This window comes from bacterium, from assembly GCA_037127815.1.
Taxonomy (GTDB): Bacteria; Patescibacteriota; Minisyncoccia; order Phycocordibacterales; family CAIZLB01; genus CAIJKW01.
In genome coordinates, this window is the sequence record JBAXXP010000003.1 from 1 (window position 1) to 57,671 (window position 57,671).

57 protein-coding genes, 1 tRNA gene and 1 pseudogene (1 of these 59 running past the window's edge) are annotated in these 57,671 nt (G+C 34.8%); 15 read left to right on the forward strand and 44 right to left on the reverse strand.

Translation table 11 applies throughout. The annotated features are described in order from the left end of the window. The first annotated feature begins 131 nt into the window (after positions 1–131). On the forward strand, positions 132–650 hold the full coding sequence (locus tag WCQ00_02905) for a DUF84 family protein (GenBank protein ID MEI6042490.1): 519 nt from the start codon (positions 132–134) through the stop codon (positions 648–650). 60 nt (positions 651–710) lie between these two features. On the opposite strand, the gene WCQ00_02910 is transcribed toward WCQ00_02905, so the two are convergent. Beyond that, positions 711–1,145, reverse strand: coding sequence for a hypothetical protein (locus tag WCQ00_02910; protein MEI6042491.1), 435 nt, complete (start codon positions 1,143–1,145; stop codon positions 711–713). A 59-nt stretch (positions 1,146–1,204) separates the two neighbouring features. On the opposite strand from WCQ00_02910, the gene mgtA reads away from it, so the two are divergent. Together mgtA and mltG are read left to right on the forward strand one after the other, a co-directional pair. Further along, complete coding sequence (mgtA, locus tag WCQ00_02915) at positions 1,205–3,634, forward strand: magnesium-translocating P-type ATPase (protein MEI6042492.1); 2,430 nt, start codon at positions 1,205–1,207, stop codon at positions 3,632–3,634. A 4-nt stretch (positions 3,635–3,638) separates the two neighbouring features. Then, the gene (mltG, locus tag WCQ00_02920; GenBank protein MEI6042493.1) at positions 3,639–4,778 is read left to right on the forward strand and encodes an endolytic transglycosylase MltG; all 1,140 of its coding nucleotides are present in this window, start codon (positions 3,639–3,641) and stop codon (positions 4,776–4,778) included. Positions 4,779–4,822: 44 nt separating this feature from the next. Here mltG and WCQ00_02925 read toward each other — a convergent pair whose 3' ends face one another. Then, on the reverse strand, positions 4,823–5,512 hold the full coding sequence (locus WCQ00_02925; protein MEI6042494.1) for a tRNA-dependent cyclodipeptide synthase: 690 nt from the start codon (positions 5,510–5,512) through the stop codon (positions 4,823–4,825). Between the two features lie 86 nt (positions 5,513–5,598). Here WCQ00_02925 and WCQ00_02930 point away from each other — a divergent pair, with 86 nt between their 5' ends. Further along, positions 5,599–6,102: a hypothetical protein gene (locus WCQ00_02930; protein ID MEI6042495.1), complete on the forward strand. Its 504-nt coding sequence runs from the start codon at positions 5,599–5,601 to the stop codon at positions 6,100–6,102. Positions 6,103–6,129: 27 nt separating this feature from the next. On the opposite strand, the gene WCQ00_02935 is transcribed toward WCQ00_02930, so the two are convergent. From WCQ00_02935 to WCQ00_02950, 4 genes are all read right to left on the reverse strand, one after another. Then, entirely contained in the window at positions 6,130–6,540 is a 411-nt protein-coding gene (locus tag WCQ00_02935; protein ID MEI6042496.1) for a hypothetical protein, read from the reverse strand. A 102-nt stretch (positions 6,541–6,642) separates the two neighbouring features. Then, on the reverse strand, positions 6,643–7,389 hold the full coding sequence (locus WCQ00_02940) for a class I SAM-dependent methyltransferase (protein ID MEI6042497.1): 747 nt from the start codon (positions 7,387–7,389) through the stop codon (positions 6,643–6,645). A 79-nt stretch (positions 7,390–7,468) separates the two neighbouring features. Beyond that, on the reverse strand, positions 7,469–7,903 hold the full coding sequence (locus WCQ00_02945) for an NUDIX domain-containing protein (protein ID MEI6042498.1): 435 nt from the start codon (positions 7,901–7,903) through the stop codon (positions 7,469–7,471). Positions 7,904–8,036: 133 nt separating this feature from the next. Further along, positions 8,037–8,966, reverse strand: coding sequence for a nucleotidyltransferase (locus WCQ00_02950; protein MEI6042499.1), 930 nt, complete (start codon positions 8,964–8,966; stop codon positions 8,037–8,039). Between the two features lie 102 nt (positions 8,967–9,068). Here WCQ00_02950 and WCQ00_02955 point away from each other — a divergent pair, with 102 nt between their 5' ends. Then, positions 9,069–9,728, forward strand: a complete 660-nt coding sequence (locus WCQ00_02955; protein ID MEI6042500.1) for a DUF6629 family protein — start codon at positions 9,069–9,071, stop codon at positions 9,726–9,728. 36 nt (positions 9,729–9,764) lie between these two features. Here WCQ00_02955 and WCQ00_02960 read toward each other — a convergent pair whose 3' ends face one another. Continuing rightward, positions 9,765–10,532: a metallophosphoesterase gene (locus WCQ00_02960; GenBank protein ID MEI6042501.1), complete on the reverse strand. Its 768-nt coding sequence runs from the start codon at positions 10,530–10,532 to the stop codon at positions 9,765–9,767. A gap of 1 nt (position 10,533) precedes the next feature. On the opposite strand from WCQ00_02960, the gene WCQ00_02965 reads away from it, so the two are divergent. Beyond that, entirely contained in the window at positions 10,534–10,701 is a 168-nt protein-coding gene (locus tag WCQ00_02965; GenBank protein MEI6042502.1) for a hypothetical protein, read from the forward strand. A gap of 166 nt (positions 10,702–10,867) precedes the next feature. On the opposite strand, the gene WCQ00_02970 is transcribed toward WCQ00_02965, so the two are convergent. From WCQ00_02970 to WCQ00_02985, 4 genes and pseudogenes are all read right to left on the reverse strand, one after another. Further along, positions 10,868–11,491, reverse strand: a complete 624-nt coding sequence (locus WCQ00_02970; GenBank protein ID MEI6042503.1) for a heme-binding protein — start codon at positions 11,489–11,491, stop codon at positions 10,868–10,870. A 24-nt stretch (positions 11,492–11,515) separates the two neighbouring features. Then, positions 11,516–11,770: a hypothetical protein gene (locus tag WCQ00_02975; protein MEI6042504.1), complete on the reverse strand. Its 255-nt coding sequence runs from the start codon at positions 11,768–11,770 to the stop codon at positions 11,516–11,518. A 33-nt stretch (positions 11,771–11,803) separates the two neighbouring features. After that, positions 11,804–12,829, reverse strand: a pseudogene (locus tag WCQ00_02980) (virulence RhuM family protein). Between the two features lie 164 nt (positions 12,830–12,993). Then, positions 12,994–13,551: an alpha/beta hydrolase gene (locus WCQ00_02985; GenBank protein MEI6042505.1), complete on the reverse strand. Its 558-nt coding sequence runs from the start codon at positions 13,549–13,551 to the stop codon at positions 12,994–12,996. A gap of 203 nt (positions 13,552–13,754) precedes the next feature. Here WCQ00_02985 and WCQ00_02990 point away from each other — a divergent pair, with 203 nt between their 5' ends. Further along, on the forward strand, positions 13,755–14,426 hold the full coding sequence (locus tag WCQ00_02990) for a hypothetical protein (protein ID MEI6042506.1): 672 nt from the start codon (positions 13,755–13,757) through the stop codon (positions 14,424–14,426). A 1-nt stretch (position 14,427) separates the two neighbouring features. Here WCQ00_02990 and WCQ00_02995 read toward each other — a convergent pair whose 3' ends face one another. The 6 genes from WCQ00_02995 to WCQ00_03020 all read right to left on the reverse strand — a co-directional run bounded on the left by WCQ00_02995 (position 14,428) and on the right by WCQ00_03020 (position 17,286). Next, complete coding sequence (locus tag WCQ00_02995) at positions 14,428–15,075, reverse strand: hypothetical protein (protein MEI6042507.1); 648 nt, start codon at positions 15,073–15,075, stop codon at positions 14,428–14,430. A 10-nt stretch (positions 15,076–15,085) separates the two neighbouring features. Next, entirely contained in the window at positions 15,086–15,616 is a 531-nt protein-coding gene (locus WCQ00_03000) for a hypothetical protein (protein ID MEI6042508.1), read from the reverse strand. Positions 15,617–15,631: 15 nt separating this feature from the next. Beyond that, on the reverse strand, positions 15,632–15,907 hold the full coding sequence (locus tag WCQ00_03005) for a DUF3892 domain-containing protein (protein MEI6042509.1): 276 nt from the start codon (positions 15,905–15,907) through the stop codon (positions 15,632–15,634). Between the two features lie 21 nt (positions 15,908–15,928). Then, a complete protein-coding gene (locus WCQ00_03010; GenBank protein MEI6042510.1) occupies positions 15,929–16,162 on the reverse strand; it encodes a DUF2188 domain-containing protein in 234 nt (77 codons plus the stop codon). A gap of 67 nt (positions 16,163–16,229) precedes the next feature. Next, positions 16,230–16,931: a hypothetical protein gene (locus WCQ00_03015; GenBank protein ID MEI6042511.1), complete on the reverse strand. Its 702-nt coding sequence runs from the start codon at positions 16,929–16,931 to the stop codon at positions 16,230–16,232. Position 16,932: 1 nt separating this feature from the next. Next, positions 16,933–17,286: a helix-turn-helix transcriptional regulator gene (locus WCQ00_03020; GenBank protein ID MEI6042512.1), complete on the reverse strand. Its 354-nt coding sequence runs from the start codon at positions 17,284–17,286 to the stop codon at positions 16,933–16,935. A gap of 276 nt (positions 17,287–17,562) precedes the next feature. Here WCQ00_03020 and WCQ00_03025 point away from each other — a divergent pair, with 276 nt between their 5' ends. Both WCQ00_03025 and WCQ00_03030 read left to right on the forward strand, forming a co-directional pair. Continuing rightward, entirely contained in the window at positions 17,563–18,909 is a 1,347-nt protein-coding gene (locus tag WCQ00_03025) for a DNA modification methylase (GenBank protein MEI6042513.1), read from the forward strand. Further along, the gene (locus WCQ00_03030; protein MEI6042514.1) at positions 18,899–19,276 is read left to right on the forward strand and encodes a hypothetical protein; all 378 of its coding nucleotides are present in this window, start codon (positions 18,899–18,901) and stop codon (positions 19,274–19,276) included. The genes WCQ00_03025 and WCQ00_03030 overlap by 11 nt, the downstream gene beginning before the upstream one ends. Positions 19,277–19,322: 46 nt before the next feature. On the opposite strand, the gene WCQ00_03035 is transcribed toward WCQ00_03030, so the two are convergent. The 5 genes from WCQ00_03035 to WCQ00_03055 all read right to left on the reverse strand — a co-directional run bounded on the left by WCQ00_03035 (position 19,323) and on the right by WCQ00_03055 (position 26,578). Continuing rightward, complete coding sequence (locus WCQ00_03035; GenBank protein MEI6042515.1) at positions 19,323–20,270, reverse strand: DUF2779 domain-containing protein; 948 nt, start codon at positions 20,268–20,270, stop codon at positions 19,323–19,325. A gap of 170 nt (positions 20,271–20,440) precedes the next feature. Further along, positions 20,441–20,959 (reverse strand): hypothetical protein, encoded by a 519-nt coding sequence (locus WCQ00_03040; GenBank protein MEI6042516.1) that lies wholly within the window; start codon positions 20,957–20,959, stop codon positions 20,441–20,443. A gap of 1 nt (position 20,960) precedes the next feature. Next, entirely contained in the window at positions 20,961–22,157 is a 1,197-nt protein-coding gene (locus WCQ00_03045; protein MEI6042517.1) for a DUF2130 domain-containing protein, read from the reverse strand. 597 nt (positions 22,158–22,754) lie between these two features. Beyond that, entirely contained in the window at positions 22,755–24,554 is a 1,800-nt protein-coding gene (locus WCQ00_03050) for an AlwI family type II restriction endonuclease (GenBank protein MEI6042518.1), read from the reverse strand. A gap of 26 nt (positions 24,555–24,580) precedes the next feature. Continuing rightward, the gene (locus WCQ00_03055) at positions 24,581–26,578 is read right to left on the reverse strand and encodes a Dam family site-specific DNA-(adenine-N6)-methyltransferase (protein MEI6042519.1); all 1,998 of its coding nucleotides are present in this window, start codon (positions 26,576–26,578) and stop codon (positions 24,581–24,583) included. Between the two features lie 160 nt (positions 26,579–26,738). On the opposite strand from WCQ00_03055, the gene WCQ00_03060 reads away from it, so the two are divergent. Next, on the forward strand, positions 26,739–27,407 hold the full coding sequence (locus tag WCQ00_03060; GenBank protein MEI6042520.1) for a recombinase family protein: 669 nt from the start codon (positions 26,739–26,741) through the stop codon (positions 27,405–27,407). A gap of 12 nt (positions 27,408–27,419) precedes the next feature. Further along, positions 27,420–28,067, forward strand: coding sequence for a recombinase zinc beta ribbon domain-containing protein (locus WCQ00_03065; GenBank protein ID MEI6042521.1), 648 nt, complete (start codon positions 27,420–27,422; stop codon positions 28,065–28,067). On the opposite strand, the gene WCQ00_03070 is transcribed toward WCQ00_03065, so the two are convergent. Both WCQ00_03070 and WCQ00_03075 read right to left on the reverse strand, forming a co-directional pair. Beyond that, entirely contained in the window at positions 28,057–28,704 is a 648-nt protein-coding gene (locus tag WCQ00_03070; protein ID MEI6042522.1) for a hypothetical protein, read from the reverse strand. The genes WCQ00_03065 and WCQ00_03070 overlap by 11 nt on opposite strands. Before the next feature lie 101 nt (positions 28,705–28,805). Continuing rightward, entirely contained in the window at positions 28,806–29,567 is a 762-nt protein-coding gene (locus WCQ00_03075; protein MEI6042523.1) for a hypothetical protein, read from the reverse strand. A gap of 332 nt (positions 29,568–29,899) precedes the next feature. On the opposite strand from WCQ00_03075, the gene WCQ00_03080 reads away from it, so the two are divergent. After that, a complete protein-coding gene (locus tag WCQ00_03080) occupies positions 29,900–30,544 on the forward strand; it encodes a hypothetical protein (protein ID MEI6042524.1) in 645 nt (214 codons plus the stop codon). Here WCQ00_03080 and WCQ00_03085 read toward each other — a convergent pair. The 9 genes from WCQ00_03085 to WCQ00_03125 form a co-directional block, all read right to left on the reverse strand. Further along, a complete protein-coding gene (locus WCQ00_03085; protein ID MEI6042525.1) occupies positions 30,541–31,596 on the reverse strand; it encodes a hypothetical protein in 1,056 nt (351 codons plus the stop codon). The two genes, WCQ00_03080 and WCQ00_03085, sit on opposite strands and share 4 nt — an antisense overlap. Positions 31,597–31,617: 21 nt before the next feature. Beyond that, positions 31,618–32,004 carry a phBC6A51 family helix-turn-helix protein gene (locus WCQ00_03090; GenBank protein MEI6042526.1) on the reverse strand — a complete coding sequence of 129 codons (387 nt, stop codon included), beginning with the start codon at positions 32,002–32,004 and terminating at the stop codon, positions 31,618–31,620. A gap of 2 nt (positions 32,005–32,006) precedes the next feature. Next, a complete protein-coding gene (locus WCQ00_03095; protein ID MEI6042527.1) occupies positions 32,007–33,329 on the reverse strand; it encodes a DNA methyltransferase in 1,323 nt (440 codons plus the stop codon). Positions 33,330–33,739: 410 nt separating this feature from the next. Further along, positions 33,740–34,156: a hypothetical protein gene (locus WCQ00_03100; protein MEI6042528.1), complete on the reverse strand. Its 417-nt coding sequence runs from the start codon at positions 34,154–34,156 to the stop codon at positions 33,740–33,742. Positions 34,157–34,466: 310 nt separating this feature from the next. Next, a complete protein-coding gene (locus tag WCQ00_03105; GenBank protein MEI6042529.1) occupies positions 34,467–37,487 on the reverse strand; it encodes a type I restriction endonuclease subunit R in 3,021 nt (1,006 codons plus the stop codon). A gap of 4 nt (positions 37,488–37,491) precedes the next feature. Next, a complete protein-coding gene (locus WCQ00_03110) occupies positions 37,492–39,264 on the reverse strand; it encodes an AAA family ATPase (GenBank protein MEI6042530.1) in 1,773 nt (590 codons plus the stop codon). Positions 39,265–39,269: 5 nt separating this feature from the next. Beyond that, positions 39,270–40,409, reverse strand: coding sequence for a restriction endonuclease subunit S (locus tag WCQ00_03115; GenBank protein ID MEI6042531.1), 1,140 nt, complete (start codon positions 40,407–40,409; stop codon positions 39,270–39,272). Position 40,410: 1 nt separating this feature from the next. Further along, positions 40,411–41,211: a hypothetical protein gene (locus WCQ00_03120; GenBank protein ID MEI6042532.1), complete on the reverse strand. Its 801-nt coding sequence runs from the start codon at positions 41,209–41,211 to the stop codon at positions 40,411–40,413. A 4-nt stretch (positions 41,212–41,215) separates the two neighbouring features. Next, on the reverse strand, positions 41,216–43,009 hold the full coding sequence (locus WCQ00_03125; protein ID MEI6042533.1) for an N-6 DNA methylase: 1,794 nt from the start codon (positions 43,007–43,009) through the stop codon (positions 41,216–41,218). A gap of 119 nt (positions 43,010–43,128) precedes the next feature. Here WCQ00_03125 and WCQ00_03130 point away from each other — a divergent pair, with 119 nt between their 5' ends. After that, positions 43,129–44,442, forward strand: a complete 1,314-nt coding sequence (locus WCQ00_03130; GenBank protein MEI6042534.1) for a recombinase family protein — start codon at positions 43,129–43,131, stop codon at positions 44,440–44,442. Here the strand turns inward: WCQ00_03130 and WCQ00_03135 are convergent. The 10 genes from WCQ00_03135 to WCQ00_03180 all read right to left on the reverse strand — a co-directional run bounded on the left by WCQ00_03135 (position 44,435) and on the right by WCQ00_03180 (position 54,215). Next, positions 44,435–47,572: a P-loop NTPase fold protein gene (locus WCQ00_03135; protein MEI6042535.1), complete on the reverse strand. Its 3,138-nt coding sequence runs from the start codon at positions 47,570–47,572 to the stop codon at positions 44,435–44,437. The genes WCQ00_03130 and WCQ00_03135 overlap by 8 nt on opposite strands. Positions 47,573–47,680: 108 nt before the next feature. Further along, a tRNA-Gln gene (locus WCQ00_03140) sits at positions 47,681–47,751 on the reverse strand. A 121-nt stretch (positions 47,752–47,872) separates the two neighbouring features. Further along, positions 47,873–48,223, reverse strand: a complete 351-nt coding sequence (locus tag WCQ00_03145) for a hypothetical protein (protein MEI6042536.1) — start codon at positions 48,221–48,223, stop codon at positions 47,873–47,875. A 352-nt stretch (positions 48,224–48,575) separates the two neighbouring features. Beyond that, positions 48,576–48,980, reverse strand: coding sequence for a type II toxin-antitoxin system PemK/MazF family toxin (locus WCQ00_03150; GenBank protein MEI6042537.1), 405 nt, complete (start codon positions 48,978–48,980; stop codon positions 48,576–48,578). Between the two features lie 96 nt (positions 48,981–49,076). Continuing rightward, positions 49,077–50,159, reverse strand: coding sequence for a DNA polymerase III subunit gamma/tau (gene dnaX, locus WCQ00_03155; protein ID MEI6042538.1), 1,083 nt, complete (start codon positions 50,157–50,159; stop codon positions 49,077–49,079). Positions 50,160–50,219: 60 nt separating this feature from the next. Next, complete coding sequence (locus WCQ00_03160; GenBank protein MEI6042539.1) at positions 50,220–50,897, reverse strand: prepilin-type N-terminal cleavage/methylation domain-containing protein; 678 nt, start codon at positions 50,895–50,897, stop codon at positions 50,220–50,222. Then, the gene (locus WCQ00_03165; GenBank protein MEI6042540.1) at positions 50,884–51,198 is read right to left on the reverse strand and encodes a hypothetical protein; all 315 of its coding nucleotides are present in this window, start codon (positions 51,196–51,198) and stop codon (positions 50,884–50,886) included. Before WCQ00_03165 ends, WCQ00_03160 begins: the two co-directional genes overlap by 14 nt. A 15-nt stretch (positions 51,199–51,213) precedes the next feature. Next, a complete protein-coding gene (gene msrB / locus WCQ00_03170) occupies positions 51,214–52,092 on the reverse strand; it encodes a peptide-methionine (R)-S-oxide reductase MsrB (GenBank protein ID MEI6042541.1) in 879 nt (292 codons plus the stop codon). Positions 52,093–52,119: 27 nt separating this feature from the next. After that, the gene (locus WCQ00_03175) at positions 52,120–53,301 is read right to left on the reverse strand and encodes a tRNA-dihydrouridine synthase (protein ID MEI6042542.1); all 1,182 of its coding nucleotides are present in this window, start codon (positions 53,299–53,301) and stop codon (positions 52,120–52,122) included. Between the two features lie 83 nt (positions 53,302–53,384). Beyond that, entirely contained in the window at positions 53,385–54,215 is an 831-nt protein-coding gene (locus WCQ00_03180) for an HAD hydrolase-like protein (GenBank protein MEI6042543.1), read from the reverse strand. A 163-nt stretch (positions 54,216–54,378) separates the two neighbouring features. Between WCQ00_03180 and eno the strand changes: the two genes are divergently transcribed. Then, a complete protein-coding gene (eno, locus tag WCQ00_03185; GenBank protein MEI6042544.1) occupies positions 54,379–55,731 on the forward strand; it encodes a phosphopyruvate hydratase in 1,353 nt (450 codons plus the stop codon). A gap of 8 nt (positions 55,732–55,739) precedes the next feature. Further along, a complete protein-coding gene (gene gpmI, locus WCQ00_03190; protein ID MEI6042545.1) occupies positions 55,740–57,377 on the forward strand; it encodes a 2,3-bisphosphoglycerate-independent phosphoglycerate mutase in 1,638 nt (545 codons plus the stop codon). Positions 57,378–57,458: 81 nt separating this feature from the next. On the opposite strand, the gene WCQ00_03195 is transcribed toward gpmI, so the two are convergent. Then, positions 57,459–57,671, reverse strand: the end of a protein-coding gene (locus tag WCQ00_03195; protein ID MEI6042546.1) for a hypothetical protein. It continues 282 nt past the right edge of the window; the window shows 213 of its 495 coding nt (coding positions 283–495); the start codon falls outside the window, past its right edge — the gene reads right to left on this strand; its stop codon occupies positions 57,459–57,461.

The window sequence follows — 57,671 nt, forward strand, 5'->3', positions numbered from 1 at the left end:
ATTCAAGACACCATTAGAAGCGTTGAGTGGTGCACTTAGAGGTTGAATGTGCCTATCGAACTATGGACAAAAGCCAAAAAATGTTCTAATATGCTATCGGAAGTCAAACAACCAACCCCCGAATCAAATTCATGAAAATAATTAGAGTTAGCCTAGGTTCCACAAGTTCCCAAAAACTTGCGGCCGTTGTACAGGCCTTTGAAGCCCTTGATATTGAGGCCACCATTACAGGTGTTTATGCCTCGTCTGAGCAGAATGACCAACCTGTTGGACATGATGAGACGTTCAAAGGAGCACTTAATCGCGCACTACGAGCGCAAGCAAGAGATCCTGGAAGTATGGCAATTGGAATTGAAAGTGGGATTATTCGTTTCAAAGCGAAAAAGCCCACGACTCAGGACGTTGCAGTGATTGTCATACTAACCACTGAAGGACGTCAAATCATCAAAACCTCAGAAGGGTTCGAGTTCCCCGAGGACTGCGTGGAAATTGCCAAAAAGCGTGGTTTTGAGGCAACAACTGTTGGGTCAGTCATCGCGGAAAAATTTGGTGGTGACCCCGCAGATCCCCACTTCACACTCTCTGATGAGAAGACAAGTCGGACTACGATAATCACGAAGGCGCTGGTGGAAGCACTTAAGGAGATTTAAGGCTCCATCAAACAAACCCAAGAGACATGCCCCCGACCCAGCAATGGCGTCGGGGGTTTTCTATTTATAAAAACACCACTTCCCTAAATATTTTTTGAACTCAGAACTTCTTGCTTCAAAAACACTTTCAAAAAAATGACCAAAAGGGTGAATCTCGGGTGTTTGCTCATAATGAGCGCGTATTTCTCTGTCCTTAAATAACCTAATATGGTACTGATGCTTATAACCATCAAAAATTCTCATACTTAATATTTCATCAGAGTCTATCCAGGCAAATCTGTTATTACGGAAACCCATACCACCCAAATACCTCCTAAAATCCTCGACTTTCTTCTTGGAATCCAAAAAACCAATATGATACGGCTGACGACCTTTGTGATAAATAATCCTAAGCTTAAGTAGCCCATCTCTTATGTACGGAAAAACTGGAGACACAATGTACTTCCAAAAGTAATATTTAATGCCATCCTTTAAATTTTTAGGTCGTGACATCATATGTGTTAGATAACAATATTTTACTACTTTTTATTTTACAAGCAAGCTATAATAATAATATGAACCTAAAAGGACTTACAACAGTACAGGCCAAGAAACAACTACTAAAATACGGCCCAAATAAAATAGTTCAAGCAAAAGAACTTTCAGCCTTTCTCGCATTTTTTGCTAGATTTAAAAACCCACTTCTAATAATCTTGGTTATTAGTTCAATTATAGTTGGAGTACTAGGAGACCTGGTAACATCGTCAATAATTATTTTTATAATATTAATGAGCGTCACGATAGACTTCATTAACACATATAGATCCCAAAAAGCAACGGAGGATTTAAAGAAACGGGTGATGATTACAGCAACAGTCCTAAGGGATGGAAAAGAAATTATACTTCCCCTTGCTGATGTGGTGCCTAATGACATTGTAATTTTGATGCCAGGAGACATAATTCCAGCTGACGGAATAATTAAAGAGTCAAAGAACCTGTTCGTAAATGAATCTCAATTAACTGGCGAGTCCTTCCCTGTTGAAAAAGAAATTGGTAGTGAGGTATATATGGGAAGTAGTACAAATACAGGTAGAGCTATAATGCTTGTCACATTAACTGGAAAAAATACAAAGTTTAGCCATATCTCCGCATCATTAATTAAACAAGAAGGGCCTACAGAATTTGATAGGGGTATTCAAGAATTTTCTGTGCTAATTATGAAACTAACTTTTGTGTTAGTTTTTTCTATATTCCTAATAGACACTTTTCTAAAGCACAGTTTTTTTGGATCATTTCTTTTTGCTGTAGCACTGGCTGTTGGCTTAACACCAGAACTTTTACCAATGATCATAGCACTCAATCTATCTAAAGGGTCACTGATTATGGCCAAGAAAGGAGTTATTGTTAAAAAATTATCTGCAATTCAAAACTTTGGAAACATGGATATTTTGTGTACTGACAAAACAGGCACATTAACAGAGAATACTATTGAGCTGGTAAAATATATTGATATTCATGGGAATGATTCTGAAGAAGTGCTTAGGGCTGCCTATGTTAGTAGTGAATTCTCAAGTGGATTCAAAAGCCCGCTTGATGATGCAATTAAAAATTACAAGACGCTGGACATTAGTTCATATAATAAAATAGACGAGGTGCCTTTTGATTATATAAGAAGACGTGATTCTGTTATTGCAGGCGTCGACGGCACACATATTATTATTGCAAAAGGTGCACCTGAGCAGGTTATTGAGGTGTGTACATTCCATGACGGGGAAAAAAGAATAAAGGCAGAATTACGAAAAAAAATATTACATCAATATGAGACACTAAGTAAAGATGGATTCCGAGTGCTTGCTGTTGCAAGGAGAGTAATTCCAATGTCGGAGAAAAAATATTCAAAGCACGATGAAGAGCATATGGAATTCCTAGGCTTTATCGCTTTCATTGATCCCGCAAAGAAAAGTGTTGCCGAAACTTTAAGAAAACTTGAAGAGCACGGAATTGAAATTAAAATTTTAACAGGTGACAATGATTTAATCACAGAAAAAGTAGCTAGAGATATTAATCTTCCTGTAAGGGGTATTCTTATGGGATCCGATATTACTCATCTTACCGATCAAGAACTTGGAATAAAGGCTGAAACTACAACAATTTTTGCAAGAGTTTCTCCTGACCAAAAAGAAAGAATAATAAAAGCATTGAGATCGCGTGGACATGTTATTGGTTTTCTTGGTGACGGTATTAACGATGCTCCATCACTGCGGGCAGCTGACGTTGGTATTTCTGTCGATAATGCGGTTGACGTTGCAAAAGATACTGCTGACTTAATTTTGATGAAGAAAAGTCTTAACGATTTAATTGAGGGTGTTATTGAAGGTCGTCGTACATTTTTGAACACTCTTAAATACTTAATGATGTCCTTAAGTTCTAATTTTGGAAATATGTTTTCCATGGCGGGAGCTTCTGTTTTATTGCCATTCTTCCCAATGACAGCACCTCAAATTTTATTAAATAATTTATTGTACGATTCATCACAATTAGCAATCCCAACAGACTCAGTTGACAGAACAGCCTTACTAAAACCAAAGAGGTTTAAGATACGTTTTTTCAAACTCTTCATGATCGTCTTTGGTCCACTTTCTTCTATTTTTGATTTCTTAACGTTCTACATTTTGTTTTCTGTTTTCCATCTCTCAGTTGGTGGATTTCAAGCTGGTTGGTTTTTAGAATCGATAGCCACCCAAACTTTTGTGGTATACATTATAAGAACAAAGAAGATACCTTTTATTCAAAGCAAGCCAAGTAAGGCTCTTCTTATAACAACAATTAGCGCAGTTATGCTCGCCTGGGCCGCTGTATACCTTCCTGTAAACAAGATATTTGGATTTGAAAGGCTTGGTATCCGTCCAGTACTAGCTATTATATCAATCACTATTGTCTATCTATTTTCTGTAGAATTTACAAAGCGATGGTTCTATAAGAAAATAATTACTGATGATAATTAAAAACATGAATTCAAAAAATACAAAATACTATATCTTGGGCACCATAGTTATTCTAACTATTATTATATTTACAATAATCTATGCGATGCTTAGCACTAATAAGGTTGGAACAAATATTTCCCAGCAAAGAAATACAACATTAATGATTGATACCGATAAAGCGACATCCTCTGCTAGCAAAGTAACAAATCTTAAGAGCAAGGCTGCCACTCCGGTTAGCCAACCTTCCTTACCAAAAATCGTGCCAGTTGCTCAAGTTGTAATACCCCTACCTGTTGGAACAGATCAATTTACAATATCAATTGGAGCTACCACAACAGAATTGATTGCAAAGAATCTATTTGATAAAGGTTTTATAGTCGACCAAGATTCATTCATCTCATCCGCACTAAAAGCAAAATTCACATTCATACCTGGCGCCTATAAACTCTCTAAAACAATGACGGCAAATCAGGTGCTTTCAACTATCAAAGCTGGGCCATATATGAAATGGATTATAATTCCAGAAGGCTTAAGAAAAGAAGAAATTGCATCTCTTCTTGCAAAAAATCTTGGATGGACAAATATCGCCAAGAAAAAATTTATTGATGCCACAAATGTAAATCCAGATTATACAGAAGGAGTATATTTTCCTGAGACATATCTTATACCTATCGTAGAAAAACCTGAAGAGGTTGCAAATAGACTGGTCTCAAAATTTAATGAAAAATTCAGCTCTCTACTGCCTCAGTTTAGCGAGCAGAATATTAAATGGACTACGGGATTAACTCTAGCTTCAATTGTTCAACGAGAAGCAGCGAACAATGCAGACACACCTCTTATTGCAGGAATATTATGGAACAGGCTAAATCAAGACATGGCATTAGGGGTAGATGCAACACTTCAATACATAAGAGGTGACAAAGGTGCTGGGTATTGGGCTCCAATAACTGTAGCTGATAAGAAAACAGAATCACCTTATAATACGTATTTAAATACAGGCCTACCTCCACATCCAATCTCAAACCCTGGGCTATCAGCAATTAAGGCCGTGCTTCAGCCAGCCTCCACAACATGTTTATATTATATTCATGACGCTCACAGAGTGACACATTGTGCTACAACATATGAAGAACATAAATTAAATATTCAGAAGTACCTTTAGTTATGATATTTGGGGTCAGGCACCATGGTGCCTGACCCCAAATATTACCTCACCTCCAAGAATACCTTTGGCTCTGTATCAATTATGTTTTGTTTAATCTCTGGGTAAATTTCACCCGCTTGAATTTTATCAATAAAAGAAGAAAATGTACCTCCTGTAGGATAACAATAAGCGTCGCAAACAATACCATTGACATTAGTTCTATTTAACAGCTCAGGCATTTCTTCAATAACATAATCGCCAAGTCTGATTATGTCAGCCTCAGTAAATTTTCTTGTCTCTTTTGATACCAGAGCTCTAACAATAGAAAGGACATCTGTTTTAAACGCAGGATTTTTTTTAGAAAAATTGTAAAGATAATTTGTCTTTTTCTTATATTCACCATCAACAATTTCCTGCCATTTGACGAATCTTAACTTTTTGAAATCAGTGGGCGGCAAATTATTTGAAAAATAATTTGCCGCATCTTCCAATACCTTATCCCCCATCTTATTTGCCTTAAGCAAAGCCTTTTCAAAAACCATTTTATTTCTCACTTCTATATTTATTGCATGAATAGAATCTGCAACATAAATAATCACACCATCCTTGGTATATTCAAGAGCCCATTGTACCAAACCTGCAATATTCTCTACGGTAAAATATTTATTACCCAAACTAATACCGACACCGATATTATATTTCCTGTTATTTAGATCCTCTATATTACCACCATGAATTGAATATAGTTTCATGTAATAATATTAGCACAATATCAAAGTTTTAGGTTAGACTCTGTGTTAACTGACCTCAAATCAAATACATGATAGAATAATCATTAATGATTTTAACCACACACGCCGTAACCGGAGCAACATTCACAGCATTAATACCAAAAAACCCCATTCTAGGCTTTGCTATAGGCTTTGGAAGTCATTTCATTTTGGATTCAATTCCTCACTGGGATTACAAACTTAAGAGCAGTAGAAAAAACAAAGAAAAACCACTTAATAATGACCTAGTTATAAATAAAGATTTTCTAAAAGACCTAGTAAAAATAGGGTTCGATGGACTTCTTGGACTATCCCTATCATTCATTCTACTTGGCGCTTTTGGACACGCATCTTTAATAGCAATCCTATTTGGTGCTATTGGTGGAATGATGCCGGACTTCCTGCAGTTTGTTTACTTCAAGTGGCGCCATGAACCACTCGTAAGTCTTCAAAAATTTCACATTTGGATGCATTCAAAACGTAGTTTAAATAGCCGTCCCATTTTTGGAATTTTCTGCCAAGTGATGGTTATTTCAATAGTGTTTCTATTCTACAACCTTTTAAGATTATAGAACAAAATTAATTTGCATCCCCAAATACTATCTGTAGTATTGAATCCCTCTCTGCTGCATACATTTAATAACCTTCATATTTCTATTATTTGAATTAGTTTCCTTTAAACACTCAACTTCTATTCTATTTCTATTCTGGACCATTGTGTATCCATTAAACCAAAGCGCAGCCAAAAGTATAACTAACATCAAAAATGCGAATGCAAAATGCCTCTTACTTATAAAGGCAGAAAAGATAATAGATAATAGTATGTACAGAATTACAGGTCCCAATATGTAACTTGTTTGTGTAAAAATACCTCCAAGAGTTGAACCCATAAGGTTCATGAAGAATATCATTATTAAAGTAAGTACAATAAAAGCAACAGCTTTCATTCTTACAAGCCCAAAAAAATCCTTTATTACTTTAGAAAAAGATGCCGGCTGTTTATTATTCATATTATATTATTTATTATTAGGTGTTATTCCAAATTTATCAAAGACACTTCTTGCCGCCTTTAGTTTACCATCATTTCTAGTTAGTAAATGTATTTGCATTTGTTAAGTATATATTATCCAAGTCGTCTGGACTAGAAAATCCTTATCTCCAAGCTTGTCTCTAAGATATGACGCCTGCTCACCACTTAATGAATATCTCTCAATAAATGCTTGCGAGAGTCCCCAAATCTTCTTGGATAGAACTCTTTCATATTTAACATTTTTGGAATCCATATAATTTTCAATTTCATTAGATGATGAAAAAAACATCCCATCTCTCTTTATTTGAGGTAATTCATCATCGATAAAAATCTTACCCACAACTTCACGCCAAGCTTCAGGATTAAAGTCATCAGCACCACCGTGTTGAATAATCGCAAAGCCTTTTACAACTCTAGATATTTCATCAATAATTCTTTTCTGATTTTCAAAAAGATTAAACTGTAGAACGTATCTCATTATTACTAAATCAATACTTTTGTCTTCAAACGGTAAAGACTCCGCATCTGTCACTATTTTTTTTCCATTTATACAATTTTCTGCTATTGCATTAGGATTTGTATCCGTAACGGTTATGTCAAAACGATATTCTGGTAGAAGATCTAAAATATCAGATAATAACTCACCCCTTGATGACCCAATATCAAGCAATGTATACGTTTTTCCCGTATCAGGCAGCCTTGATTTTATGATGTTTGAAAATAGGCCCGCAGACTCACCGTAGATTTCTATTATTGGAGCAGATATTGATTTACCTTTAAATATCTTAGCTGAGGCGTCGCCCATATCGTAGGTTGGTTTTTGATTCATCTTTTAGTTTTGGTTTTGAGCCTCCCTCAAGAAAGCCAAATCTCTCAGTCTCATAAATTTAGCACCGTAATCTTCTACCTCATTTTTCACTTTCTAGTGTTTTGATAGCTTCTTCAAGACTCATCCAAACTGGTTCAAACCCATCGGCAATTTCACCTTCTTCCAATTTTGAATCACCTATATCTCCAACTAGATCTGCAATGAAACAGTGCGAAAATTGATGTAACTCATGCATGTTTCTATATTCTTCAATAATAGCTAATTCCCTAATATTATCAGCTACACAACCTATCTCCTCCACCAACTCACGTGCGAGCGCTTCCTTAATATCTTCACCCTCCTCTACTCCCCCTCCTGGTAATTTATGAAAATTCTTTTTGGTCGCGTGCAGTAGTGCAATATTTTTATCCTTATCAAATACAATAGCTCGGCCTGCTCGCCTTTCTTTATATACATCAGGTTGTGGGTTATCAAGTCCAAAATCTGCGTCTTTGATTGTTTTTATTATTATCATGGAACTATTGTACCATGGAAATAAAACAGCCCGCGCACTGGTTAGACGAGGGGTTGTAGTTGATTTGAGACTTCCTATGTTTGTTATGCACTACTTATGTAGTACGGCTGTTTTTGCTAGCCTCACTGTCCCCCTAATTACCCCAAAGACTATTTGGATACACACCCCCAGCAATTAAATCCCTGATTTTCTGCTCCACAAAAGGTTTGTCTTCAATATAAGTAATTCCAAACCATTCTGTATCACTTGAGAGAACTTTTACTTTAACCTTTTCATCATCGATAAGCTTTTTAACTACAAATGGAGCAAAGAACTCAGCTTTTAAATTTTCTTTGTTTTCTTCTAAAAATGTTCTGAACATTCCTTCTGAGTGATTAAAATATGAAGGAGTGAATCCAAAGAAATTCATTGATGTCATTTCATTTCCAGTAAGCTCTCTGAAATCCTCACCATCTTTATACCTTGCGCCTGTTGCTGTTTTTTCTATATGAGTACGTTCTGTAATATTTTTTAAATAACCATTCTCATCTGTTTCAGATATTCCACGAGATACGGATCCGAAATCAGAAAGGGTTTTATTTAGTGGATAACCAACCATAAAATAATTTTCAGCGTCAGCATCATCACTATCACCAACCACGTCTACAGAATTAATTAAATTATCAGCCATTATTTGAAAAGATTCTGCACCATAAAAATCATCCGCATTAATCATTGCAAAAGGTTCATTTATAATATCCTTTGCCATCATAACAGCATGTGACGTTCCCCATGGCTTAGTTCTTCCTTCAGGTACAGTGAAGCCATCTGGCAAATTTTCTAATTCTTGGAAAACATATTCTACCTCAATCTTGTCCATAAACTTTGGACCTATTGCATCTTTAAATTCGTTTTCAAAGTCTCTTCTAATTACAAAAACGACCTTTCCAAACCCAGCCCTAATTGCATCATAAACCGAGTAATCTAATATCACCTCTCCAGATGGCCCTACAGGATCTAATTGTTTCAATTTTCCATAGCGACTTCCCATTCCGGCAGCAAGAACTAATAGTGTTGGTTTCATATATTTATTATAAAGGAAAAAGTTTTTTAAGTCACGTCGTTTCTTACACTACATTACTGTGATCTGTTATGTTATATACAACTAAGGTGATACAATTCAGACATGTGTTTTTCTGCATCAGCTAGTTTTATAGCGAGTGGTGCCCTTGCCGTTCTTGGTGGGGTGTCTCTTGCTTCTGCAAATAAAAAAGATAAGGTACTTGCTGCAATTCCTATAATGTTTAGTATTCAGCAATTCTGCGAAGGAATACAATGGTTATATTTAAATTCCGGATACTCATCGCCTATTATTGGATATTTCTTTTTATTTTTTTCCTTTATTATATGGCCAGTATATGTACCATCCGTGGTTTATCTATTAGACAAAGCTGAGAGAAAAATATTAGGCTGGTTTATACTTGCAGGTTCAGCTGTGGCGATTTATTTCACAACAGTTCTCATAACGGGCCCATTGGACATATATAAAATCAATTCATGCGTGAACTATAGCTTTGATTTTCCTTTCAGAAATTTTGTTATTCTAGCTTACCTACTTGCCGTTGTTGGTTCATTCTGTATTTCAAGTATCAATATTTTACGATATTTTGGAATTACAATTGGATTTTTAGGTCTTGTATCATGGTTTTTCTTTGAATATACATTCACATCTGTTTGGTGCTTTTTTGCAGCCATCGTTAGCTTGATGTTTTATTTTTATATAAGATACAAAAGAAAGGTCAACAAACTAATGGAGAAGGTTAATAATGGTGTGATGAGGAAATAGGATGAATGTTTCTTTATAGTTTTAAAGATTGTATAACTAGAAACTATTTAAGAAACTAAAGACCACTATCTCAGCATCACTCCCAACTCTCATGGGTGGACCCCATGTTCCTACTCCGCTTGAGGTGTATACGTTCATATTATTCATTTTTTTAAGGCCATAATCATAACCCTTATAAACTAAATTTGTAAATATATTAAGGGGCAATATTTGAGCTTTATGAGTGTGTCCTGAAATCTGAAAAGAAATACCCGCATTTGCAGCTTCTGCCAATTGAGAAGGTTGATGTTTTAAAAGAATAGAGGCTTTATTTCTATCTATGTTCAATCCTGAAAGAATTGATTCAAATTTTGTAGCATCAATTGAATCACGATCATCAACACCAATTAATTGCAGGCCATCCACTATAACCATTTCATTATTAAGTATTTTAATACCAGCACTACTGATAGCATCTAGGAAATGCTTGCTGTCGCTAAACTCCTCATGATTCCCTGTAATAAAATATACACCAAATTTTGGGTGTAAATTAATAAATGGATTAATGATTTCAGATTCATTAACCTTCACACCATCGTAAATATCACCTCCAATGAAAACTATATCAGGATTAATTTCATTTATTTTAGACACAATATTTTTTGCAAAATCCTGGCTATGAACAGCACCTAGGTGCAAATCGCTGACCCACACAGCCTTTTTATCTTTCCAATTAATTGGAAGGTTAGGTATAGTAACACTAATATCTTTTACAATAACATTTCTAGCATGAACAAGGCCATAAACTCCAAAAACAAAAGGCAATATGAAGCATAAAATGCCAAAATACAGCAAAGAAATATTAGGACTAAAAATATGCAGAATTCCTGATACTATGAAAAATAGAAGCGAGAATAAAAATAGGTATACAGAAAAACCAAGCCAGGATGCTGAAATAGTATATAAAGAATTGGTAAATGAATTATTAAAGTAAAAGGTTAGGATTGAAACGATTAGAAAACTAACACAAAGAATCGCTAACAGGACTCCTGTAAAAATTCTCCATGTTGCAGACAAAGAAAAGATCGTTACTATGAATTTATAAATAGTAAAATGAATCAGCGAAAGTATCAGTGTGACCATTGATATAAAAAATATGATCATATAATTTCCACCAAAACTTCATTACGAGTCATCCAGAGTGGCGTCCATGGTGGATTATATCCGGCATATTGTACCCCACCGACTACATTAATATTATCCTTTTTTAAAGCATTCAGTAGTTCTTGTTTCTTTGATTCTACACGCGCCCCTGTTCGTCCCCAAGAAAATCTGATTACGGCCATTTTCTTTTCAGGAATTGTAACAATTTTTACACGTTCATCATTTGGAACAGGAAGAGTTTCAAGAGTGTATGAACGAGGCATACCAAAAGCAATAACATGAGAATCTCCCTCAACTGTTGCGGTAACAGGAGCTGTCATTGCAATAGATTCAGATGATGATGCTGTATTTTCGACAACTGGAGCAGTCATGGCGATTTTTTCTTTCTTAGTATTACCACCAAAAATATACCCAGCAATAATACTGAAACCCTGACTTAGAGATTCCTTATAAGGACCATTTACGGTAGTTTGTGCAACTATATGCGCTGGATATAATCGTACCTCATATCCCTTTTTAGATTCCAATACTGAATATTCCGTATTCTCAACTCGAAATGAAAAGTATCCTATAATGGACCAAAGAAAGAGTATACCAATAAAAGTGTATAATATATTCATACACACATTATACCACTTAGTATATTATTTTCTATCAAGATCCTTTCTTTTGCCCCATTGCCAACGAGGTTTCTCTCCTTTTTTATAGCAAATATATAGCAACAAACCTGTGTCAAAGAATATTCCTGTTAGACCTAAAATCAAATTATGTTTTATTAGTAATGTTAATGGGATGAATATAACAAGCCACAAAAGCAGCACAAGCCAACCTTCCCAAGTTGCAGGAGTCCATCCGTATCCATAAGTTTTATTAACAAACCATATTTTGTTATTTTTCATTATTCTTATTCCTTTAAAATTTTTATAAATAAATTATTTAAACCGACCCCCTTCAGTCATCTTCCTTATTTCCTTATCAAAATCAGACTCAATTTTTTGATGTTTATTAAACTCCTTATATTCTGAAATAGCTTTCTCATCAGCGTCTATCTTTGAGACTTTTCCCTTACCATCCAAAACCTGATACTTATTGAAAGTTAGAAAATTATCAACACTCTCTGCAAACTCTTTCATTGTAAAAGTATTACTTCTTTCAATTAAACCTTCAATGTAATCAAAAAACCCTGTAACCGCTCTTTCAAGTTTTTTGATTTCACTTTCTTCTAGGTAATTCTTTGCAAAAATAACATCGGATTGCAATATTCTACCTGTTGGAGATTTTTTCCAAGTAGCAAGACCCATATGTGACAGGGTTGCATCAACTTTGTTGTAAATTATTTCAGGTGCCGTCTTACCTGTAATTGCAAAATGAAATTTATTTTGAACCATAGCATAAAATTCCTGACTAGCCCCAGAGTCTTTATCATAATCAATACTGCACTCAGCAAATATATCTGTAATTTGTTGATAGATTCTGCGCTCACTTGCTCTAATGGAACGGACTCGCTCTAGCAATTCTCTAAAATAATCAACACCAAATGTTTTCTCTCCTTGCTTCAGACGTTCATCATCAAGGACAAACCCTTTAATGATAAATTCACGAATTATATTAGTTGCCCAGATACGAAAATGGGTGGCTTTTTTGGAGTTTACTCTGTAACCCACGGCTATGACGGCATCGAGGTTATAGTGCATTGTGTCGTAGTTCTTTCCGTCAGCAGCAGTTATTCGGAAATTCCTAATAACTGAATTCTCCTTTAATTCAGCCGTTTCAAAGATATTTTTAAGGTGTTAATTTATTGTTGGGATAGAAACACCAAACAGCTCTGCGATAAGCCTTTGAGTTAGCCAGATCATCTCACCTTCTATCCTAACCTCAATTTTAGGTACACCAGTTTCACCACTAAATATGAGAAATTGTGCGATTTTACTATTCTTAGAGATGTTTTTTTCTTCCATGATTTAGTCATTTTATCACAAAAGAGATGGTGGTTCTAGCTCTAGAAAAATTACCACATCTTACTTTTCATCTTTGAACTACCAAGGATTCAAGGGATGTATGGGAGGATTAGATTGAGTATTGAAATGATTAATAATCTGACATATCTAAAGGTCTAATAGCATTAGCTATTCATCATCTTGTTTAATACGTCAAAACATTGTGGGAGTTCAAGCCAACCAGCTGAACCATTTAAATGTCCTCCATTTTTAACAACCATCAATTCTCCACCTAATTCTCTAGACAATGTCTCGGCATTACTAAACGAGACAACATGGTCATTATCCCCATGAATCACTACAAATTTTTTACACTTTGTTTTCATCTTTTCAAAATTAAAACTTTTATCTAAGAAACTACCCAGTTTAGTATTACCATTATTCTCAGATGGGCCAGAAACAAGAACTGCACCGTGAATATTTTCAGATTCATTATTTTCTAAATAACGTAAAATTGCAGTTGACCCAAGGGAGTGACCTACAAGATATATCTCATTGCCGTTATTAATTTTGACATGTTTTGAAATTTCATCTATCCACTCATCGCAAACAGGATTGCCGGCACTAGGCATGGCAAGAGATTCAGTAGAAATATTTTGTTTTTCTAATTCTTTTACTAACCAAGGTCTCCAACCCCCATCTGGAGTACCTTGATAACCATGAATTATAAAAACTTTTTTCATAACTAAAAGTATACCATGTCTAAACAAGTTCGAACCTCACACTACCCTACCCAAAAAATACGTTGATAAATAAGACTTAAAACTAGCTGTGTACTCCGGTCTAGAACCTCACACAGTGAGACACCGTAAGGGTTATTAAACGATTATTATTGTATCATATTGACCCGTCTCGGTCTCTCCTTTTTTGGTTTAAAATGAGACAAATGAGACAGTGCAGACCATTTCTCATTTGTTATAAATTAACCAATAAATATATGGAAATTACAGAAGAAAAAGTTCAAGAAATGAAGGACATCGCAAAAAGAAGCGGTGAAAACTGGACTGATGAAGAAGCTCATAAGGCGGCATACAACATGCAGAGCTACGCTGAACTTGTTATTGAAATTGCCATGAAAGAAGTTAAGAGAAATAAGAAATTAAAGAATGAGCCTGGAGGTTTTCCTCCTGAAGGACATTACAGTTGTAAAATCTGTGGAGGTGCAGCCAATCAAGAGACAGGCTGGTACGATAAATACGGATTTAAATGTTTACTCTGTCAGAGAGCCTTAAAAGAAGGTGTGCTACCAACATTCGCTTTTATCAATGACAATAGTTACTTTTCAATGTGGAAGCTTACCAATGATCTTAAAGTCAGATCAGTGACAATAAGAAAGTTTATAAGAGAAGGACGATTAAAAGCTAGAACTGTTTTAAATAATGAAGGTAAGGAACACGTATGTATTTTTCTAAAAAAAGAAAATCCAGACCTAAAAATGGCGAATAACCCCATTAGAAAATCATACGATAGAAATAAAAAGAAGAAAGACAGATTATGGGTTAAAGAAAAAGCAAGAGAATGGAAAGAAGATTGGAATAAAAGATTTAAGAAAAAATAAGTTAAGACTTAAAGACGTTCTCAGGCAATGGAAGGTTTTTATAGATATCCTCCTTCCTCTTATTTTCACCTTTTTCTAGATTATCTAGTAAATATTCCATCTCAAAACTAATTGATTCTTCATCTGGAGCACAAAAATATAAAGTGCCGTTAAAATTTTCACTAATCAGATTGAATACTTCCTGAACCGCAGCAAACAAATCTTCTGTCTCCTTATATAAAATCATATTAGGCTTAGTTCGATCAACACCAATGTCGAAATGTGCAACATCCTTATCCCTTATATCTTTCTTGATTTGTTGAATAATTTTATCGTGTGGAGCTAAGATAGCTTTAATTTTTTCTATATTTTCCTCGCTTGTATTTGTGTGAAGTAAAAGATTTTCCAGACTTAGAGCCGGCTTTTGTTTATCAAAAAATACAGACAAATCTAGAATAAAACTATAAAAGGAACCCTGCAGAGCAACATGGAAAAAATTCGATTGATGATTCATAACCTCAACGTTTCTATAGGCTCTTTCCTCACCAGCATTTATATTACGTGACTGCTCTAACCATTTCCAGACAAGATAAGAAACATATGCTGAATGTATTTTCATCGACATCCTTTTAATCAATTCCTCCGTGATTTCTTGTTTTGAATTGTTCATTTTTTTGTAATTATTTTTTTATTAAACCGACATATTTGTATTGTATTTTACAGTCTAGTCCTGAAAGATTTTTAACAATAAATCCATCATCAATTTTATTGTTTATGTCTATAGGAATTAATACTCCTATATCTTCATGCATGACTGGAATTATATATCTTTGGCCTTGATCAAGACCTTGGCATCCTGTAGAAATCATGTAAAAAGATTGCATACTAGACGCTTGTGAAATTCCAAAATCAAAGGAATTATAAGCTAAAATGGCCATAATTACAGCAATGGCGCTTAACGTATACCTACCAAATATCTTCACAATAATTATTATTGCCGATATAATTAATAACCACCACCAACCCCAAGAAGTAGCTAGGGTGACAAGAACTTTGAGTATAACCCAAAAATAAACAGTATTAGACACGACGGAAGCCTCTACAAAATTAGAAGGGATTCCAAAGTAAGAATAAAAACCACTTTGAGTGAGAATGGTTACAACATATAGGTAAATTGCTATCACAGGAATACTCCAGATTTTTTTACTCATACAATAAGAATTATTTTAACATTGTGGTAACGATAGTAAGTTGTCATTCCAATAACCATCGGCATGAGTGCGAAGATATGGTTTCATCCCATTGTTAGGCTTTACAATCCCAACCTCAGAACGATGTTGTCCTGTCATTACAAAGAAATTATTTGTGCCACTATTAATTCTACTGATAGCATCTTCACGTGTTATAATCCATCCCTCAGACAAGTTTCCAACATGGGTAATGTGTTCATGGTTGCTATATCTATCAGGCTTTCTTATGTGTGTAATTTGATGTATTGACATATATTTTATTGAAATTAAATTTTAATGTTTTTTATCTATTATCCTTGATGGATCGTTACCATAACTATCCTTATCTTGTATCTGACCATTTCTACCATGTATAACATGTTCTGAATGGCGTGATTTTGCTTCACTTATAGCTCTTTTTTCTGCTAATTCTTTTGTGCTGTGAGTAGACAAAGGCTTAGAAGATCCTTCTTCTTTTACTGCCCACCTTTTACCATTTGGAACTGTGTGTATGTTTTTTGATGACATGGTTGTTTAAATTAATTGGTACGGGGTACAGTGTAAGCTAACACAGCTAACATTGCAAGTAAAAAAATTATAGGCAACCTTGTTGAGAATCTGTCAATGGGTACATCTCCTCCAACCTAAATTTAACAACGACTGGGTTAACATTAAAAATATCAGAGAGCGCTGAAATGGCCTCATCTTTTTTATTCTGATCTAATGCCATAATACCAAATACTCCCCTACTAACTAGGTATGGTACGATCGCTTTCCCAACTAAAATTCTCGGGAGCAATAAAGCTGCCATAGCACGGTTGGCTTGATACTCCCACCACTGTCCATTGTATTTGGTATTACTTTCTACGCCCTTAATGTCTCTACATAAAACTCTTAGCGTATCATCATGACTATCATCAAATAATTTTTTGGTTTTTACACCAACAACAAACAGATAAGCATGCAATAATCCATGCCCCGCCTCGTGGGCTAGGGTTGTACGAACTCTTCTCTCTGACACGACCGTGCCTTCTTCATCCAACTTGCTATCAACAACGATATTTTCCACTCCATTAGCACCAAATTTTGTAAAACCAAGGATCCCATCTGGCAATCTTTCATATTGAGGAGTGGTCTTAAATCTTTTCTCCACAAACCAATCTATCCTTATAGGTTCGGGATTCTCTGGCATCAAATTTAGTTTGATCAATTCAGCATCACATATTTCCTCTATTTCTTCGAGTTTGTAGAAGGGACGTTCTTTTGTTGGGCCGCTAAAAGATCTAGAACTTCTCATGTTATTTTGTATTATCCTTATTCTTTTTTTTAGAGTAATTTTCAGCAAACTTTATCAAAGCTTCAGGCTTAACGTCTCGATCCATAAGTGTTCTAAAGGCAAACGCTAACTTTGGATTCAAATTTAATTTTCTAAGATCTTCAGTTGGAGGGCGCGTATCATGCTTTTTTAATTCATCCAAGGAAATATTTAAATACTTTGCTATTTTAGCAAAAACTTCTTCAGATGGATTTCTCTTACCCAACTCTATATCTGATATAAACGCAGGAGAACAACCGATCTTCTTTGCAAACTCCCTTAAAGAAGTACCATTTTTATCTCTTTCTTCTCTAATATACTGACCTAGTGTTAACATTGATGTAAGCTTATACTGTTAACGCAATATTGTCAACAACGATATTGACACATAAAACTCTAATGTGTCACAACTTTTTATATTTTTCCGTTATTACTGAAATATCAGCAATAAAGAAATCTCCAAATAAATTTATCAACACTTCCTATTCCCTTTTATATTTGATTGTTTAAAATAAAAACATGATAAGACTTCAAGTGTAAAGTGCGAAGCTCAAAACACATAAAGTGAAATCCGAATCGGTTAGAAATTAATAATTAAAAAATAAATAATAATATGAATGATAACTTTAATCAAAAGTTGGTTATTGAGTATGTCTCAATTTCTGAACTTAAGAACGCAGAGTATAACCCTCGTAAATGGAGCGACTCCGCCAAAGAACAACTTAGAGAATCAATTACCAGATACGGTGCGGTAGATCCAATATTAGTAAACTCTGCTGACGCAAGGAAGAATATAATAATTGGTGGGAATTTTAGGACATCAATATTAAAAGAATTAGGATATGAAAAGGTGCCCGTTGTTTACATTGATATTCCTGATACAGAGAAAGAAAAGGAGTTAAATTTACGTCTGAACAAAAATACTGGAGAATTTGATCTTGAACTACTGGCTGAATTTGATGAGTCTTTTCTTTCTGATATTGGATTTTCAAGTGAAGAAATAGATAGTATTTTTGAAGAAGAAAGTACAGAGCAGGAATTTGACCTAAACAAAGAATTACAAAAATTAAGTATAGATAAAATCTCTGTACAGAAAGGTGATGTCTATGACTTAGATGGATCAAAACTTATGTGTGGTGACAGTACAATAGAGTCAGATATGATTAAACTATGCAATGGAGAAAAGGTAGACATGGTCATGACTGATCCCCCATATCTACTTGATTATTTAAACGGCAAAACTCGTCACGGTGAAGCGACGACTGGTTTTGGCGCAAAGAAAAACAGGCGATACCTTGAAACTGAATCTCTACCCGATGATTTTACAGAACTGTGGATGAACAACGTTGCAAAAGTTCAAGCACCCGACTTCTCAATAATCTGTTATGAGAACTGGAAGAATATTCGCACAATATGGGGTGAAATGGAAAAACATTGGAAAGTCAGAAACATGATTGTTTGGCACTTACCAAACAGAAATCAAGGATATGCTGGCAAACACAAATTCTTCTCAAAACATGATATTGCAATGGTCGGAACCTCTTCAGATGATACCAAATTAAATACCAATAGTGAAGTTGATAATTTATTAGACAATGAGTACCAGACTTCCCTATTTGCCATTTCAGGTAAACCACATTGGGAGTCGTATGGAAAAAATAAAAAGTATTGTCCAACTGACTTTATTGAATACAAAGCAGCGGATGAGAAATCATCTGGACAAGGAATTATATTTGGAACCAAACCAACAGAGATACTGATTCCATATATCAAGGTATTAACAAAAAGGAACCAACTTGTTCTTGAACCATTCGGCGGAAGTGGATCGACACTCATAGCATCTACGATGCTCAAAAGAAGATGTTTCTTAATGGAAAAATCTCCAGTCTATGCAGAAGTTATATTGAACAGGTGGAAAAAATTAACTGGCAAGGAACCTATTAAAATCAATGATAAATGATGATCAAAAAGAAATACTGCTCAGCGAATTGCGTAAACACGGAATTATTGATTTTGCTTGCAAGAAAGCCGGGATAGCACGATCAAGTTATTATCGGCTCTTAAAGATCAAAAGATTCAGAAAGCTTGTTCGAGAAGCTAAATTAGAAGGAATAGACGTTAACAATGACACAGCTGAATCGGTTATATTGAATGGGATTAGATCCAAAGATGTCGGATGTGCTAAATACTGGCTTGAACATAATCACCCCAGGTACAAGAAACGAGAGATAGCAAAAGAACATGTGATTTCGCTTCAGGATCAAGGACTTGCTGGAATAATTAAGAGGACAATCAAGAGCGCAAGAAAAGGAGGAAAAAATAAATGAGTAGACCAGGCTATTGCTACTTATCTTTGTAGTATTATCCATATAGTTATTTATTTATTAAATCCCAAAAATGTTTCCAGATTATATACATCGCCTTTGTATCTAATTTACAGTATTCGAGCATCTCTTTTTTCTTTTCTTCAGCCTGACTACCAACCAACTCACCTTTTTCTATCTTTCGATAAGCTTCAATGGCATCCATTCCATTTTGTACACCTAGTGCTTTATAGGAATATTCGGGGCCTGCTGGAGCAATTACCGGTAGAACTTTCTTAATAGATGATCTGCCTTCAAAGCCATGATGAACATAATATTGTTTTTCGACAATATCCATTAGGTCATAAGTTCTCTTGATAACATCGTGAAGAAATTCATATTGCAGTGGCATTAAAGAAGCAAGTTCTTTATTGCGTGAATTTTCAAACTTTTTATACCAAGATATGACGCTACCCTTATCACCTATATTTTTTCTCAAACTTTCAACAATTCTTTCAGCAGGGTCTCCGTCTAAAAACAAATCATCTACATGTTTTGGCTCTGTACCATTTTTAGCATCTTCTTCACTTAATATATGGAGTGAGTATTGGAATACTATATGTTGATAAGGACGATAACCATCAAATATTGGTATGGCTGTTGGATAGGTTTCGTAGTCTAAAAAGTACAATGGAAAGGTTAAAGAATTTAATTCTAACTTAATAGATTCAAGATCTATTATAGGTTCTTCTGATTTGTGTACTCTTACTTGATTCAGCTTTCTTGGCTTACCAGGCTGACCATTTTTTTGCTTTGAAGGTTTAGGAATTCTATCCTCAGGGACTCTATCTATAGTTAGTATATTTTCATCAAGTAATTCTTTTAAATAAGCTTTGCTATTCCCTATTCTATTTAAGTCATGGACACTATATTTTGGTACTTCAGGGTTTATATAGCTAAAAGTAGTACAGTGAGCGCTACGTCCTCTGTAATAGCAAGGGCAAGGACCTTTTGGCATATTTGGATTGGATAGGTATGAATAAGCCTGATCCATTTCAATATAAGCTGTGGGCATTAATTTCTCTACAGCTTCAGTTTTATCTTCTTTAACAAACAGTCCATTTACGGTGAAGTCTAGTGGGCCACATTTTCTATATTTCTTATTTAATCTAATTAAATACTTTTTGTTTATATGAACCCCACATTCTTCAAATACATTTGTCTGAAACGCGACATCGTATTCATATTGTAATTCCTTCTTTTTATTAACCTTTGGTTTTTCTTCTTTTTCATTATTCTCATCATCTTCATCATCAGATTCAAACCCCCCTCTTCTTTTTCAAAAGTAGAGGACATTTTAACTTCATATAGATCGTAATATTGAACGTCTTCATTCCAAACCAAAATATCTGTGGCGGCTAGATATTTGTCTGTTGCAAGAACAGCTTGAATAATAACTGGTGTGTGTTCATCTATGAGTTTTTTGGTTTGCTTTTGTGATTCTTCCCCACGACCTTCAACCATTATACCTTCTGGAAACATTCCTCGAGCTAGTAGCTCAACTTCATTTCCCATTACAGCAAGTGATTTTTCAAAATCTGAAACTGGAAATTCTGCATACTTTTCAGGATTATGTATCTTTACCCAAGTATTGTTTGGGCATTCTCTATATAGAATGAAATCAGTTTTTGATATTTGTTTTATCATATTATTTTTTTGTTTCATTATCTTCTGAAGGCTCTGGTAGTTCCAACGCTTCAATTCTTTGCAACTGAACTATTCCACTAAAATCACCGTAAATTCCGATTGTATTCTTAACAACTTTTTGTATCTGTTGTTCTCTTTCAGACCAGATCTTTTCATAAGCAAGTTTTTCTTTTACAAGAGAACTATTCATACTCGAAAATGCCTCTACAATAGTTTCAATTCTTTGTTTGAATTCTGTACCAGTCAAGTAACTATATAGAATTTCCATTTTTTCATTCTTGCCAACAGACATTGTTTTTTCTCTAGATACAACCTCCAGTGTATTTCTAAGCGCTGTCGCTATGGATATTGCAAGTTTTATATCACAAACCCACACACCATTTCTCAAAGAAATACCATCTGCACCTTGAGGTAATACTGAAGAAACAATAACAGCGATATCAGCCTTTACTAATCTTTGATCATCCTTTAGCTTTTGTATCCAGCCCTCAGTCCAAGACTTTGTCTTTTTAGACTCCCATATTATCTTTCCACATTCAACACCATTTTTAGTTCTTACTGTCTGAATTACATCAGCTCCATTTACACCCTTTGGAACAGGGGTAATGTCATCGTATATAAACTCAGACTTTAGAAGTTCTTCCAAAGCAATTTCCTGAACTTCACCCTGAGTTTGCTGAGACCCTTGAGCCGCTTTGCGCTGAGCTTCGTCTAGGGCCTTTTGCGTGTTTAATAGATTCTTGCTGAGCTGATCGATTTCAGCCTGCTTCGCATCAGTTGCTTTTTTTGAAGCATTCTCTTCTATCTTCTTTCTTTCCTCATCCATTTGTCTTGCCTTATCCAGTTCAAAAGCATCCTGATCATCTTTTAGCTTTTGATTTCCCTTTCTCAACTCAAGCTCATTATGTTTGGCTGTTTCTAGCTTTGTTTTTGTTTCTTTCAATTGTTCTTCTAAAAACTTCTTCTCAGCTCCTGAATCTCTTTCAACACTTTCTTTAATTTGTTTTCTGAGTTCATCTTCTTGTTTAGATAGATTAGCTTGGTTTTCTCTTTTAAGAGACTCTTTCATGTTTTTTTCTTTTTCTTCGAACTCTTTGCTAAGCCTAGATTCTATTTGACTAGTCAAGGCATTATCAATGTCAATCGAGATTGGTTGATGACATTCTGGACATATTGTATTTATTACGTTGTCTTTCATATAATTTGTATATTAATAATAACATTATAAACCTAATTTATAATTAAGTGTTTATAATCCGAATTCTTATTTATTGGTTAAAATCTGGAGGGTGTGTCTTTTGATCGCTATCTCAGCCAAGCAATTTGCTGAATAATCTGAAATCTTTGTATTCCTCAGGTCAATCAAGCTCTATCTACTAGATCACTTTTTCCAAGAACCCATTAACGATTAATATCCAACATAAAGTAGTTTTTCTTCTTTATTGTAGACGAGATGGTATTTTCTCTTTTATATCCCATATTTGTGATTTGTTATTTTTCTGATAATTTTAGTTCGCCCATTCGACTCAGGTGAACGAACGTTATCATTCTATAACTTCCCTAGAAAAAACATAGTGCATAACCCTGAAAAAACTGAGACGAAAACAAGTTTTTGTTTATGTAAAGAAAATAAAATGCAAGCTCTCTCATGGCGCCTTTTTTAGGGTTTATTTGATTAAAGAAAAAATAAAAATACAAAAGTTCATAAATTTAATTACGGATTAACTACTGAACACACGATATTACAGGAGGAAAAATCGAAGAAATGTATAGCTCTTGATAGAAATATTATAAACTAGGACCATTCACTTATAATAGTAGGAAACTCAGAAACCCATTCCTGTGGAAGGTTAATCCCATCAACCCTACCTGCAATTATTCCAAATAGACCGCTAATTGACCTGTGATCCAGTGTACCATTAGATATCTTATCTTTTGCGATTTTTAATATTTCAATAAATTGAGATAGTGTAAGGGGTATAATATTCTGCCTTTCTCCTTCATAACCAAACTTATTCCCGTTCCAAAATGTATTCAATGTGTCTCTGTGAATGAGTGGAGCGATAAAAATACAATAAGCAAGATCATTGTCTATTTTATCTTCGAAGTCTCTAAAATGTCGCATGACGGGCTGACCTTCTGCTATCCACTGGTCACGACCCAATAATAATGTGACCTCAACAGTCATATCGAAAGAATCATAATAACACTCTATATCAGAAGTGTTTGCACGGAAACCTGTAGGGATGCCATCGTCACCTAAGTTATAGCTTGGAACTATCTTAACAGCATCATTCAATATCATCAGGGAACGTGACACATACCATTCTAAATCCAAAGAAGGTCTGGCTGTTAATGGATTGTAATTTTTTTGCAGTATATTACCCAATCTCTCAATACATTCATCTAGGGCTACAATATTATGTCTTAAGCCTCTAAGTTTATAAATTCTAAAATTATTCAAAAACTCCTCCAAACTCTTAACCTTCTTACTCTCTGGTAATAATTCAATTTCAGACATATAACGAATAGTCTCTTGCTCACCAATCTCAGTTTTCATAACCTCAGACAATTGAAGGTTAATTTTCCTAAGATCTTCATAATTTTCCCAAGGAAGCTCTAGTGCTTCTGTATTGTTCAAATATTCAAGATATGAATCATAAGAATCAAACTCTAATGCATTCAACGTCAATTTATTTAATATACTTTCAACCTCAACCTTTTTATCCTTAGCTATATCAATATAGTTGTCATTACCACGTAAAATAATCAAATTAGAAACTCTAAAATAACGCACTGAGGAATCCATGTAGTCCCTTAAATCATTCAAGATCGAATCAATATTTTCATCTTCTCTGCTAGAAATTTCTTGGGCTCTTTCCTTGCTAAACTCTTTTATAAAAGTTGTTTTAGCAACGCCCGTTAATGATTCCTTGGTAACTCTAAAATTAATTATTTTGTCTACATATTCATAAATTTGATCTGCTCTTGAAAGAGAAGGAACAAAAAGTTGATATTCCAACTTTGATAGACCAACTGGTGTATTTCCTAAAGATTCCCATTTTTCATTAACATACCTAATCAAGGCCAATGTTCCAACAAAGGGTTTAATATCAAAATTATTATATCCTCCTTCAATTTTGTTTGGGTATTGCCATTTCAAAAAGAATTTAGAGAATAATTCATCGTCATCTATTTCATCATTTAGCCATTTCTTTGCAAGCTCTGTAATCACCACAGAACCCTTTGACTGCAAAGCTACACAAAGACCAAATCTATTTAATATACCAGCGGCGGTTCTACCCCGACCTGACCCATCTACACTTTTGCCTCGATATTTTTGTAATATATTTTCCACAATATGATCTTCGAGATCATCCGCTGAATCTTCTGAATACACAGCATTAATAAGAGATTCTTCTTGCAGAGTACTTTTAGTTGGTTTATAGAGACGCTTTTTAATTTGTAACCCAAAAAACTTTTCTTGACCATGAATATCAAAAACCTCACCTTCCAGTTCACTTAGTGCTCTGAGCATATTTTCCATTCTTTCAGGATTCCTTATTGTCGTGTTAAAACTCCATGTTTTTGCCATATTAACTGATATTATACATTATTTAGCTATTTATAGTTAGTGATTAAAACCTCTTCAGTCAGGCTTTTACATGCTTTTGATTGGTAATTTGAGTTATTATAATTATGCCTGATTTTATTAACGATAAAACCATTTTTATTTACAAACTCTATGAGGCTACTATTTACCTTACCTTTATGCTTAATAACATTTGAAAGAGCAAATTTTATTCCACTTTTATGTAAAATTAATAATGTTTTGTAAAGAGACACTTCATCATCATTCGACCACCCCCCAGATTCATTATAAGATGCAAGGCCCAATAAGTACGGAGGATCCAGATAAACAAAGTCATTCTTTTTAAAATACATACTATTTAGATCTCTAAAGTCACCCACTTTAAAATCAATATTTTTATGATTTGTTATAGCATTAAAGTTTGCTAAATTTCTTCGAGAATTTCCATTATAATCTCTCTTTCCTACAGGTAAATTAAAATAACCAGTCGAGTTAAATCTTATTTGATTATTAAAACCATACAAAATTAAAGCCAAAAGCATTGGATTTTTTTCTTTTATTTTACCCGAATTATATTCCTCTCTAAGTAATAAAAATGGTTTTTTGTTAAAATTCCCAAGTCCAGTAGAACTCTCACTCAAGTAATGTTCATAACCATTGACATGGCTATGACTCAAACCATAATTTTTAATTATTTTGATAAGATTTTGATTAAGTTCTTCAAAATTCGTCGTTTTAATGAATCGAAGCAAGTCAACAACTCTGGAATTTTTGTCTATACAAACTATCTTATTAGCCACTGCATTTATACCCACATTTGCACCACCACAAAATACGTCATAGAAAGTGTCAATTTCTTTAGGAAAATATTTAGTTATTTGTGGTAAAAGCTTGTGCTTACCTCCAGTATAATTAAGTGGAGATTTTATATAGGTAGGTAAATGTGTGTTATCCTCAGAAAACAACCTTGCGGTCTTAGAACATTTTTTCTTTGTTACCCTGCAAAAAAATATGCGCTCCTTTAAATCAGTCTTATTGGAACGCCCCGTTGTAAATTGATTAAAATCACGTTCATAAATCTTAACGCTACCCCGTCTTTCCAATGCCGATATTATCTCATGATCACTTATACGTGATTGAGATCTAGAATTACCATTGGTTCCCATATCGTTATAGGAAACCAGAATATAGCTAGCATCTATGTTTTCTATTAAATCACTGAAGGAATTTCCCGCCGATTTTAGACTATAGTTGCTCTTAATATTTGATCTGTCCATTTTTTTTGCCACTCCATAGACCTTTTCTTTTTTCCACATAGCTATATTTTCTAATAGATGATAAGCATCTGAATACTGTCTAGAATTATATGGAGGATCTATATATACTACATCTGAATATATCGTTTTTACTAGCTCATTTGCATCTTGTTTGTATATTTTAGCTTTATATTTATTTTCTTGAATATTTAGAGGCCTTAATTCTAAAATCATTCTAGGAATCTCTATCTTTCTATATGCATCATAATGTCCAACAGTATTAGCTATACGATCCAAAGCATAAATTAGAGAGGTAATAAGGTAAGCCCTTTCCCTAATGTTAATTTTATTTTCAACATAAAGATTCTCAATATCTTCCCGTATATGTCCAATAATCTTTGAATTTATTGAGTCAAAGTAGGTATTTGAAAAATTTTTTGAAAAATAATTATGTGGTATATTGCCAAACTTCAGATTATTATAATCAACCAACTTATTCACCAAAAACTTAAGACGAATTTTTTCTTTACCAAAGAAAGCTACATAACTCTGATAATTTGATTCTAGTATATCATTAATAAAAACATCAGATTTCTTATTAAAATAGCTTGCAACGACACCAGTTCCACCAAAAATATCAGCAAATGAGGAATATTTTGCCTTCTCTTTTATTAAAATATCATTTATAAAGCTTAATAACTTTGTCTTACTGCCAAGATATCGACGTTGAGATATTGAGGTTAATTTATTTCCAAAACATGCATCTAACATATGTACTCATTATAGAGTTAAGACTATTTTTTGTAAACAGACTAATCCACATTTTGCAGTTTTAATTGATATTCTTAATAGAAAATAGAAATCTAATTTACTAAACCTACAAGTTAATCTCACTAGACTTGTATGACCTTCTACGTCATTAATGATATATATGGAAACAAAAGATCAACGCCAAATTAGCCCTGATTTGAGACAAACCTTATCAAGCCCTGTAAGGGTGAAATATTGCCTTTATGCGAGGAAATCGACGGAATCTGAGGAAAGACAGATCTTATCAATAGAATCGCAAGTAAATGAGATGTTACAGATAGCTGAGAGAGAAGGATTAGAAGTTGTGGACATTAGACGTGAATCGCACTCCGCAAAGGATTCTGGGCAAAGACCTGTTTTTAAGGAGATACTTACAGATATCAGAAGTGGAAGATATTCAGGAATACTAACATGGGCACCCGATAGATTATCGAGAAATGCTGGAGACCTCGGAAGTCTTGTGGATCTTATAGATCAAAAATCACTTATTGAGATAAAAACCTACGGACAAGTATTCAGCAACTCCCCGAGTGATAAATTTCTACTAATGATTTTATGTTCACAAGCTAAGCTTGAAAATGACAACAAGAGTGTAAACGTTAAAAGAGGACTGCGAACAAGATGTGAAATGGGATTATGGCCTGCCCCTGCCCCAACTGGATATTTGAATGAAAAAAGAATAGATAGAAAAGGATACGTAATGGTTGATACAGAACGTGCGCCTGTTATTAAGAAGATGTTTGAAAAGGTGGCGTATGAAAAATGGAGCGGAAGAAAAATATACCATTAGCTTAAATTTGAAATGAATTTCAGAAGTTCAACGAGCAATAAGCCCTTAACTTTGAGCAATATATACAAACTTCTCCAAACACCATTTTATTATGGAAAATTTGAATATCCTGTCAAAAGTGGTAATTGGTATATGGGAAAGCACGAACCTTTGATAAACATAGAACTCTTTGAAAAAGTCCGTGAGCAACTTAAGAGATCTGAAATAACACACGAGAGAAAAGACTATGCGTTTTCTAGACTTATGACATGTGGGTTATGTGGATCAGGAATATGTGCTGAAGATAAGTATAAGAAACTCAAGAATGGTGGTACGGCACATTACATATACTATGGATGTAATAGATCAAAGAATTTGGATTGTAAATGTGGATATATAAGAGAGGAAGAGTTGATAAAGCAATTGGTTGAAATGATAGACAAGATAGAGGTTGATCAGAAGTTTATCAAAGGCAAATTTGAACAAGAACGAGAACGTATGGTTACGTTCCAAAAACAATTTTACGGAGTCAAACAATCAAAGCTTGAGATTGAATTTGATTCAAAGAAGTATACTGAGCATGTTTTGACAGAAGGGACAGTTGAGGAGAAAAGAGAGATGTTGGCAAATCTTAAGGGTAAAGTTATTATGAAAAATAAGGAAATAATTATTACGCAGTAGATGCAGATGGTTTATTATCATTACGCGCATCAATAAGTACAATATTTTCACCTTCTGATATATCTAATTCTTTAAAAATTTTGCGTACACGAATCAACTCTGATTCAGACATGTATACAATAACAAAAAATCCTTTCTGTGTCTGATTAGCCTCTTTATAAATTTCAAGTTGTTTTTGAAGATTATTCTTTAGATGTTTATTTTTTGCTAATTTAAATTCTACAAGAGATGAATCCTTGTTTCCTCTGGAAATCTTATAATCAACAGGACCTCTCCCGTTGTTGACCTCACTATCAACACTTGATTGACTACCACACCAAACAAGACGAAACATAACTTGAATATCGCTTTCTTTAGCAACGACAGAACCACTTCTTGTATAAAAAATACGATACCCATCATTTTTTTCGATTGAATCCTTTAGGTATTTGATACGAGCCATTGCTTCTTCATACGTTGAACCTGTAGAAGCATAAAAGTCAGTCTCATCAGCAAGTTTATAGCTAAAGTTTTTTGCAATATCAAGGAATAGAGTTTCCGATAATTCTACTTTTACCGAACTAGCATTAACAGCGTCTTCACCTCTCTCTTCTTTTCTTTTAATGTAGTAGTCTATGGCTTCAGGGAATTTCTTCAAAGTTTCATAGACAGCTTTGTGTACGTCTTTCTGGGAAGCAGGTTTTTCTTTACCTTTTTTTGTCTTTTCCCTATGAGGAAGTTGGCTACGAAAATAGTTGTCTAGCTGTGCGCGAAGTTGTTCATTTGAATTGCATAAGGAATATCTTCAAAGTGATCAAAAAGGTCTGTCTTATTAATCCATATATCATCTTTGGTCAAAATATCCCGAGGAGTCAAAATGATATAATCACCATCAATATAAGGAAGTAAATATTTACGATCCTCCCACACTTCTGTTGTGTAATTAAATTTAACCTTACGGACAGTGATTTCTCTTAATTTTTCTTTATTAATATTTTCAACAGCAAAATCTTGAGTATAATTTAAAAGATAATATTTTATTAGATTGGTTGTAAAATCACTAATACTATCGCGACCGACCCCTTCTTTGATTAAACACAGCTTTTCTAAGTGACTACTTGTTGTTACCACTTCTTTTCCGAAATCTCTAAATATATTTTCTAAATTTCCATTGAGAGCGGAGGCGAATTTATTGCCTAAACCACGACCTCCGTTTCCATTATTAGTAAATCCAAACCAATTTTGTTTTACTTCAGGAAAACGGTACCAAGCACTTAATAGTCCAGGATTAATTGAACTTGATGATTTGTTTTTAAGAAAACGGAGGTACTCAATTATTTCCTCGTGAAGTTCTTGATACTCTGTTTTTTTACTATGAAACAAGAGAAATGGATCTATGAACAGTGGTAAATCAGCAACGAGTGAAATATTAAAAGCTCCATATTGCTTAATCACCTCTTCTGAAACATCAAAATAATCTGAAAAGTATAATTTTATTTTGAGTTTCTGTTTTTTTTCCATGTGTAATACGGGGCTCAACGCTCTGTGGTCTTGCCTCGATACTGCGCTGACTCGTGCTGACTGTCACGGTCTTGAACCTACGTGGTGAGACCCCACAACACACTTAGCAAACCCTTCTACTCTCTATATGAGGCGTCTCGGTCTCTAGGCTGTTTTAATGAGTAAGGTAAACAGAGCATATTTCACCCGTCTCGGTCACTGTCTCATTTTGATATATGGACTACCTCCCTCAGTATTATTATATACGGCTATTTATCAAAAAAGAGACAAATGAGACACTATAAAGGAGATATCCGTCGGTGTCTCATTTATAAGCCAATCAAAGCATATATATGGCAGTATCAGATAAATTAGTAGAAGAAATTAAACAATTAGCAAAGGAGAAAGGTGAAGAAATGGATGACGCAAAAGCTCGTGAAGGTGCTGAGAATTTAGTGGGTTTCTTTGATATTTTATGGAAACTTGCAAAAGAAGATTCAAAGAAAAAGAAAAGATTAAAAACAGAACCAGATGGATTCCCTGTAGATGGGACATACACCTGTCTTGTCTGTGGTAATAGAATAGATGAAACAAACGGATGGTATGACTGGTATGGTCACACCTGCCTTATTTGTCGTAAGGCAGTTAAAGATAAAACTATACCAACGTTCATCTTTCAACACAGGAATAGTTATTTTTCCATTTCGAGTTTAAATTACACTTTTAATATTAAACATCAGACCGCTAAGAAGTATATAAAGGAAGGTAAATTAATTCCAAGGATTATTTTAAATGACGACGGGACACCGCATGACTATATATTTCTTAAAAAAGAAAATCCTCAACTAATTGAGAAATATTCTCCAGAGAGAAAATCATATGACAGACACAGATCTAAAGTTTCTGACGCTTGGTCTAGAAAAGCAAAAGCTGAAATGAAAGAAGAATTTAAAAAACATCAAGAAAGGATAAAAAAGATTACAGAAAAATATCGCTAATATTTCTCACCTACATTTGGTATAACGGTCTTGCCATCCCAGCCATCAGGATCATCAACGGTTTGATCCTTATACATAAGCCTGCCTTTAGCCCATAAAGGTGCGGATATTTTGAAATGCTCTTTTTTGGTAGCCGTATTTGTTATTGGATAGTCCACATACTTTAATTTATGCACAGAGTCTCTAACTGATGAAATATTCAATTTATAGTCCCTATCAAACATGCGGTACAGGTCATTGCCTTGTATGTCAGGTAAATCATCTCGTATTTTCTCAACGTCTTTGATTGAATATCTTTGTGGCCACAATATTCTGTTTTTATTATCAAGTAATGGATATGCATAGTACTTACCACGAAGCTTGTTCTTTACCATGAGTTTTTTCAATCGAATCATAAGTGAATCATAATTCAATAAATTTCCAAGTACTACAATGTTCGTATTTTCATCTCCAATCGACATAATCTCATTTAAAAACCACTCATAGAGCATATTTCTTTTATTCTTGTCTTGAACCGAAACAATATCCTCCATATCGTCACAGATAATCAAATCAGGTCTTTTGTTTTTATACTTTAATCCTCTAATGTTTTGAAGTGAACTAATACACATGATTTTTGCACCATATAGAGGTAATTCAATAGAGTATGCACCCCACTCTGTTGTACTTGATTTGAATGGACCAAGATCCTGCTTGAGTAATTCATTATCTTCAAGCTCAGATTTTATATTTTGAAAATGTGCTTGAGATTGAAGTTTACTTTGACTAACTATTAGTACATTTTTCTTTTGGTGTTTTCCAAGAATCGCCCACATCACATTTGAAAGATTAAGAATTGTGGATTTACCAGATCCACGAAACGACATCACAACATTTAATTTTTCATCATATTTTTCAGTCATACGAAACATCTCTTTATGAAAGAACGCATACGGATAGTTTATGTGGTGCGCAAGATAGATACTACAAAATGCCTCATGTGATTCTTTCACAAGTTTTCTTCTGACGTTACTATCAGAAATTATATTTTGCAGTATCTTTTCTTTATCCATATGTGTTCTTCGAAAAGGCTATTAAGTAAATAAGACTAGAGCACTTTTCAGCGTCTTCTCTTGTTCTTTTGAAAGAGGTATTTCTTTCCTTGGTTTTAGGAGAGAATGTTCTTTTTCTTTGAGTAAAAATCTTTGATGATTATGACGAAGCCAAAACTGTACGGCTTGAAACTTTTTATCTTTAATGAGACCAATTAGCTGTGATTCTGTCATGTCATTTATCAATTCAATACCGTCTTCGATAGCTTGTTCTGAATCCCTTAAAAACTCAGGATCTTCATTCCTCCACCTATAGTAGGTTGCACGAGCTATGTTTGATTTCTTACATGCCACTTCAATAATTGGTATTGATCGAATGTGTCCAAGCAGTCGATCCTTATCCTTTTTTGTCGATTCTTTTTTAGTCATGGCTAGTTAATTTTCTTACGCTTCTTGCCAGTCTCTTTCTCCCAACGATTCATAATTACTTCAGCATAGACATGAGATTTTTCCATGATAAAGCAACGTCGACCCATCTTCACAGATGCAATTAAAGTACTTCCGCTTCCTCCAAACGGTTCAAGAATTAAATCGTTTCTTTTCGTTAATACTTTAAGGTATGGAATAAGTAGCTCTAGTGGTTTTGTGCCAAAGATAATTTCTTGCCCTGATGATTTTTTATCTGCGGCGGTATGAGATATGAAATCAGTTGGACATATCTTCTTTCCTTTTTCATATGGTTCAAAATGTGGTTTACCTGAAGTGGCAAAGATTGCATTCTCATATTCATTTTGAAACAATCCCTCCTCAGGCTCAAGATTGAGATCTACTTCTCCTGAAGTTCCAACAAGTGCAATATCTGTCTTATTGAAAAACTTATTTGAAGCAGAAAAACCTTGCATACGATTAGGAACATGCCAAGTGATTGTGTTTCTATATTTCCAATGTACTTCGAGTGCATTCCAGATGGTTCTAAGGTTTTTTGGATTCTCAAAGATAATGATTGAGAAGTCAGGTTTTTGTACCTTTGCAACATTTGCCATCCAAAGATCCGAGAAATTATCAGGCAAGACATCAGTCTCTAAATATCTGCGATTCTTCTTTGATCCAAATCCAACTGTTGGACCATCCTTACCTCGACCTTTACCTTTTAAATAGTCTAAGATATATGGTGGATCAGTTAGCACCATATCTACCTTGTTATCTCCCATTAGTTTCAACATATCGGCTTCTATTGTGGAATCGCCAATCATTAATCTAGAGTCTCCGAGTTCATAGATATCGCCCTTTTTTGCTTCAACTTTAATGTCGAGCTTATCGAGTTCTTTTTGTAAATCAAATTGCTCTTCATTTTTCTCGATTGGAAATATGTCATCAATGTCTTCTGAGGTAAAACCAACATCAAGAAGAATTGAGCTATCAAACTCAGCGAGCATCTCAAGATCAAATTCTCCTTGATTGCGATTAAGTCTGAGGTTAAGTTCAAGCTCTTTTTCAAGAGGTAAATTCACAAATACTACTGGCATATTTTTATATCCAAGTTCCTTGCATACATCAACCCTAAAATGACCTCCAACAATTATCATCTTTCTATCTTCGTGATTATTTACAATAATCGGATCAACATTACCGAAACGTCTAATACTTTCCTTGAGCTGTTCTTTTTGCTCCTTACTCCACTTGCGTGGATTTTTATCATTTACCTTCAACTCGTCGATTGAGACGTACTCAATCTTTAAACTTTCTTTATTCATATACTTACTAGATAATTAATTTGTAATCTAGAAGCAACAAAAAACCGCCTACAATATCAAAGTAATCTTTAATACCAAAGGCGGGTTTTCATCTATTGTATCGACCTGTGTTAGTAATAGAAAAAGCTTTAACCTTTGGGGTTAAAATTTCTACTACTTACTTGGTCACCCTCGTCAGTCCACTATCATGAGATAGTTTCTGAAGTATTTTCCAAATAGGTTTATATATAGAACTAGCTAAGGATGCGTAATTATATCCATCTTAGCCGATACGATATGAGACTGTCTAAGTGCTTCTGCGTCTATTTTAGCACGAAATATGATACAGCAAATGTCTTATTTCTGTTTTTTAGCACACCTTAACTTTTTCCCTTATTCGATAGGGTTTTTTGAATGTGAAATGTGGATAACTATTTTTTAAATAGTATAGATTCCTGACTTTTAAACTCAGATTCACGCCCAACAATGGGATTGCCATTTACATCAGCACTGTAGCTGACAATCTCTTTGTTTGTATATAAATCATAAATATATTGAGTAACTATATTTGAACCAATATAGCCACCTTTGTATAAACATTGGTTTGTTTCCTTGTTGAATCTATACTCGGAATTCATTATTCCGTCTCTTAATTCTTTTTTATCTTTTTCGAATCTTTCAGATCCAATTTGCTCACATTTCTGAATATTAGCGATTTCTTCTTTTCTTGTTTGTTCAGTAGTTTCTCTTTTATCCTGTCTTGGTAAATACCAAATAAAATAGTATCCAACGGAAAGCGAGATAACTATCAGAGCAGTATTAACTGCTTTTTGTAATTCATTATTCATAAGCCACTGTAGCGGTTTTAGCCTATTAATTTAATAATAGGCGAAGAGAATTGAGTCGTTAGACAGAAGACTCCTCGCCATTGCGACAGAGCTTGCGCCCTGCCCATATCTAGTTTCCCAGACATGACCGCTACAGTGACTCTGACGAGGAGTCTTCCATACTGTAGCGGTTTTGATATTCCGACCATATCCTAGAGAATTAAGGGTTCTTTAGGGGTTAGGTCTTTGTTGTTAATGAAATGATAGCAGAAAATTTGCTATCTGTCAGTAGCTTAGATATGAGGGTTTGCGAAGCAGAAGTTACCAACAGCTAAACTGGCTGAAATTCTCGATAGACACGAACTGTTTCCATATAAATAGATTCAATTAAACGTTCCGTTTGCATAATTTCTGTAATTCCTTTTTGAATCAAAAGAAGTCTTACATTCTGACGAATTCGAGCTTTAATAGTTTCATTATTTGTCCAATCAATAGTTAAGTCTCGACGGATACGCTTTGTAAGTTCTTTTACAAAGTCTTTGATATCTATTCCAGATTTTTTAAGATCAGGATCTGTCTGAAGAGTATCGTAGAAAGTTATTTCTTCAGGTGAGAGTCCGAGTGATTGGCTCTCTTCATCAAGTTTCTTGATCTCATCAGCAATTTCCAAAAGTCTTTTGATAATCTCAGCGGAACTGATTACATTATTTTCGTATTTCTCAATAAGATCAGTAAGGAGTGTAAGCATAGTCTCATAACGAGCCTTGTTCATTTTCATACGAGAAATAATTTCTTGATCAAGTAGTTTGCGAACTGCATCTACAGCAAAGTTTTGGAATCTAACTTTTTTAATTTCTTCCACAAACTTCGAATCAAAGATTGAAATACTTTTAGAATCTCCGTTTGTAGAGAACAGATTAATAATATCTTCCGCTTGTATCGCATCATGCACAAGACTACGAATAGCACTTTCCGTCTCTTCTGGAAATACCGCCTTAGGTACAACTGTTTGTTTATTAATACTTTCTTTTACTGCCTGTAGAAACTGAATGTCGGTAATAATATTCATTGCAGGAGTTGAGGGCATTACAAGAGCATGAAGTTTTGATAGTTTAGATACAACTCCAATATATGCCATCTTTTGGTCATCAGAAAGACGCTCGTCCTTTGAAATAACCGCATTGATTGATTCTTGAAGAAGATTAGAAAGTTCGATTCCCTTAAGATTTCTCCATCCACTGAAATTTACTCCATACAAAAAACCAACCGCTTCTGCATGAGAATGATTCATTTCAGAAATAATTTCATCAAGTGGTAGTAAAGCATTGTTCTGTATATCAGAATCATACATCGCGAGAGCTTTCTTTAGATTTTCAGCGATACCGATATAGTCAACGATCAATCCACCCGGCTTGTCTTTGTATACACGATTTACACGAGCAATTGCTTGCATAAGTCCGTGGTTCTTTAATGGCTTATCCAAATACATAGTATGCAGATTTGGCACATCGAAACCAGTAAGCCACATATCACACACAATTGCGATCTTGAGTGAATCATTTGTTTTCTTGAATCGCTTCTCGAGCTTCTTCATATCACGTTCTGACTGTATCTCATTCGCAAATTCTTCACTATTTGAAATAACCACAGCACATTCTGGTGCTCCAACAATTTTCTGTATTTCTCTATAGATTGATACTGCAATACGACGACTCATTGTTACCACCATAGCCTTACCACTAATAGGTCGATTATTAAAGTGATATACAATATCTTTTGCAACTTGCTCAATACGACTTTGTGATCCCACTACTTCTTCAAGCACTGCCCATTCTTTTCGAGCTTTTGCTTTTTCTTCTACAACAATTTCTCCCAAAATATCATCAAGTTTTGAATCAACGAATTTATCCGCTAGATGAAGTGGAACCAGGCGTCCTTCATAATAAATAGGAACGGTCGCACCATCTTCTACTGCTTGTCCAATTTTGTATGAACTAACAATTGGACCGAATACTGCAAAAGTATCCTTATCGTTTTGCGATATCGGTGTTCCTGTCACACCCAAAAAGCTCGCATTTGGCAAAGCCTGTCTTACTGCACCAGCAAAGACACTGTACTGAGTACGATGAGCTTCATCCGTAAGAACAATAAGGTTCTCTCTTTCTGATAGGACATTCTTTGCATCAGGATCATCTTGAAACTTCTGTATTGTAGTAAAAATGAGTTCACTACCAATGTTTTTTAATCTCTTTTGTAAATCAAGAATACTACATGCTCTCTTTGCAAGATTGTCATAACCAGTTCTTTTGAATGTTTTATATAGCTGATCATCTAAGTCTTCACGATCCGTCAAAAATAAATACGCAGGACTTTTCAATTCTTCAATATTCTTAGTCTTGTTTACATAAAAAACCATAGAGAGTGATTTACCAGATCCTTGTGTGTGCCAAAAGACTCCAATCTTACGATCTTGTTCTCCACGCACAGCACGAAGTGTGCTTTCAACTGTTGTATTTACTCCGTAGTATTGATGGTACAAACACATCTTTTTTGTGAATGTTACAGCTTCACCATCTCCATCCGCTTCAAAAACAAAGAAGTTTTGTAAAACATCCAATAGTCGTGTTCGTTCAAATAATCCTTTAGTTAGTACTTCTAGCTGATTAGTATTCTTTGGAGCATCAATAGGCGTTGTGATTCCTTTCCACGTTCCATATCTTTCCCATGAAGATGAGATAGTCCCATGTCGTGCATTAATAAGATCAGAGAGGCCAATTATTTGATTGTATAAAAAAAGCTTAGGTATTTCTTTCTTGTATCTTTCAATTTGACGGTATGCTTCACCGATAGTTACAGATCCATGAACAGCACTTTTAAGTTCAAACAAGCCAACAGGTAAACCGTTGATAAAAATAACCACATCAAAGCGATTTGTAGTATCTATTCCTTGTACAGTAAATTGATTGACCACCAAGAATTCATTGTTATCTCCATTTTTAAAATCAAGAAGTTTAACTAAATCTGTTTTTTCTTCGCCGTTTTCTCTCCATGTTGTTTTTTTGCCATTCACGAGCCATGAATAAAACTCCTTATTCCCAAGCATCGGATCATTATGGTGATAATCAGAAATTTCTTTTACTACAATCTCTGCTTGATCAGCGGGAATTTGAGGATTAATTCTGCGAACAGCACCAAGAAGACGATCTTTTAAAACTACACCCCGAAAATCCTCACGTTCTGCATGAGGTTGCCCAGGATTAATATCCGGACCGTATACATACTCATAACCTTGATCTTGTAGCCATTCAATGAGTGATTGTTCTGTTAAATTGTTTTCGTTTAAGTTTTTCATAATATTAATTAATTTTTTCTGAAAGAAAATTAAAGATTTTCAAGAATTTATTTTTAGTTTCATTCGAAATTTCAAACTCCTTATTTTCAGCCAAAAGCATTTGAATCCCACTATTGAATTTTGATTTTTCATAAACTGTGGACTTTGGATCAAAATACTTAGTGATTCCAAGTTTTTCTGTTTTACTAAACAGTTCTTCACAAGAGCACTTATCAAAAGAAATATCTATGTCACTTAAATCGAATATTCGATTATGAATATCGACACCAAACTCTTTTAAATATCTTTTCTTTTGTAACTTTCCTTCCTTATCTGCATCTAATAAACCAACGAAATTTCTACCCCATGATACATACAGAGCAATTGGTTGATCTAATTTACTTGCACCTGTTCCTGGATAAAAATTAAAATTCTGTAATTTTAAAATAACTTTGCAGATGTACTTAAGCGAATAATAATCATTTTTCCCTTCAGTTATAATTATTGGAGGCACCTCTTCTAATAGACCAGGTTGATATTCGAGCACATCCAGAATAGGCTGAAAATAAGCAGCGTCTGAAGGATTTTCTGCGACAAATTTTTTGTACTGTATTGCTTCAACATCAGTTTGTGAAGCATCAAAACTTACCTCATCATTATAATTTAACGCCTTATTTCGAACAATGTACGCTCCAGATAACCATTCTGGATTAATTAGATGATGACTATGGGTCGTATAAATTAACTTTGATTTCTTTGTGATCTCACTAAATGTACTCAACAGATTCTTCTGAGCAGTTGAATGTAGATTTGAAGCTGGCTCATCCAATAGAAAAAGTATTTCCCCAGAACTTGAAATTCTTTCTTTTCTAAACTCAGTAAAAAGAAGGAAAGTAAAAAACCACCTAAAACCAAGACTTCTTTCTGATATTGAGAAAGTATCTACACCTTCTTTAAGACGAAGTTCTAAATAACTCCTACCTTCTGGATCAATATCGGTTGAAACAATGATTTCCTTTTTCCCAATTTTTGAAAATTTACCCCAAGCTGAAAATACCACTTTTGAAATTTTAGCAGCCATCAAACTCTCGGTTTTTTCTAAAGCTTGCTTGTTTGCAGCAGTAGACTTATTCTTTAAATTATTCAAAATTGTTTCTTCTACAGTAAATGTCCCATTGATTGTAGATAATACATCTTGAATAATGTTGTAATACTGCATCTCTGTAGAAGATACTGTATTAGGTTCGAGATATATCCTCTCTGGAAACTTCGCCAAGAAGTCTGGATAATATATTACTTCTGGTAAAAATTCTTCTTTTATATGTTTATAAATTTGTTGCTTTTCATTTAATGGTAACTCGATAAATTTACCACCTTTTTTCTTTTGTCCTTCAATATCTAATCCGAATTTAATTTCAGTAGTAGTTGGAATAGCTCGATCAAAATTATAATATCGATAAATTTTTAAATTTTCAGGGAATTTGAAATCAACGTACTTTGTAATATTTGTATTTATATATTTTTTAATTTCTACAACATCATCTGATGAAAAATTTATTGTTGCTATTATTTCAGTGGCACCAGTAAAGCTTGCAGTATCAGATTTTGGTATGAGATTATGTCGTTGATCCATGAGTGCTTCATTGGAAAGATTATAAATAGCCTCTAGAATAGTTGTCTTACCACTCTCGTTTAAACCAACTAAAGTAAAAATTTTTGAATCAACAGGAAAATTAACATTAAGATTTAGTTCTTTAATGCCCTTATATTTTTTTATTTTAAAATTTGAATAGTACATATAATCTAAATTAATTTTGCCAATAATTGATCTCTTTGTGACCTTAGAGAAATGTTTTCAACATATAACGATATTTGTTTTTCAAATAAGTTACTTAGAATTTTGTCAGCTTTTCTGAGTAAGGATTCATTAGGTATTAGAACTAATGCGTCACTTATATGGTGTCTTTGTATGTGACCCATAGTCGTAGCTTTTCCTTCTGCAATCGCTTTAAATTCTTGAAGGTGTCTTTGTAAATATTGATACACAAACCATTTTGGGTAATACTGCGAAGTGACTTTGAATATATGCTGATTCAAAATTCCATCTTCACCAATCCACACCATTACAGAAAGACTCCCAGACCAAGCAAACAAGATATCTCCCTTTTTGATAATGTATTTTGTGTCTATATTTTTAGTTGCTCGATCAGAACTTTTATCAATACCGGAATTCATCTCTCGTATTTTGATAACAGGAAATGAATCTTCCTGTCTTTCAGCTGGATATTTTTGTGAAGCAACTCCATTTAAAAAATCAGCTATTTTATCTAATCTTTTAACCTCCCACCCTTCAGGAATTTCTCCTAAATCACTCTCAACCATTTTCACATTCTCATACCCTGGAAATTTGAAATCAATAAGCCATTCATTAAAAATAGTCTGGGCTGTTGTTTCAAGATTTTTTATAATAATATTATTATTTTCTATTTTTTTATCATAAGCACTCAAAATAGAGGCAATCCTTTTTTGAGTTTCTTTACATGGTGTTTCTACACTAATACTGTAAATAGTATCTCGATTTAAACCAGGAACAGCAGAATCGCCTCCATATCTAGGTAGATTAATTCTTTGTAGAAGATAGTAAACATACTTTAAATCAAAATCTTCAGAAACTTCATCGACATAGAAAACTGTATCTATTGGATATGATTCCTTTTCTGAATATGATAACGATCCGACATTTCCTTTACGACCAATTATTATGGATGGTTTTTTTACCTTTGATTCATTATGAAAACCTACTAAACCACTTGATGCATAAACAGGAATAGCACCCATTACTCGATTACGTTCAGGTAATCCAAAACCATATTTAATTTCCATCAAATCAGAAATTTGATGTGCTGTTTTTTCAATATTTATTTGTTCCAATAATTTAGTCATATTATTTTTTACAATTAGAACACAGGTTCATACCTGTTAACGAAATTGATGCTGAATTAAAATCATAAGGATATGTTTTCCCACACTTGCTACAAATCTGATTTCCTAACACATAGTGATTATTATTTAATAAATCAGACTTACCAAGAGAGAAGGATGTACTGTCTCCTAAAGTTGTAGCACTAAACAAAACAGATTCTCTTTCTTTTTTCATGTTTTTAATCTGTTTTTCTAGCTGTGCAATTTTTTTACCAAACCCCTCTTGCTCTACAGCTGTTGCTGATTGAGCTAATTTCATTTTTTGATCTAACAAATCCATAACAAATGCTCTGTATGTTTCATTAAACTTTTCTTGAACTTCTTTTTCACTCCTAAGCGTTGGATCTATATCAATCCAGTCCTCATACCCAGAGTTAACATTTAATTCAATCACAGATAAATGACGATCAATCTCATTTAGTTGAGGTTTTACATCTCTTGTTGCTTTCTTACTAAAGGTCATCACCCAGCAACGTAAACTACCAATTTGTTTTTGTATCGACTGCAAATTACGTACAGCAGACTGACCTTTTTTTCGAAGTATATTTTCACCTGTAACTTTTGAATACTCATTTTGGAATATACCTCCGGCTATTCCACCAGTTATACTTCCGAATACAGCTAAAAGATTTGAAAATAATTCATTTGTTTTAAACCATATAGATAGACCGAGTGAGATGATGGTAACTACTATAAAAACAAGGAACCATGGATCAAAAATCATGTTTGCAAAACTATTCCATTTTTGTTTAAGTCTAGTCATATATTTAAAATCCAAGTTCTTTAAGATTATTTTCAATTTGTTTCTCTAGCTCTCGACCATTAGCAAAAGCATCTCTCAGTTCCACCGAAAGCTTTTGCATTTTTTCTTCAAATGAAATTCCATCATCTTCTACATCAGCAAGTCCAACATATCTTCCCGGAGTTAATACGTATCCATTCTTTTTTATTTCTTCCAAATTTGCTGATTTACAAAAACCAGAAATATCTTCATATTTTTCTACACCTGATTCTTCACGCCAAGCTTTAACAGTATCTGTTATTTTTTTAATATTTTTTTCATTAAAAACTACCTGCTTACGTGAAATCTGTTCAAACGTATCTCGAGCATCAATAAACAAAGTTTCTCCAGATCGTTTTCGAAAACGGTCACCACCTTTGTTTTTTGATAGAAACCAGAGAGATACAGGAAGTGATACGTTGTAAAAAAGTTTTGATGGACAAGAAATTATTACATCAACCAAATCTGCTTCTATAAGTTTTTGACGAAGCTCTCCTTCTTTACCAGATACAGCTAATGCACCATTAGGCATAACAAATCCAGCTTGACCATTTGGAGCAAGGTGGTGAGTAAAGTGCTGTACCCAGAGGAAGTTTGCATTTCCACTTGGGGGTATCCCAAGAAAGATTCTTGGATCATTATCAGAAAGTTTTGAAGGATCCCATTCTGCATTAAACGGAGGATTTGCAATTAAAAAATCTGCCTGGAGATGAGGAAACATATCTTTGTAATAAGTATTTCCAAGTTCAATCTTTCCTGAGAGACCACGAATAGCAAGATTCATTTTACATAAACGAAGTGTTGTTTGATTACTTTCTTGTCCACTGATAGAAAGTTTTGAAGGATCCATCTTGTGATCTCGTAGATATTCACCCATAGATACAAACATGCCCCCACTACCACAAGCAAAGTCTGCTACACGAGCATTTTCATACGGCTCAAGTATTTCTGTAAGAAGCTTAACAATTGATCTAGGGGTAAAAAATTCCCCTCCACGTTTTCCTTCAGATGAAGCAAACTGACCTAGGAAGTATTCATAGATACGACCAAGAATATCTTTCTCACGATCAAAATCATGGTCAAAAGAAATTTGTGAAAAGATATTTACAAGTTCTCCAAGAACAGTATGGTCAAGGTTTACTTTGGTATATACACGAGGAAGAACATTTTCAAGTTGAACTGGATTATCCTTTTCGATGAGTTCCATTGCAGTATCAAGAATTTTTCCAAGATCAGAACTCATTGTTTTTGTTTGCAAAAATTCCCAACGAGATTTTTCTGGCACATAGAAAACCCCTTCTGATGTATAGAAGTCTTTTGTTTCAAGAATCGCTTTTCGTGCTTCTTCAGTAGGAACATAAAAGTCTTCGTTTTTTGGATCTTTTGTCAGATCAGCAAGAACTTCTCTTCGTTTATAGAATGAATCAGATATATATTTCAAAAAGAGAAGACCGAGAACAATATTCTTGTACTCTGACACATCCACATTGCCTCGCAATTTATCTGCCGCCATCCAAAGTTCTTTTTCAAAACTAAGGTCGTGGTGATGATTCTTATCTAAAACCTTTTTAGTGACGCTTTTTTGCTGTTCACTAATACGGTTCTGTATATCTTCTGAAAGAGAAGACATTGGGATCAAATATGTTGGTTTAGAGGGGTCTCCTATATTTTCAGCCTTAATTTCACCTTTTTTGATCTTTTGGTGAATGGCTATACGACTAATACCCAACATCTTTGCGAGTTGTGTAGGAGTTACAAATTGTGTTTTATCGATTGACATATGTTAAGTATAGCATAGTGTATAAAATAATGCAACTTAACACATGTAAAGTTACCAACATCTGAGAGACTGGGGCGCTCTAGACTCATAGGGCAATCAGCGTCATTAATGTAGTTGTAATGAAAATACAAAAACCGCTACAAGTGACTCCTGACGAGGTCGCACCAATTAAGTACTGTCTTTACGCACGTAAATCAACCGAGCAAGAGGATAAGCAAGCATTATCAATAGAATCGCAGGTTAAAGAGATGATAATTCTAGCCGAGCGAGAGGGGTTGGAAATAGTCGAAATTAAGCGAGAATCGCACTCCTCCAAGGAGGTTGGGCAAAGACCTGTGTATAACGAGCTTATCAATGAAATCAGACAAGGCAAGTTCAACGGAATTCTGACATGGGCACCTGACAGGCTAAGTAGAAACGCTGGAGACCTAGGATCAGTAGTTGATCTTATGGATCAGAAGCTTCTACATGAAATAAGGACTTATGGACAGAAGTTTACAAATAATCCAAATGAAAAGTTCTTACTGATGATTCTTGGTTCACAAGCAAAGCTTGAGAATGACAACAAGATGGTAAATGTGAAGCGAGGACTTAGAGCGAGGTGTGAGATGGGACTATGGCCGTCCGTTCCCCCAACTGGGTACCTAAGCCACTCTGATAGAAATAAAAAATGTGAAGTATTACCTGATGAACAGAGAGCTTGTGTGATTAAACAAATGTTTGAAAAAGTTGCATACGATGGATGGTCAGGTCGAAAACTTTTCAAGTGGTTAGAAGAAGATATACGATTTAAGACAAAACATGGAAAAGCACTGACATTGAGTAATGTATACATAATTCTCAAAAGTACCTTCTACTATGGTGAGTTTGAATATCCAAAAGGAAGTGGACAATGGTATGTAGGAAAACATGAGCCAATCATAACCAAAGATTTATATAACCAAGTACAGGATAAGATAACAAATGATCACTTAACGAGAACCCAAGATAAAGAGTTTGCGTTTACTAAGATGATCACCTGTGGACTATGTGGATCAGGAATTACCGCTGATGAGAAATTCAAGAAACTCAAAGACGGAACAACAAACAGATACGTATATTATGGATGTACAAAGTTTAAAGATAAGGATTGTCCGTGTGGATACATACGAGAAGAAGACCTAATCGAACAGTTGGCAAATATATTAGATACAGTTTCGTTAGATGAAATAGGTATGAAATATAAGATCAAAACTGAAATTGAGTCACACAACGAATTTCAAGAGTCAGTATTAGGAAAGGAGGTGAAAGAGAAAACAAAGATTAAAGATGTTGATATAAGAAACTATGCAAAGCATATTTTGCGGAAGAGACCACTGTACGAAAAGAGAGAACTACTAAGTCATTTAAGAAGTAAATTGGTACTAAACGAAAAACAAATTAAGATTAAATAACCTCTGGAGTGATCGCATCAGAATTAATCTTTTCGGCATTTACTACTTCTGCAAGATAATCGTCTAAGACTTTGAAAACAGGTGCGAGATCCTCTCTATATGTTGCTGTGTAATTACCAACATACAACGTCTTTTCTTTTTCATTAAGATTCATTGCCTTTATGGCGCTAGAATTTTTTTGCCAATATTCAGCTAATTTTTCCTTATGTAAAACCTTTGTAAATTCGTTAATGTGAGGAATATAATTCCGACCATCTTCTCTTGCAGATGCAAATACACTTGCGAAATTTCTTAAAAGATAATCGATGAAATGCTCTACATTCTCGGGTGATGAAGGATTAAAGCACACGTCAAAGATGTAATCATTTATAGCATCAGCAATTTGATGACGGTCATCGTTTCCTGTTGGATCATAATATCCACAACCAACACCACTGCTTATTATTGAATTTCCAAGTTGATAAATAGTAAAGCCTGTTATTATACTCTTAAGTACAGCGACTTGTTTATCTAAATCACCTTGAGAAATCTTGCTATTAATGACTTGTGATTCTAGATAGTCTTTATACTGGCCTGCTAAATCTTTCAGTTCTAGATTTGATATTTCCTCAAAAATGTTTCGCTTAGTATCTATATACTGCTTTTTAAAAATATCGAAGACTTTCTGTGATATTTCCCGCATTTCTTCCTTGGCAATCACTTGAGTATTTCCTTCAGTTGGTGCACCCTTATCAGAATGTTTTGATAATGCACGACTCAAATCAAAAATATCTCCACCTCTGTCAGCACTGCAATACAAGCGAAACGCCATAAGATCGTAGAGTCCGAGAACACCTCTTGTCGGTAATGAAAGTTTTTCCAAAACACCACAGCCAGAGTGTTCTCCTTCTCCGAAAATCCATTCAGCAATTTCCTTTATGTTTTTTTCTGTATTCCCAGAATGTTTTCCTGAATCATCACTCCATCCAGCATCATTCAATAGACGTATCAAGAATAGATCTGAGTCTTTTCTTAATCCTACACCAATATTCTCTATTTCAATATGCGAATAATCAGGCAGATTATCAAGTAAATGGGTAATAAGTATATTACTAATATTTGGAGGTAAACTTCGAGCATTGTTTACTATAATTCGCCACAGCTTTGCACGAGTAAACTCACCTTTATCAAAGGCAAATTTCGGGTCAGCAAATGCATCTTCAATAGTTTTTGAACCTGAGGCTATCTCGTCTTTCCAGTTAGCGTAAAACCTATGCTGTTCTGTATCTTCAGGTTTAGCAAATTCGACTATTAATCGCAAATACGCTTCCAAATTTCTTCCATTTGTCCATCCACCATTAAAACAGGCATATGAGGTTTTAATATCTTCTGATACACCATCTATACGAGCATACGTATCTCGGTGCGGAAACTCTGCATTTGTACCAAGTCTTACATTAACATCAAAAATCCTATCAAGAAGAAATTTTTGACGACTCATGTCGGGAAAGTGTTTTATATATTCAGTGTAGTATGTTGAATTTTTATACTCTGATTCACTAAATGATCCTCTTCTCTGACTACTGTCCTCTATAGGATATCCATCTTCATGAGGTAGAACTAACGAAAAAAAACCTCGACTACCGTTTGTCTCGCTATCATAGATTTTTCTAAAAATATTTGGAAAGTGAATATAAATCAAAAGGAGGTGAATAAGATCTTGCTTATCAAAGTCAGTATTTTGAAAATCTGTACTTTCAAGTTCAAAAAGAACCACCGTATTAATCAGTCTTTTAAGCTTTCTGACATCGCCAATAAATGGAAGATAGTTATGGTAGCCTGACGATTTATATATATCAAGTAAGCCACCTAATGCCTGACGAACAAGAATAGGATCTACCAACTTAGTAGAAACAGCCTTATCAAGATTATCTGAAACATACTTAGCAAGATTTTCTTTATCAAGAAAAAGACTAATTTTTATATTTACAAATTTTTCAAGAAACTCGCTTATCTTTTCAGCGTCAGGTGTCTCAGATTCAAGAATCCCTATATTTTCTGTATCATAACAAAGCACATAAGAAATATTTGGTAATACAAAGCTCTTTCTAATAACAAATAAAATATCCTTTATTTCAGAAAAAGTCATTCTATCTAAATCATCAACAATAATAATAACTTTCTTTTTAAATCTTTTTAATACGGCATTTAAATCATCAAAAGCTTCGTCTGCGGTATAATCTACAGTCAATGTTGGTAAACTAAAACCAAAGATTGAAAAACGATTAACCTCTCTAAGTAATCTAGCATATCTCGAAATCAAAGGTTTTATTTCTGGTACGAATGAATCTTTTTGAATTGAGTGTATTAATCCATCAACAAAAACCTCCAATAAGTTTTTGCTCCCAGCATACCTCAAGGGGTTAAACTTAAAAATAACAGTTTTATTACTCTGATTTTCATCCCAATGTTCTTTACAAAAATTTATAAAAGAGGATTTACCAATACCCCAAGGAGCATCAACTCCAAAGACAAAACTTTCTGAGTTTCCATTATTGAAGACTCTTTCAGCAAATTTATTAGCCTTATCAGCAAGATTGAGCAGATCATTTTTTCTTTCCTTAAGTTCATGATCTGAGAGAAAATTTGATTCAGTTTCTTTTTTCTTCCAAGAAATTGATCTGAAAATAACAAAAGCAGTAAGGATTACTGGAGCAAAAACTAAAATCAGTAATTGCTGAAATGAAAATGATATGACTAATTTTTTATACCAATCATATAAAAATCCTCCCCATGCTACATCTATCCAAATACCGAAACAAAGAGCCGTTAAAACATCAAAACGATAGCTTCTATAAAATTTACACAGATCTTGAACAGTATCTCGTATCAACACATAAAACAATGTCGTAATAATACCCAATGACGCCCCCAAAATAATCCATCCTTCATGACCAAACTTCGATATTGCATTGTTTAATTGAAGAGAAAAAGCTTGTGAAAAATAGAAAACCTCAACAAATAAAATACCAAAAAATACTGTTTTTATAATGACAATAAGATTCGCCGTAATAAGCCCAGGATCAGAAAAATAGTCCTTAAATTTAGAATATTGTTGTTGGGTCCTTTTCAAAAGTGTAGTTTGCTTCATAACGGCAATTATACTGTTATTTTGAAAAAGTTCGAGCCCATGACTGGTGCTCAAAAATATTCTTCCTAAACGACCATTTTAGGTGTTTAGGTAGGTCTCACTAAACTGCTGGGAGACTAGGAATCGAACCTAGATTAAAAGCTTCAAAGGCTTCTGTCCTACCTTTAGACGATCTCCCAATGTTCTATACTTTAATATGAAATTGACTATAAATCAAGCCCTATTTTAAATGGTTGGAATTGGATATTTGAGGAAGTGAAAATGCGGCGCGCCTGATGGGCGCGCCGCATGCCGAATCTATCAACAGTCATCTCCCTTGGGGCCGGAGGGGTTTGGGACGATCTTGAAATCAAGATCAACAAATCGCTTATAATTTTGCTCCAGTGTAATCTGGTTCCAAACAAGTGCACTATAGCCGATCACACCTATCAGGACCTCAAAGGATCCATAGCAATGGAAGCCACCGTGGGCAATTGAGAATAGTGGTATAAACAGAGCGAGTCCAAATGAAATAGCTGCGCAAAGCTTCCTAATGACGTCATACATTGGCTCAATTGAGGCCTCGTCTTCCTCTTCCTTGCATATTTGCCTAAACTCATCAATCCTGTAATAGATAAACATGATGTATGGGAGTATAACCAACACCTTCATAATCCACAGTCTAACTAGACCCTCGGGGTGAATTGCTGACAATAGAACAAGAATGAACGCACCTATAATGGTCGTCCACATGATTTTCGATTTCATAATATCTGAATGTTTGGGTTGAATTGAAAACTGAATCAGGTTTGATCCTCTGGGATTATGTCAGAGCTTGGGTTTTGCGTCAAATATTGATTTTCTTGACTTTTATTGATAGCGTTTGCTATAATAGTAACATGTCACTTCGTGGTATGGACCACGAAGCTCCGAGGAATCCACAGTAATTCAAGATGATTCCGTTTAAATTTGCTTCATCAAAGAAGCTCCGAAAAAACCATCCGCAAGGGTGGTTTTTGTTTTGTTAGATTAAAAAAGAAAGGAGTTTTGCCTTCACCCTTTCAAAATCACTTATATTCATATCCTCTATTTTCCTTATAAATCTTTTAAGACTGACTGAACGAGTCTGCGCCATATTCACTGCATTTGGTATGCTTTTTCCATTTAAAAAATATACAAAATTTTTGTCGTCTTTCATCTTACTCGTAGTTGGCGCAACTAATGCTCCATATTTATTAAAAATCTTAATAACAACAACAGGTCTTTCAAAACCATGATTTTTACCACTTACTTCAACTCCAATATTTTGACCTAGGTTTACCCACCATATTTCTCTTGCTTTTGGATATAAAAATCTTTCAGATTTATGTATTCTTATTTTCAGATTATTCCACTTATTAAAAATTTCCGATATTTCATCATTATTCATTCTAGAATTATAAAATATGGAACCCTCAAATATTCTAAATATTTCCTAAAGAAAAACGAAAGAATTTATGAGATACACATGAAATTGAAGCTGGGTCTACTCCAAACACTCCGCCACAACCATCTCAAGTGGTAAGGTTGGAATCGCGCTTTTTCCAAGTCTTCCGTGAGCAATCAATAGTCTCTCTAGTATTAGAGATATCTTCTTTGGTGACTTCATCGCTAGTCTTTCTGCATCTGTTGCACTTCCCTTCTCTTGATCAAATGCAATTGGCTCACCTGGAGCTCTCACACTTCCACTACTCATACTCATAAGTAATGTCTTTCTAACACTTTCAAGAACAAGCTCGGTGAACAACTTCACATCTCCTCCATTTTCTCTAACTGCATCAAGTTGTGCCAGGGCAAGTGGGGCGTCTCCAGTTATTATTCCTCTTGCGAAACTACCAACAGTTACACTCTTTGGAGCTCCTGTAATTTGTTCAACTTCAGCAAGACTGATTTCTTTTTTATCATCCCCTGCAAGAGAAAGAACTTTTTGCAAAACACTCAATGTGTCTCTAAATGATCCATCGCCAAGAAGAGCCAAGAGACTACCTACTTCATCGTCAATTGTAATTCCCTCTTTCTTTGCAATATCAATCGATATTTTTTTTAGAACTTCTACATTTGGTTTCTTGAATTGAAAAGTCTGACATCGTGAAATAACGGTTTCTGGCAACTTATGCATTTCTGTTGTTGCGAGAATAAATATTACATGTTTTGGGGGCTCTTCTAGAGTTTTCAGGAATGCATTAAAGGCCGATTTTGAAAGCATATGTACCTCGTCCAAAATATAAACTTTGTAAGCTGAATCAAAAGGCATTGTATGCACTGATTCATTTAATGTTCTTATATCATCAACACTAGTGTTTGATGCGGCATCAATTTCATATAGATCTTTATCAGTTGTACCAAGCTCACGAGCAAAAATTCTAGCAACACTTGTTTTTCCTGTCCCTCTTCCTCCACAGAATAGATATGCATGAGCAACCTTTCCTGATTTTATTGAATCCTGAAGAACTGAGACAATATGCTCCTGTCCTATTACTTCAGAGAAATTTGCTGGACGATATATTCTATATAAGGACGAGTGATGTGTTTGAGATGTTGTTGTTTGCTGTGTGGTTTTTGAAGACATAAGGAGAGTATAGCATCTATTAGTGTGGTGGTGGAAGCTATAAACAAAACAATAATATTACTATTCCAATAAATCAATTTCACAAAGAGTACTATGGTCAGTTGTTGGATTGTTAACTAAATAATAAGGTGTTCTGTCCATAAAACCAGATAGTGCTGGAGATGGACATTGTGTGCCACTACCCTCTTGGGCCCAAATTATTGTAACAGCATTTATACCGGGATAATCTATGCCTGAATTTTTGTAATAAGCTATACCTAATGACTGAAAACCCCAAGAAGCACCTGTACCATCTACCAGGGATACTTTGGTATTTTCTACAGGTATTTTACCAATATCCACGTAAGGTAATAAAGCTGCTCCGAGCCCATCACTAAAATCTGAACTTGTATCATTACGTACTCCGCTAGTCCACCCAGTAAAGTAACAGGTACCTGTACATTTACCATACCAAACGATATTATAGGTAAGAGGGTTTCCAACACCATATGTTCCTCCAGAAAATGTATGAGTATTTGGATATTTACCATTAGCCGTCCTGTACAATTCTAAAGCATTAATCAATTGTTTTACAGACTGAAACCTTGCTGTATTTCTTGCTTTGATTCTCGCACTCTGAACACTCACCAAAACAACACTTGAAAGCATGGCAATTATAGAAATGACCACCATTAGCTCAATTAGTGTGAACCCCCCCCCCCGTTTTGTTTTTATTCTAATAGAACTATTGAGTGACATGATTTTTAAAATTAAATAATGGAGGGTTTGCAGGATCTATCGTTTGACTAGGTTCACCTCCAGAAAAAATAGTGAAGCCAAAAAAAGACTTCAAGCAAACAAAAGTTACCACTATACACACCACGACAATACCAAGCATAAAGTAATTTACTTGAGTGTCATTCTTAAATAAACCCCAGCTCATAAAAAAGCTTTTTAGGCCCTTCTTTGCAGGATTCTGTGCTACTGCAAAGTTTCTCGAACCATTTGCAAAACTTTGTGCACTATATTTATTTTCTTCCTCAAATTGAATATCTGACATGTTATTAGGATTATATCATAATCCTAATGCATTTATGCAATATCTAAGACCAGTGTTTGTTGGACCATCGTTAAAAAGATGACCTAAATGGGATCCACAGAATGCACATTTTACTTCTGTTCTTTTCATTCCCAAACTATTGTCTTCCTTGAGTTCTATTGTCCCCTCTATCGCTCTATCAAATGATGGCCATCCGCAACCGGAATTAAATTTTGTTCCTGTCTCAAATAGTTCATTTTTGCATCCTGCACATCTGTAAACTCCCGTCTTATCAGCTTCAATATTTTTGCCCGTAAATGGCGCTTCTGTTTCTGATTGACGTAGAATTTTATATTGTTCAGGTGATAAAGTTGTACTCCACAACAGGGGTGCAATTTCTTTCTGTAATTTCTCTAATTTTGGCGCGATAACGAGCTGACAATATGGCGCAGTTTTGTGTAATGCAAAATAGTCTTGATGACTAATTTCTGCAAGAGTAAATTCCCCTGGCTCCCCATCCTTTGGAAGAGCTTTAATTTCTGTAGCTACATTTTCCAAATTTTTAATAAATTTTTCAGCTTCCGTTTTTTGATCCTCTGTTGTATATAAAATTATTGATCTGTATTGTGTTCCAATGTCATTTCCTTGTCTATTTATCTGCGTGTAATCATGTGATGAGAAAAATACTTTCAAAATATTTTCTGTGGAAATAAGTGCGGAATTATATTCAACCTTAATTACCTCTGCATGGTCTGTTGTTCCTGTGCAAATTTCTGGGTAAGTTGGGCTAAAAGTCTTTCCGCCGGCATATCCTGGAAATACATTAAGCACCCCTTTAACATCTTTAAGAACTGCTTCTGTACACCAAAAGCATCCTCCTCCGAGAATAATAGTTTCTTTTATTGGTTTTGCCATAGTGACTATATTATACTCCTTTTAAATCTATATTTCAGCAATAAAATCTTCAACTATTTTTCTAACCTCCCCTGCATTTTGTGTCTCCATTAATTGTGCACGTAACTCCTTTGCTCCATCAAAGCCATTAACATAGGCCTTATAATGCTTCTTCATTACGGCAAAGTTTTTTATTCCTCCAAGTTCGTTTTGAAATTTTTGAGTGTGCTCTACCATTACATTTAGCTTTTCTTTTATGGATGGCTCCAGCGGTTCTTGCAGAGGGTTTCTAATTGTAGAAAATAACCAAGGATTTCCAAAAATTGCTCTACCAATCATAACACCGTCTGCACCTGTATCCTTTGCTTTTTTGTATCCATCTTCAATTGATTCTACATCTCCATTTCCAAATATTAATGTGTGATTCTTTCCAGCTTCTATAAGATGCGATTGCATTTTATTTCTTATCAAAACTGCACGATTCACATAATCCCAATTTGCTGGAACTTTTGACATTTCTTTTCTTGTTCTTGCATGAACTGTAACAACAGCAGGTGCAGCTTCTAGAATATTTTTTAACCATGAATCTAATTCATCTTTATTATATCCAACTCTAGTTTTAACAGTTATGGGAATTATTTTTATCGATTTTTCACCAGTACTATCCCCTTTACTTTCCTGGCTCGCCCTCTCTACTCCCCGCTTTGCAGCAAGGACAATTTCTTTAGCGAGTTTCGGATTCTTCATCATTGAAGCCCCTGCTCCCTGCTTTTCAATACTTTTATCAGGACATCCCATATTTAAATCTATTCCATCAAATCCAAGTTCAGCAACCAATTTGCAAGCTTCCTCCATATATTGTGGATGTGATCCAAAAAGTTGTGCAACTATTGGATGCTCTAATTCTGATGAGAATTTTAAATCTGCTAGTAGTTTTTTCTTTCCTTCCTCTGTTGCTCTGACAAGTCCGTCAGCTGCCACAAACTCAGTCCACAAAACATCTGGCATTCCATATTTTGCGATTACATATCTAAAGGCACAATCTGTAACATCTGCCATTGGAGCAAGAACAAAGATGGGACGATTTTCACTTTTGCATTTTGAGTCTATCTCTTTCCAAAAACCCAAATTTGGTTCCTCAATCTCTATAGCAGAAGGACCACAACAAGTGTGACTCATTGCGTTCTTGTAGATATTTTTTATAAAATTTTTAACAGTTTTTAAAGCCATATATTATGCGTATTGTAGCAGATTTTGAGGTAAATTAAAGGGCGCGGAGGTCGAAGACCTCCGCGCCCGCTTTGAGTCGCTAATCAAATCGTAAGTGACGCGCTCAATTCAATATCACCAAATGCAGCCCTTGCTATCTCATCGTAGGAAATCATTCCCCTAGCACCATTATCAATCATCTTCTCCCTCCACTTCCTGTCACGAGTAGATTCTCCGTTGATGGTCGCTTTGCTCATTACCGCAACTGGAGTAACCATATCACTATATCCCTTTGCTGACTTCATGTCTTTTGGACTATCTCCAAAGAAGTAAAAAGGAACAAATGATTTTCCTCCATGATGCATCCAATGGAAGCTTGCCAAGGATCCTAGAACACCGGACTTATTAACTCCTGAGACAATGACATCAAATGAAATACCAGTCTGTTTTTTTAGAATCCAGGAAACAGGAAGAACCGTGTTTGCAGTCACAAAAATAATATACCGTGAGACATTAACTTCCTGAAGCATTTCTATTGCTCCTGGAAAAAACTTACTGGGTTTTATCCGTTCGACCTCAAGTATGATCCTGCTATATTGTTTCCATGCATCTTCCATTGAAATCCTTCTTGGAAGTCCCCAATGGTGAAAGCATTCTCCACTCAATATAACTCCCATCTTGAATTCATCTAAGCCAGGAACCCTTCGGGTAGCTGACGTGTACTGGCCAATAAAATGTCTGGCCGCCAACCAATAAGTCTTAGCACTGTCATAGACGGTGCCGTCAAAATCAAATGCAATCAATGGTTTTGGAACACCACAGCTGGACAATTCGACATTAACAACTTGACTATCTTTTATGCCATGGATCTTTGTGAGAAAGATCCTGTTCATATTTTCACCACCTCCTGTATATAATTCTATACCCGATATCATTTTGGAAAAGAGCTTGTTTGCGCTCCCCTTTCTGTACAAAAAGGTACCACACTAATATATACTTAGCAATACCGATTAGATTTTACAAGATATGATACAATGATGAAATACAAATTATAAAAATAAGTAGTTGAGCCAAAAACTCGATTAAAAAACAATAAATATGTCAAAAATAGTTAAAAAAGTATCAAAGCTAGCAGTTGAATCAAAAGCAGAAAAAGTGGTAGCAACCCTTCCTGCAATCATTAAGATTGTTGGTAGAGAAATTCTGGATTCCAGAGGAAACCCAACTGTTGAAGTTGACATGTTTTTAAGAGACGGAGCATTCGGAAGAGCTGCTGTTCCATCAGGAGCTTCAACTGGATCATATGAAGCTGTAGAACTTCGTGATGGTGATAAAAAAAGATATGGAGGAAACGGAGTTCTTAAGGCGGTATCTAATGTGAATATAATTTTAAAGAAAGCTCTTGTTGGAAAGTCTTTTACTCAAGAAACTTTGGACAGGACAATGATTGCACTTGATGGAACTCATAATAAGGCAAATCTTGGGGCTAATGCAATTCTTGGAGTTTCAATGGCATTCTCACACGCAGCAGCAAACTCTCTACAAAAACCACTTTACAAATATTTTGCTGGCATCGCAAAAACTGGAAAGCCAATGACACTTCCAACTCCTATGATGAATATTTTAAATGGAGGAAAGCATGCAGAAAAATCAACAGACTTTCAAGAGTTTATGATTATGCCAATTGGTGCAAAAAGTTGGTCAGAGGCATTAAGAATGGGCGCAGAAGTTTTTCATTCTCTAAAAAAGATTCTAAAAACTAAGGGATTTGGTACAACAGTTGGCGATGAAGGAGGTTTTGCCCCATCACTTGGAAACAATGAAGGTGCACTTTCATTAATTATGGAAGCTATTAAGGCAGCCGGATATAAGGCTGGAACTGATATTAAAATCGCTATCGATGGCGCAGCAACTGAACTATTCATAGATGGTAAATACGATTTACAAAGTGAGGGAAAGAAATTAACTGGAGATCAAATGATTGAGCTTTATGGTTCATGGTTAAAGAAGTACCCTATTGCTTCAATTGAAGACGGTTTTGCAGAAGATGATTGGGATGCATACGTATCATTCACAAAGAAATATGGAAGCAAAGTACAAATTGTTGGAGATGACTTGTTTGTTACAAACATTGATCGTCTAAAAACTGGAATTGAAAAGAAAGCTGGAAACTCAATTCTAATTAAACTAAATCAAATTGGAACTGTTACAGAAACTATTGACGCAATTAAGATGGCACACAAAGCAGGGATGACAGCTGTTGTATCACACAGATCAGGAGAAACAGAAGATGTTACAATTGCACACTTCGTCGTTGGGCTTGGTTGTGGACAAATTAAAACTGGATCACTTTGTAGAACTGATCGCGTAGCAAAGTACAATGAACTTCTAAGAATTGAAGAAGACTTGGGATCAAAGGCAGTTTATGCAGGAAAGTCAGCTTTACAATAATTAAAACAATGAACAACACACAAGACGCAGACTATGGAGTAACAGAAACTGATGGTACAGCTGTTGCAGAAAGACATCATCTTAGAAAACCTATAATTCTAATTGTTCTTGATGGTTGGGGTTACAGAGAAGACAAGAAAGACAACGCAATTGCTGAGGCAAATACTCCCAGATTTAAAGAATTCTGGAATACTTATCCTCACACCCTTTTGGATGCAAGCGGCCTTGCAGTAGGTTTACCTGAGGGTCAAATGGGAAATAGTGAAATTGGTCACACAACAATTGGTGCGGGACGTGCAATGGATACAGATTTGGTTAGAATAAAAAAATCAATTACGAGCGGTGAGTATGAAAAGTTACCACCATTTGTTGAATTATTTAATCATGTCAATCAAAACGACAGCACCCTTCATGCTATGGGACTTTTAAGTGATGGTGGAATACACAGTCATCAAGACCATCTATTTGCATTTATTCGTGCTGCAAAAAACGCTGGAGTAAAAAAACTAGCTATTCATGTCTTTACAGATGGTCGTGATGTTCCCCCACAAAGTGCTTCAAAGTATATTGCAGACCTTCAAGCAGTTATCAAAGAAGTTGGTCTTGGATTTATCGCAACTATTTCTGGTAGATACTACGCGATGGATCGTGATAACAATGCAGAGAGACTAGCAAAAGCTGAGGATGCTATTTACAACACCAAAGGAAATCTTTGTGAAATAAATCCAGTAGATTATTTGGAAAATCTTTATAAAGAAGAGAAGATTGATGAACTACTAGAGCCAATTGTTTGTAAGAATACTATTGGAGGAATTACCAATGGTACAGAAGTGATAGGCGCTCCGATAAATGAACATGATGGTATTTTCTTTTACAACTTTAGAGCAGACCGTGCACGCCAATTAACAAGAAGTATTCTAGCAAAAGCAAAGTCTATGGATTTATCTTTTGTAGGAATGGCTTCATATGGTGATGAGTTTAATTATCCCGTTGTATTCCCTTCTCTACTTATCGAAACGACTCTTGCAAAAGAAATTTCTCAAGACGGTTTTACTCAAGCTCATATTGCAGAAACAGAAAAGTTTCCTCATGCTACATATTTTCTAAATGGTGGAGTTGAGAAACCATATCCTGGAGAATCACATATTCTTTTAGCAAGCCACAAAGATGTTCCTACACATGACTTAGCACCAAAAATGCGAGCTGAAGGAATTGCTGATAAGGCGATTGAGCAAATAGAAGCAGGCACTGATTTTATCTTTATAAACTTTGCCAATGCTGACATGATTGGCCACACAGCAAATGTTCCAGCTATAATTGAGTCTGTAGAGGAAGCTGATAAGCAATTAGGACGAGTAGTTGATGCAGCCGTTGCACGTGGTGGTATAGTGTTTATTACAGCTGATCATGGAAACGCTGAATTAAATATTGATCAAACAACTGGAAAGAAACATACATCACATACAACAAACTTGGTCCCGATGATTGTAACAGACAAAGAAATAAAATTACGTGAGAAAGGCAATTCAACAAACACAGCAACGTTTGGTGTTCCAACACTAGCTGATATTGCACCAACTATTTTTGATGAGATGCAAATCAAGAAGCCGGATTTCATGACGGGAGAAAGTTTGATTGTGAAATAGTACTTACCACAAGTATCGTTCTGCAACAAAAAAGTATGCTCTCAAGCATACTTTTTTGTTGACTCTTTAATATCAAACGATTTACGCAGCCAACTTTTCTAATATCTTAATCTCCTCCTCTAGGTGATGCTCGTCTGTTTTCAATTTAGTAATTTCTTGTTCTTCCATTCTCTTTCTACTTATTGCAACAGCCAATTCCTTTACATGATTCTCTGTTGTTTTGTCTGAATAAGCCTTTAAACTAGTTACCTTTTGTATTTCAGTTTCAATATCCTTAATTTTATTTCTAAGCTC

Bases quoted from the DNA above. Each gene is read 5' to 3' on its own strand.
- WCQ00_02905 (MEI6042490.1), top strand. From the start codon at position 132: ATGAAAATAATTAGAGTTAGCCTAGGTTCCACAAGTTCCCAAAAACTT.
- WCQ00_02910 (MEI6042491.1), bottom strand. From the start codon at position 1,145: ATGATGTCACGACCTAAAAATTTAAAGGATGGCATTAAATATTACTTT.
- mgtA (MEI6042492.1), top strand. From the start codon at position 1,205: ATGAACCTAAAAGGACTTACAACAGTACAGGCCAAGAAACAACTACTA.
- mltG (MEI6042493.1), top strand. From the start codon at position 3,639: ATGAATTCAAAAAATACAAAATACTATATCTTGGGCACCATAGTTATT.
- WCQ00_02925 (MEI6042494.1), bottom strand. From the start codon at position 5,512: ATGAAACTATATTCAATTCATGGTGGTAATATAGAGGATCTAAATAAC.
- WCQ00_02930 (MEI6042495.1), top strand. From the start codon at position 5,599: ATGATTTTAACCACACACGCCGTAACCGGAGCAACATTCACAGCATTA.
- WCQ00_02935 (MEI6042496.1), bottom strand. From the start codon at position 6,540: ATGAATAATAAACAGCCGGCATCTTTTTCTAAAGTAATAAAGGATTTT.
- WCQ00_02940 (MEI6042497.1), bottom strand. From the start codon at position 7,389: ATGAATCAAAAACCAACCTACGATATGGGCGACGCCTCAGCTAAGATA.
- WCQ00_02945 (MEI6042498.1), bottom strand. From the start codon at position 7,903: ATGATAATAATAAAAACAATCAAAGACGCAGATTTTGGACTTGATAAC.
- WCQ00_02950 (MEI6042499.1), bottom strand. From the start codon at position 8,966: ATGAAACCAACACTATTAGTTCTTGCTGCCGGAATGGGAAGTCGCTAT.
- WCQ00_02955 (MEI6042500.1), top strand. From the start codon at position 9,069: ATGTGTTTTTCTGCATCAGCTAGTTTTATAGCGAGTGGTGCCCTTGCC.
- WCQ00_02965 (MEI6042502.1), top strand. From the start codon at position 10,534: ATGAAGCATAAAATGCCAAAATACAGCAAAGAAATATTAGGACTAAAA.
- WCQ00_02970 (MEI6042503.1), bottom strand. From the start codon at position 11,491: ATGAATATATTATACACTTTTATTGGTATACTCTTTCTTTGGTCCATT.
- WCQ00_02975 (MEI6042504.1), bottom strand. From the start codon at position 11,770: ATGAAAAATAACAAAATATGGTTTGTTAATAAAACTTATGGATACGGA.
- WCQ00_02985 (MEI6042505.1), bottom strand. From the start codon at position 13,551: ATGAAAAAAGTTTTTATAATTCATGGTTATCAAGGTACTCCAGATGGG.
- WCQ00_02990 (MEI6042506.1), top strand. From the start codon at position 13,755: ATGAGACAGTGCAGACCATTTCTCATTTGTTATAAATTAACCAATAAA.
- WCQ00_02995 (MEI6042507.1), bottom strand. From the start codon at position 15,075: ATGAACAATTCAAAACAAGAAATCACGGAGGAATTGATTAAAAGGATG.
- WCQ00_03000 (MEI6042508.1), bottom strand. From the start codon at position 15,616: ATGAGTAAAAAAATCTGGAGTATTCCTGTGATAGCAATTTACCTATAT.
- WCQ00_03005 (MEI6042509.1), bottom strand. From the start codon at position 15,907: ATGTCAATACATCAAATTACACACATAAGAAAGCCTGATAGATATAGC.
- WCQ00_03010 (MEI6042510.1), bottom strand. From the start codon at position 16,162: ATGTCATCAAAAAACATACACACAGTTCCAAATGGTAAAAGGTGGGCA.
- WCQ00_03015 (MEI6042511.1), bottom strand. From the start codon at position 16,931: ATGAGAAGTTCTAGATCTTTTAGCGGCCCAACAAAAGAACGTCCCTTC.
- WCQ00_03020 (MEI6042512.1), bottom strand. From the start codon at position 17,286: ATGTTAACACTAGGTCAGTATATTAGAGAAGAAAGAGATAAAAATGGT.
- WCQ00_03025 (MEI6042513.1), top strand. From the start codon at position 17,563: ATGAATGATAACTTTAATCAAAAGTTGGTTATTGAGTATGTCTCAATT.
- WCQ00_03030 (MEI6042514.1), top strand. From the start codon at position 18,899: ATGATAAATGATGATCAAAAAGAAATACTGCTCAGCGAATTGCGTAAA.
- WCQ00_03035 (MEI6042515.1), bottom strand. From the start codon at position 20,270: ATGCCAAAAGGTCCTTGCCCTTGCTATTACAGAGGACGTAGCGCTCAC.
- WCQ00_03040 (MEI6042516.1), bottom strand. From the start codon at position 20,959: ATGATAAAACAAATATCAAAAACTGATTTCATTCTATATAGAGAATGC.
- WCQ00_03045 (MEI6042517.1), bottom strand. From the start codon at position 22,157: ATGAAAGACAACGTAATAAATACAATATGTCCAGAATGTCATCAACCA.
- WCQ00_03050 (MEI6042518.1), bottom strand. From the start codon at position 24,554: ATGGCAAAAACATGGAGTTTTAACACGACAATAAGGAATCCTGAAAGA.
- WCQ00_03055 (MEI6042519.1), bottom strand. From the start codon at position 26,578: ATGTTAGATGCATGTTTTGGAAATAAATTAACCTCAATATCTCAACGT.
- WCQ00_03060 (MEI6042520.1), top strand. From the start codon at position 26,739: ATGGAAACAAAAGATCAACGCCAAATTAGCCCTGATTTGAGACAAACC.
- WCQ00_03065 (MEI6042521.1), top strand. From the start codon at position 27,420: ATGAATTTCAGAAGTTCAACGAGCAATAAGCCCTTAACTTTGAGCAAT.
- WCQ00_03075 (MEI6042523.1), bottom strand. From the start codon at position 29,567: ATGGAAAAAAAACAGAAACTCAAAATAAAATTATACTTTTCAGATTAT.
- WCQ00_03080 (MEI6042524.1), top strand. From the start codon at position 29,900: ATGGCAGTATCAGATAAATTAGTAGAAGAAATTAAACAATTAGCAAAG.
- WCQ00_03085 (MEI6042525.1), bottom strand. From the start codon at position 31,596: ATGGATAAAGAAAAGATACTGCAAAATATAATTTCTGATAGTAACGTC.
- WCQ00_03090 (MEI6042526.1), bottom strand. From the start codon at position 32,004: ATGACTAAAAAAGAATCGACAAAAAAGGATAAGGATCGACTGCTTGGA.
- WCQ00_03095 (MEI6042527.1), bottom strand. From the start codon at position 33,329: ATGAATAAAGAAAGTTTAAAGATTGAGTACGTCTCAATCGACGAGTTG.
- WCQ00_03100 (MEI6042528.1), bottom strand. From the start codon at position 34,156: ATGAATAATGAATTACAAAAAGCAGTTAATACTGCTCTGATAGTTATC.
- WCQ00_03105 (MEI6042529.1), bottom strand. From the start codon at position 37,487: ATGAAAAACTTAAACGAAAACAATTTAACAGAACAATCACTCATTGAA.
- WCQ00_03110 (MEI6042530.1), bottom strand. From the start codon at position 39,264: ATGTACTATTCAAATTTTAAAATAAAAAAATATAAGGGCATTAAAGAA.
- WCQ00_03115 (MEI6042531.1), bottom strand. From the start codon at position 40,409: ATGACTAAATTATTGGAACAAATAAATATTGAAAAAACAGCACATCAA.
- WCQ00_03120 (MEI6042532.1), bottom strand. From the start codon at position 41,211: ATGACTAGACTTAAACAAAAATGGAATAGTTTTGCAAACATGATTTTT.
- WCQ00_03125 (MEI6042533.1), bottom strand. From the start codon at position 43,009: ATGTCAATCGATAAAACACAATTTGTAACTCCTACACAACTCGCAAAG.
- WCQ00_03130 (MEI6042534.1), top strand. From the start codon at position 43,129: ATGAAAATACAAAAACCGCTACAAGTGACTCCTGACGAGGTCGCACCA.
- WCQ00_03135 (MEI6042535.1), bottom strand. From the start codon at position 47,572: ATGAAGCAAACTACACTTTTGAAAAGGACCCAACAACAATATTCTAAA.
- WCQ00_03145 (MEI6042536.1), bottom strand. From the start codon at position 48,223: ATGAAGGTGTTGGTTATACTCCCATACATCATGTTTATCTATTACAGG.
- WCQ00_03150 (MEI6042537.1), bottom strand. From the start codon at position 48,980: ATGAATAATGATGAAATATCGGAAATTTTTAATAAGTGGAATAATCTG.
- dnaX (MEI6042538.1), bottom strand. From the start codon at position 50,159: ATGTCTTCAAAAACCACACAGCAAACAACAACATCTCAAACACATCAC.
- WCQ00_03160 (MEI6042539.1), bottom strand. From the start codon at position 50,897: ATGTCACTCAATAGTTCTATTAGAATAAAAACAAAACGGGGGGGGGGG.
- WCQ00_03165 (MEI6042540.1), bottom strand. From the start codon at position 51,198: ATGTCAGATATTCAATTTGAGGAAGAAAATAAATATAGTGCACAAAGT.
- msrB (MEI6042541.1), bottom strand. From the start codon at position 52,092: ATGGCAAAACCAATAAAAGAAACTATTATTCTCGGAGGAGGATGCTTT.
- WCQ00_03175 (MEI6042542.1), bottom strand. From the start codon at position 53,301: ATGGCTTTAAAAACTGTTAAAAATTTTATAAAAAATATCTACAAGAAC.
- WCQ00_03180 (MEI6042543.1), bottom strand. From the start codon at position 54,215: ATGATATCGGGTATAGAATTATATACAGGAGGTGGTGAAAATATGAAC.
- eno (MEI6042544.1), top strand. From the start codon at position 54,379: ATGTCAAAAATAGTTAAAAAAGTATCAAAGCTAGCAGTTGAATCAAAA.
- gpmI (MEI6042545.1), top strand. From the start codon at position 55,740: ATGAACAACACACAAGACGCAGACTATGGAGTAACAGAAACTGATGGT.